Below are 57,671 nucleotides of genomic sequence, written 5' to 3' on the forward strand. Positions count from 1 at the left end.
ACTATTTATCAAATGTTTTTGCGATCTCCGGCGCGACTATACTCGGAGACGGACAAGTAGCGCTGATTGTAGATTGCAATGCGCTGATTAAATAAGGAGGTGCATCAAATGAGTGAAACACTTGCATCTGAAACAGTAAAAGTGATAGCTTTTCAGCTGGTAGATAAAGAATATGCACTTCCCGTTCACCAGGTTTATTCTATTGAGAAGTTAATGCATATTACACGTGTCCCGGGAACAGTTCCTTTTGTGAAAGGGGTTATTAATTTAAGAGGGGTTGTAACGCCGATTATTGACCTCCGCAGCCGTTTCGGTTTGTCGGATAAACAATATGATGAATCAACCCGTATTATTATTGCTTCTTTCGATGATATTGAGGTGGGACTGGTTGTAGACGGTGCCAACGACGTACTTGATATTCCGGTAGATGCCATTGAGCCTCAGCCCGAAGTGGTAGGCTCACTTGGAGATGAGTATATAACAGGTGTAGCAAAACTTGAAAAAAGGCTGCTTATTATGCTGAGCCTGCAAAAGATTTTCAACTAAGGCTGCTGCTATGAATTATATTGATAGAATTCAACCCATTCACCTTGATATTTTAAAAGAAGCAGGTAATATAGGAGCAGGTCATGCGGCGACGTCCCTTTCCACTTTATTAAACCGGAAAATTGATATGAAGGTCCCGAACGTCCGGATTGTTCCTTTTGCAGAGATGATGGAGCTAACCGGCGGCTCTGAAAAAGAAGTAGTCAGTGTCAGCCTGCGAATTGAAGGGGAAGCAGGCGGCAATATGTTTTTTATGCTGGCTGTTGAAGAAGCCGATCGTTTTATTCAAAAATTAATGGGTGACGAATCCTTTACATTCCGCGAACATGATACGCATACGATCGGCTTTTCTGCCATGCAGGAAATGGGCAATATTTTATCTGGTTCATACTTGTCTGCTTTGGGAGATTTTACACAGCTCAAGCTGCAGCCTTCCGTACCAGAACTGGCGGTGGATATGTTTGGTGCAATCATTAGCTATGGGCTGCTTGAGATCTCTCAATACAGCGATTATACCATTGTCATTGATACGATTTTAACAGAAACGGATGAGGGAGACGTTGAAACGGTCAAAGGCCATTTCTTTCTTCTTCTGTCACCGGATTCTTTTCCTATTTTGTTTAAAGCGCTTGGTGCAGACTATGATAAATAAAATAGGTGAAATCATCAAAGTCGGTATCGCAGACATGAATATTGTCAAGCCGCCGAATATGATTCGAACTTCAGGGCTCGGCTCCTGTGTCGGGGTTGTTCTTTACGATGAAGTGTCACACATAGCGGGAATGGTTCATGTGATGCTTCCGGATTCCAATCTTGCAAAAGCTGATATTAAAAATAAAGCCAAATTTGCCGATACGGGTATTCAAGCGCTGATTGCGGAGCTTGCAAAACAGGGGGTCCGTCCAGGCCGCCTGAAGGCGAAAATAGCGGGAGGCGCCCAGATGTTTCAATTTAAATCAGGTTCTGATTTAATGAAAATTGGCCCCCGGAATGTAGCTGCTGTAAAAGAACAGCTGCAAAAAGCCCATATTCCTATTCTTTCAGAAGATACCGGCGGCAGCAGCGGCAGAACGATTGAATTCGATCCAATGACGTTTCTTTTGCATATTCGGACGGTTAATAAGGGAGAACAAAAGATTTAATTCGAGTGAGCAGCGGACTGATGGCCGCTGCTTTTTAGTGTATATTGTTGGCAAAAGAAATACTTTTCATTAGAATAAAAGAAAGACTTGCAGCGTGTTGTAGTCGTACGCCGGAAGGAGAGGTTCAATGGCACAAAAAATGCCTGAAGATGAGCAAAAACTATGGGAAAGATGGAAGCAGGAACAGCATCCCGATGCTGGAGATGCACTGGTAGCTCGTTATATGCCGCTTGTCACATTTCATTGTCGGCGTATAGGAGCAGCTCTCCCAAAAACAGTAAGCAGGGAAGAAATAGCGAGCTATGGAATGACAGGGCTTTACGATGCTCTGCTGAAGTTTGAGCCATCACGAGATTTAAAGTTTGACACCTATGCTTCTTTTCGGATCCGTGGCGCCATTTTAGACGGTCTCAGAAAAGAGGACTGGCTGCCGCGGGCAACGAGAGAAAAATCCAAAAAAATTGAAGCAGCTTCTTCGATGCTTGAACAGAAATATTTACGTGCTGCTACACCTGAAGAGGTAGCCGACGAACTGGGCATGTCTGTGGCCGACATTCAAGATACAATGGCGGAACATTTTTTTTCTCATGTGCTGTCTATGGATGAACAGGCGCAGGATCCTGATCAGCCGGAAGCAGGAGGGTTTGTGCTGAAAGACCCGCGCACCAAAACACCTGAGGAGGAAATGGTCAAGCAGGAGCAGATTCAGGAGCTGTCCGCGCAAATCAAAAAGTTAACAGATAAAGAGCAGCTGGTGATTGATCTCTTTTATAAAGAAGAATTGACGCTTACGGAAATTGGCGAGGTATTAAACTTATCCACTTCACGTATCTCACAAATCCATTCAAAAGCTCTTTTTAAGTTGAAGCAGCAGCTCTTAAAGCATTAAATATGGATGCAGCGGGGCTGGTAAATGGATTTTAAATCAATTGAAATGCAGGTGGCGCTTCCACGTACATTTGAAGGAGCAAAGCCGGCTCAAGACCATCAGCAGACCTTTTTTGCTGCCCAGTAGCATATACAGCATAAAGCCGTCAAAGAAATGAAGTGGAAAGGGACGGTGGCAGCTGGGAATCATCAAAGCAACAAAACAGGCGGGCAGGGTGGCGAAGAGCAGCAAAACAAACAGAAAAAGAAAAAAGAAATCCGCAGAAGATGGAATATGCTCATCCTTATAAAGGGAAGCAGATCGACTTTAGCGGGTAAGAGGGACGTATGACAATATTTTTAATCACCATTTCTTTTTTAATTCATGCGATGAGCTTATTTGCCCTGATTATCCTTTTCCAGCGGCAGAACAAAATCAGCGACTCGGAGAAAAAAGCAAAGCAGGCCGCAAAGGATATGGAAGAAATGATGACGGCCTTCCTAATAGAAATAAAAGAAGAAAATGAGCAGCTTATTGCGAAATTGGGAAGTGTTCCTCCGGCAAAAAAACCAAATGCTAAAGACCCGGAGCCCAGGGAAAAGCCACTGCCTCCGCTCACGTCTCGAAAAGCTGCGGCAAAAGCCTATACGGGGATGAAAACAGTCCAAGTAGAAAGGAATACAGAAAAGGAAGTGCCGCAGTCGAAAAAAATAGCGGATATGAAAGAGCAGGGAATGACAGAGGAAGAAATCGCAAAAACGCTTCATATTGGGGTAACGGAAGTGCAGCTTGCCCTTAAATTTAACAAAACTGAAGGAAAGTAGTTGCAGCCCCATATCGAATGTGTTATAGTAACTAACGGTGTTAATACACACGTCTTTTGATTCATCAGCCGGTGCCGTCTCAGACGGAAGCTGTGTGAGTGTGAGAAAGACGGAGGAAATCAAACCAAACAGGAGGAAACAAAACATGTCAGTAATTTCTATGAAGCAATTGCTTGAAGCAGGCGTTCACTTCGGTCACCAAACTCGCCGTTGGAACCCAAAAATGAAAAAGTACATTTTCCAAGAGCGTAACGGGATCTACATCATCGATCTTCAAAAAACCGTTCGCAAAGTGGAAGAAGCGTACAAATTTGTAAGAGAAGTTGCCGGTGACGGCGGTAAAATCTTGTTTGTTGGTACAAAAAAACAAGCGCAAGATTCTGTGAAAGAAGAAGCAGAACGTTCAGGTATGTACTATGTAAACCAACGCTGGTTGGGTGGTACACTTACTAACTTCTCAACAATCCAAAAGCGTGTACAACGTTTGAAAAACATTGAAAAAATGCAAGAAGACGGTACATTCGAAGTGCTTCCAAAGAAAGAAGTTGTTCAGCTTAAAAAAGAGCATGAGCGTCTTGTTAAATTCCTTGGCGGTATTCGTGATATGAAAGGTCTTCCTGATGCCCTATTCATTATCGATCCACGCAAAGAGCGTATCGCGGTTGCGGAAGCACGTAAATTGAACATTCCTATCGTAGGTATCGTTGATACAAACTGCGATCCGGATGAAATCGATTATGTAATCCCAGCGAACGATGATGCGATCCGTGCGGTTAAACTTCTAACAGGTAAAATGGCTGACGCTGTTCTTGAAGCGAAACAAGGCGAAGAAATCGCTGAAGAAGAAGTTCAAGAAGAAGTGCAAGAAGCTGAAACAGCAGAAGCAGCAGCTGAGTAATGAAACAGATAAAGGTGATAAGAGGGATACCCTTATCACCTTTTTTTAAAGAAAGAAACAATAAAACCGCATAGCGGTTCTACATATTTAAAGGAGGAACCAAAATGGCTATTACTGCACAAATGGTAAAAGAACTTCGTGAAAAAACAGGCGCAGGCATGATGGACTGCAAAAAAGCACTTGTTGAAACAAACGGTGATTTAGATCAAGCAATCGATTTTCTTCGTGAAAAAGGAATTGCAAAAGCAGCGAAAAAATCAGACCGTATTGCAGCTGAAGGTACAACATTTATTACAAGTGAAGGCGACACAGCTGTTCTCTTGGAAGTAAATGCAGAAACAGATTTCGTTGCGAAAAACGAAAACTTCCAAGTGCTTGTAAAAGAAATCGCAGCTCACCTATTAGCGAACAAGCCAGCTTCTGTTGAAGAAGCTCTTGCACAAACAATGGAAAACGGTAAAACAGTTGATACGTACATCAGCGAAGCAATCTCGAAAATCGGTGAAAAACTTACACTTCGCCGCTTTGAAATCCGTACAAAAGGCGAAAACGCTGCATTTGGTGAGTACCTGCACATGGGCGGCCGTATCGGCGTATTAGCTATTGTTGAAGGCACTACAGATGCTTCAGCAGCCAAAGATGTAGCGATGCATGCAGCTGCACTAAATCCAAAATATGTTTCACGCGACCAAGTTTCTGAAGAAGAAGTAGATCGTGAGCGTAAAGTATTAACAGAACAAGCGCTTAACGAAGGTAAACCAGAAAACATTGTTGCAAAAATGGTTGAAGGCCGTCTTGGCAAATTCTTTGAAGAAATCTGCATTTTGGATCAAAGCTTTGTTAAAGATCCAGATCAAAAAGTACGCCAGTTCCTTGAGTCTAAAGGAGCAACTTTAACTGAGTTCGTTCGTTACGAAGTGGGCGAAGGCTTAGAAAAGCGTCAAGATAACTTTGCAGAAGAAGTTATGAGCCAAGTTAAAAAATAATGATTCCGCATCCGCCGGTCGGAAAGGAATAAATGGAATCCCTTGCCGCTCTTGGTGAGGGATTTCATGTACATTACAGATGGAGGTCTACATGAGCCAGCCAAAGTATAAACGTGTTGTATTAAAATTAAGTGGTGAAGCATTAGCAGGTGAAGCAGGATTTGGGATTAACCCTGCTGTTATTCAATCTGTTGCAGAACAGGTAAAAGAAGTAAGCGAATTGGATGTGGAAGTGGCAGTTGTGGTAGGCGGCGGCAACATTTGGCGCGGCAAGATTGGCAGCGAAATGGGTATGGATCGCGCAACAGCGGATTATATGGGGATGCTTGCAACCGTGATGAATTCAATGGCGCTGCAGGATAGCCTGGAACAGCTCGGAATTGAAACACGCGTACAGACATCCATTGAAATGCGCCAGATTGCTGAGCCGTACATTCGCCGTCGTGCGATTCGTCATTTGGAAAAAGGTCGTGTTGTTATTTTTGCTGCGGGTACTGGAAATCCTTACTTCTCAACCGATACAACTGCTGCACTGCGTGCTGCTGAAATTGAAGCGGAAGTTATTTTAATGGCGAAAAACAACGTGGATGGCGTGTACAGCGCCGATCCAAAAGTAGACAAAGATGCGGTTAAATACTCAGAGTTGTCTTACCTGGATGTGATTAAGGAAGGACTTGCGGTTATGGATTCCACTGCTTCTTCCCTATGCATGGACAATGATATTCCGCTTGTTGTTTTCTCGGTTACGGAAAAAGGAAACATCAAACGCGTTGTACTTGGTGATAATATCGGAACAATCGTGAGGGGGAAATAAACGTGTCTCAAGAAGTAATGAATCAATCAAAAGAAAGAATGGATAAAGCGATCTCCGCATTTAATCGCGAGCTTGCTTCCATTCGTGCTGGACGCGCAAGCGCGAACGTGCTTGACCGTATTACAATTGATTATTACGGCGCGCCAACACCAATTAACCAGCTTGCTTCTATTAACATTCCAGAAGCCCGCCTGTTAGTCATTACACCATATGATAAATCATCTATGGGTGATATTGAAAAAGCAATTTTAAAGTCAGACCTTGGTTTGACACCATCGAATGATGGTTCTGTGATTCGATTGAATTTTCCTGCTTTAACAGAAGAGCGCCGCAAAGAATTGGCCAAGCTTGTTAAAAAAGAAGCGGAAGAGGCAAAAGTAGCGATTCGCAATATTCGTCGTGACGCGAACGATGATTTGAAAAAGGGCGAAAAAAATGGTGATCTAACTGAGGATGACCTTCGCGGCTACACAGAAGATGTTCAAAAACAAACGGACAATTATATCCGCAAAGTGGATGAAATTGCCAAGGAAAAAGAACAAGAGATCATGGAAGTGTAAAGAAAAAACCCTCTTGCTGGCAGGAGGGTTTCTTTTTTTGGATTTTATCGCTCCAATTACTACGAAAACAGCATCTATGGTAAAATAGGTTGGAAGAAGCGATATGGGGGATTTTGTATGGCACATAAACAGTGGTTTTGGCAATCAAAAAACGCAGGAGAGCCTGTGATTTCCGAAGAAGGGATTCCTGCGCATATTGCCATTATTATGGATGGGAACGGCCGCTGGGCAAAAAAAAGAGCGCTGCCCCGTATTGCCGGTCATAATGAGGGAATGAAAACGGTTCGGGAAATCACAAGGGCTGCAAATAAGCTTGGTGTTAAAGTGCTGACGCTTTATGCGTTCTCGACAGAAAACTGGAAGCGGCCTAAGCTTGAAGTTGATTTTTTAATGAAGCTTCCACAGGAGTTTCTCTCTACATTTTTGCCTGAACTAATGGAAGAAAACGTACGTGTAGAAATGATAGGTGATATCGAGCAGCTTCCTGCACACACAAGAAATGCTGTGCAAAATGCAATAAACCAAACAGCCGAAAACAATGGACTTATTCTTAATTTTGCATTGAATTATGGCAGTCGAACAGAGCTTGTTCAAGCTATGCGTTCTATGATAACAGATGTTCAGTCGGGAACATTATCGGAGCAGGATATAACAGATGCTACTGTTTCCCGCTATTTAATGACCAGCCATTTGCCAGAGCCCGACCTCCTCATTCGAACAAGCGGAGAGCATCGACTAAGCAACTTTATGTTATGGCAGCTGGCTTATACGGAATTTTTCTTTACGGACGTTTTATGGCCTGATTTTTCAGAAAAACATCTACTTGAGGCAGTAGCTTCATATCAAAAAAGATCAAGGCGGTTTGGCGGGTTGTCGTAATGGAATGATGGGGGATTAACAATCATGAAACAACGAATGATAACAGGAATAATAGCGGCAGCAGCATTTTTGCCAATCGTACTGATTGGGGGGCTGCCCTTTCTTATTCTTGTTTACGTAATGAGTGCGGTGGCTGTAATAGAAGCATTAAAAATGAAACAGATTTCGATTTTCTCCATACCGGGCCTGTTGTCGATTTTGCTCGTCTTTATTATGCTGGTTCCGCAGAGCGACAGGGCGGACTGGCAATTCCTTGGCATGGAGAAGTTTGAATATCTTGGCTTATTCGTTTTGCTGTTTCTTGTTGTAACGGTCATGACGAAAAACCAATTTACGTTTGAAGATGCTGCTTATTGTATATTGCTGACACTTTATATCGGCTTTGGTTTCTATTATTTTATTGAAACGAGAGAAGCCGGCGGCGTTTTGTATGTCTTTTTTGCCCTGTTTATTACGTGGGCATCTGACTCGGGCGCATATTTTATTGGCCGCTCATTTGGAAAACGCAAGCTTTGGCCGGATATCAGCCCGAATAAAACAGTGGCCGGCTTTTACGGGGGAATTGGCTCTGCCGTAGTCGTTGCGGCAGTTTTTCTGCTGTTTCTTGATTTCCAGGCGCCGGCTCTGTGGGTACTCGTATCGGCAGCGATTCTGTCTGTAGCAGGCCAGGTAGGCGATTTGGCAGAATCCGCTCTGAAGCGGCATTATGGTGTAAAAGATTCAGGTAATCTGCTGCCAGGCCATGGTGGGATTTTAGACCGCACAGACAGCTGGCTGTTCGTGTTTCCGCTGTTGCACATGCTTCAACTATTGTAGGGAGATGAATGTAGTGAAAACGATAAGTTTATTAGGGGCAACCGGATCCATTGGTGTGCAGACTCTTGATATTATACGGAAGCATCCAGATTCTTTCCGGCTGGCGGCTTTTTCTGCAGGGAAAAACGAGGAAGCTGCTGAAAACATCATTCGAGAATTTGAGCCAGCGCTCGTCTCTGTTATCGAAAAAAATACAGCGGAACGCCTGCAGGCGAAGTTTCCGTCCGTACGCGTATTGTATGGAAAGGAAGGGCTTGAAGCAACGGCAGTGATTCCGGAAGCAGACACACTTGTAAACGCGGTGATTGGCAGTGTCGGCCTGGAGCCGACGCTTAAAGCGATAAAGGCGAAAAAAAACATCGCCATTGCCAATAAAGAAACGCTTGTTACAGCTGGACATATTGTAACAGGGGCCGCAAAGCAGGCGGGCGTTCATTTACTTCCAGTTGACAGTGAGCATTCAGCCATTTTTCAAAGCCTGCAGGGTGAACAGGAAAAAAATATCAGCCGGCTCATTTTAACAGCTTCAGGCGGAAGCTTCCGTGATAGAAAAAGGGAAGAGCTCGAAAAAGTAACCGTAGAAGAAACATTAAATCATCCAAACTGGTCTATGGGCGCGAAAATAACAGTCGATTCTGCTACAATGATGAATAAGGGGCTTGAAGTAATTGAAGCGCACTGGCTGTTTGGCCTGCCTTATGAACAAATTGATGTTATTTTGCACCGTGAAAGCATCATCCACTCGATGGTCGAGTTTCATGACCGGTCGGTGATGGCACAGCTTGGTTCACCTGATATGCGTGTGCCGATCCAGTATGCACTCACTTGGCCGGACCGGCTGCCTCTTCCTGATACGGATCAGCTGAATTTAGCCGAGATTGGCCGTCTTCATTTTCAAGAGATGGATTTTGACCGATACCGTATGCTTTATCTTGCTTACACAGCGGGACGCACAGGCGGAACGATGCCTGCCGTGATGAATGCGGCAAATGAAGAAGCGGTAGCTGCTTTTCTCGATCGGAAAATATCATTTTTGCAAATTGATGAAATGGTGGAGCGAACGATGGAGGGACATACACCTGTTCAATCACCAGAACTTGGGGCAGTGCTGGAGGCAGATGCTGAAGCCAGGGCGGCAGTACGCTCACTTTTATCATAAAAAAAGGTGGTTAGAAACGTTTGAATACCGTTATAGCGTTTATCGTTATCTTTGGATCGCTTGTTTTTTTCCATGAATTAGGCCACTTTCTCTTTGCTAAGCGGGCCGGTATTCTATGCCGTGAATTTGCGATCGGATTCGGTCCGAAAATATTTGCGCATAAAAAAGGAGAAACCGTTTATACGATCCGCCTGCTTCCGCTCGGAGGCTATGTACGCATGGCGGGTGAAGACCCAGAAACGACAGAACTGAAAGCCGGCCAGAGAATTGGCGTTGTTTTTAATGAAAAAGGCGAGGCGGTTAATTTAATTGTAAATGGCCGGGATCGCTTTAAAGATGCTCGCACGATTGAAGTTGAAAAAGCGGATCTTGAGCATGGCTTAACGATCAGTGGATATGAAGAAGGCGAAGAAGAACTGCGCACTTATCCGGTACACCGTGAAGCTTTAATGACCGAAGACCAGTTAAGCACGCAAATTGCGCCGTATGACCGCCAATTTAATTCAAAAACGCTTCCGCAGCGTGCTATGGCTATTTTTGCCGGTCCTTTGTTTAACTTCATTCTCGCGTTCATTATTTTCGTAGTACTAGCCATGATTCAGGGAATTCCAACGGACGAGCCAAAGCTTGGTGAAGTGATTAACAATGGGGCAGCAGTTGAAGCCGGCCTAAAAGAAGGAGACCGTGTGATCTCCATTAATGGAGAAAACATGGGATCCTGGAAAGAAATCGTTACGGTTATTCAGGACAACCCAGGAAAAGAGTTAACTTTTGCCATCGATCGTAATGGGGAACAATTAACGATACCTGTTACGCCGGATAAAGAAACGGCAGAAGGCGAAACATTCGGCCGTATCGGCGTGTATAGTCCTTTTGAGCACTCTGTACTTGGCTCGTTCACGTATGGGGCCAAAGAAGTGTACGTTTGGACGAAGATGATCATCAATATGCTTGGCACGATTGTAACGGGGCAGTTTTCGCTTGATATGCTGTCAGGGCCTGTTGGCATTTATGTTTCCACCGATACAGTCGCTCAGTCCGGCATTTTAAACCTGGCAAAATGGGCGGGTGTACTGAGCATAAATCTCGGGATTATGAATCTCCTGCCGCTTCCAGCTTTAGACGGCGGACGCCTGCTGTTTTTCTTGTATGAAGCGATACGTGGAAAGCCGGTAGACCGCCGCATGGAGGGTATGGTGCATTTTGTCGGCTTTGCGCTGCTTATGCTTTTGATGATTGTAGTTACATGGAATGATATTGAAAGATTCTTTTTACAGTAAATTATTATTTTAGTCGAGGTGCGATTGAATGAAACAAAGCAAAACGTTAATTCCAACGATGCGGGAAGTACCGGCTGATGCGGACGTAAAAAGCCATCAGCTGCTTCTTCGCGCCGGTTTTATCCGGCAAAATGCAAGCGGGGTTTACAGCTATCTGCCGCTTGGCCAAAAAATGCTCCGCAAAGTAGAAGCGATTGTCCGTGAAGAAATGGATGCCGCAGGGGCAGTTGAACTTCTAATGCCGGCCCTGCAGCAGGCAGAGCTTTGGGAGGAGTCAGGACGCTGGCAGACTTATGGTCCGGAACTCATGCGTTTAAAAGATCGTCATTCACGCGACTTCGCACTCGGCGCAACCCATGAGGAAGTGATTACATCTCTTATCCGGGATGAAATAAAATCATACAAGCGCCTGCCGCTGACTTTGTACCAAATTCAAACAAAGTTCCGTGATGAAAAACGACCACGGTTTGGCCTGCTTCGCGGCCGCGAATTTATTATGAAAGATGCATACTCCTTCCATGCTTCACAAGAGAGCCTGGACGAAGTATATGATCGTTTATTTGAAGCATATTCGAATATCTTCCGCCGCTGCGGATTGAATTTCCGGGCAGTTATTGCCGACTCAGGTGCAATGGGCGGAAAAGACACACATGAGTTTATGGTGTTGTCTGATATCGGTGAAGATACAATTGCGTATTCAGACACATCTGATTATGCAGCAAATGTAGAGATGGCGCCGGTTGCAGTCGTATATGAAAAAAGTGATGAGGAACAAAAACCGCTTGAGAAAGTAGAAACACCTGATTCAAAAACGATTGAGACAGTCAGTGCGTTTTTGGATGTTTCAGCTGAGCAGTGCATTAAAACGCTTCTTTTTAACGTTGACGATGAAATGGTCGTTGTTCTTGCACGCGGAGATCATGAAATCAACGATATTAAATTGAAAAATGCTTTAAATGCCAAAACGGTCGAAATGGCGGATGAAGAAGAGGCCGTAAAATTATTTGGTGCTTCGTTCGGTTCGCTTGGCCCGGTTGGCCTTCCGGCTGATGTAAAAATACTGGCTGATAACGCCGTTCAACCGATGGTAAACATTGTGTGCGGGGCGAACGAAAATGGCTTTCATTATGTGAATGCCAATGCAGATCGTGATTTCCATGTAACAGAATTTGCAGATCTTCGCTTTATTTTAGAAGGTGATCCGTCTCCAGATGGAGAAGGAACGATTCAGTTTGCAAAAGGAATCGAAGTTGGCCACATCTTCAAGCTGGGCACGCGTTACAGTGAAGCAATGAACGCTGTGTATCTGGATGAAAACGGCCGGACACAGCCGATGATTATGGGCTGCTACGGTATCGGCGTTTCCCGTGTTCTTGCAGCAATGGCGGAACAGTACAATGATGAAAACGGCTTTGTATGGCCGCTAAATCTTACGCCATTTGATGTTCATGTGATTCCTGTCAATGTGAAAGACTCGGCGCAGACAGATGCAGCAAACGAAATCTACACGGCTCTTCGGAATGCAGGTATGGATGTGCTGCTCGATGATCGTGCTGAACGTGCAGGGGTTAAGTTTACCGATAGTGATTTAATTGGTGTGCCTGTTCGTGTAACAGCAGGGAAAAAAGCTGCTGAAGGCATTGTTGAAATAAAAGTACGCCAGACAGGCGAAGTAGTAGAAACGTCTGTTGAAGAAATCGTGCAAGCGGTACGCAGCTTGCAGGCTGCACTTTAAAAGAAAAAGGATGACCGGCTCGTGCCGCTCATCCTTTTCTGTGTAAGGGGGAAATAAAAATGAAGGAAGCATCAAGTGGACGGAGCCGCTTTTTAATCCTGCTGGACCAGCTTCGGCTAACAGAAGATGCAGTGGTCCGCCACTTTGAAGGAACCGAAATCAAAAAATTAACCGTATTAAAACAAGAAAAAAAGTGGCATTTTGTATTTGCGGCCCCAGCGCTGATTCCGTGTAATGTTCTCATGCGGTTTGCCGATGCGCTGTCTGCCACATTTGCCACATTTGCCTCGGTTACTTTTTCAATGGAAGTGCAGGATCGTACATGTACACCTGAGTATATTATCGAGTATTGGCCGTATTGCGTCCGCCAGCTTGAAGGCATGGCGCCTCCGCTTTTAGCGGCATTAAACGGGCAAAAACCGGAGGTATCGGGGACCAAGCTTGTGATCCGCACCCAAAATGAAATGGAAGGCATGGCGCTGAAAAACAAATATGGACGCCGCTTGTCCGAAGTGTATGAAAGTCTTGGATTTCCGCCGCTGACATTTGACATACAGGTTTCCCAAAACGAACGAAACGAAGAATATGAAAAGTTTTTAGAAGAAAAGCGCAAAGAAGATGCGGAACGGGCACGTCAGGCAGTCATCGATATGCAAAACCGGGCAAAAGAGCAGGATGAGGCTCCGGAAGAATCCGGCCCTGTAACGATTGGTTATATGATCAAGCCGGATGCAGACTTTAAAAAGCTTGAAGAAATTGTTGATGAAGAGCGCCGGATTGCTTCAGAAGGGTATATCTTTGACGCAGAAACGAAAGAGCTGCGCAGCGGCCGTACGCTGCTCACTTTTAAGATTACCGACTACACGGACTCCTTAATGGTCAAAATGTTTTCACGTGACAAAGAAGACGCTGCGATGTTTAACCGTATTAAAAAAGGCATGTGGGTACGTGTGCGGGGGTCTGTTCAAAATGACACCTTTGTCCGTGACCTCGTGATGATCGCCAATGATGTAAATGAAATTCGTTCCCCGATGCGGGAAGATACAGCAGAGGAAAAACGGGTGGAACTTCATCTTCATTCACCGATGAGCCAGATGGATGCTATAACGTCTATCAGCACATTAGTCGGGCAGGCAAAAAAATGGGGGCATCCGGCTATCGCTATTACCGATCATGCAGTGGCTCAGTCGTTCCCGGAAGCATACAGTGCCGGAAAAAAACATGGCGTAAAAATTTTATATGGAATGGAAGCCAATCTCGTTAATGACGGTGTGCCGATCGCATACGAAGATGCCGACCGGGAGCTTGCTACAGACACGTATGTGGTTTTTGACGTTGAAACGACGGGTCTTTCAGCAGTATACGATACGATTATTGAACTGGCAGCAGTCAAAATAAAAGACGGTGAAATTATCGACCGGTTTGAACGATTTGCCAACCCGCATCATCCGCTGTCTGCAACGACCATTGAACTGACCGGGATTACCGATGACATGGTACAAGACGCTCCCGAGATAGACGAAGTGCTCCGTGATTTCAAAGAGTGGAGCGGGGATGCCATCTTGGTTGCGCATAATGCGTCGTTTGATATGGGCTTTATTCAAACAGGCTACAAAAAGTATGGTATCGGCCGGACCTCAAATCCAGTGATTGACACACTGGAGCTGGCACGTTTACTGTACCCGGATATGAAAAATCACCGGCTGAACACACTGGCGAAAAAATTCGATGTAGAATTAACCCAGCATCACCGTGCGATTTATGATGCGGAAGCGACGGGATACATCCTGCTTAAATTGTTAAAAGATGCAGATGAAAAAGGGATTAAGAAACATAACGAGTTCAATAACTTTATGGGGGAAGGCGGGGCCTATAAACGTGCACGCCCTTACCACTGTACGATTCTTGCCCAAAATGCAGAAGGGCTGAAAAACTTATTTAAGCTTGTGTCCCTCTCGCATATCAATTACTTTTACCGTGTGCCGCGCATCCCGCGTTCTGTTTTGCAAAAGCACCGCGGCGGCTTGCTGATTGGATCCGGCTGCAACAAAGGGGAAGTATTTGAAGCGATGATGCAAAAAGGGATGGACGAAGCACGACAGGCTGCTGAGTTTTATGATTATTTAGAAGTGCAGCCGAAAGCCGTGAATGCGCCGCTGATTGAAATGGAGCTTGTACGTGATGAAGCAGGTCTTGAAGATATTATTCGAAACATCGTCACCATTGGAGAAGAACAAAACAAATTAGTTGCCGCAACCGGCAATGTTCATTATTTAAATGAAGAAGACAAAGTGTACCGCCACATTTTAATTTCATCTATGGGCGGAGCCAATCCATTAAATCGCCAGACGCTGCCGGACGTTCACTTCCGGACAACGGATGATATGCTTGACGCTTTTTCATTTTTGGGGAAAGAAAAAGCGCATGAGATCGTTGTAACCAACACGAATAAGATCGCTGATATGATCGAAGAAGTCAAACCGATTAAAGACGATCTGTATACGCCGAAAATCGAAGGCGCTGACGAAGAAATGCGGGAAATGAGTTATGGTATGGCACGGAAGATTTATGGGGATGACCTGCCGGAAATTGTAGAAGCGAGGCTTGAAAAAGAATTAAAAAGTATCATCGGCCATGGATTTGCGGTTATTTACCTGATTTCGCATAAGCTGGTGAAAAAGTCGCTTGATGACGGTTACCTGGTTGGCTCACGCGGATCGGTCGGTTCGTCATTTGTTGCCACGATGACCGAAATAACAGAAGTAAATCCTCTGCCTCCGCACTATGTATGCTCATCGTGCAAAAAATCCGAGTTCTTTGATGACGGATCGGTCGGCTCTGGATTTGACCTGCCGGATAAAGATTGTCCAAACTGCGGCATTCCCTACAAAAAAGACGGACATGATATTCCGTTTGAAACATTCCTTGGATTTAAAGGGGACAAAGTACCGGATATCGATTTGAACTTCTCGGGTGAGTATCAGCCGCGTGCGCATAATTACACGAAAGAGCTGTTTGGTGAGGAGTATGTATTCAGGGCCGGCACCATTGGTACGGTAGCGGAAAAAACCGCCTACGGCTATGTGAAAAAGTATGCTGAAGAATATACGAAGCAATACCGGAGTGCTGAAGTAGACCGTCTTGTATCTGGATGTACGGGCGTTAAGCGGACAACCGGACAGCATCCAGGCGGTATTATCGTTGTGCCGGATTACATGGATATATACGATTTTTCACCGATTCAGTATCCGGCAGACTCTGATAAATCGGAGTGGAAAACGACCCATTTTGATTTCCATTCCATCCACGATAACCTGCTTAAGCTCGATATTCTCGGCCACGATGATCCAACGGTAATCCGGATGCTTCAGGATTTATCAGGCATAGATCCAAAAACGATTCCGACCGATGACCCTGAAGTAATGAAGATTTTCAGCGGCACTGAATCCCTCGGTGTAACGGAAGAACAAATTATGTGTAAAACCGGTACACTTGGTATTCCGGAATTTGGTACGCGGTTCGTCCGCCAGATGCTTGAAGAAACAAAACCAACTACATTCTCAGAGCTCGTTCAAATTTCCGGTTTGTCTCACGGAACGGATGTATGGCTCGGCAATGCGCAGGAACTGATTCAAAAAGGCATCTGCCAGCTGTCTGACGTAATCGGCTGCCGGGATGACATTATGGTCTATTTGATTTACCAAGGGCTTGAACCGGCTTTTGCTTTTAAAATCATGGAATCTGTCCGTAAAGGAAAAGGGCTGACAGAAGAAATGGAAGAAGAAATGCGCAAAAATGAAGTGCCGGAATGGTATATTGATTCATGTAAAAAAATCAAATATATGTTTCCGAAAGCGCACGCCGCCGCTTACGTTTTAATGGCCGTGCGGATCGCATACTTTAAAGTGCATTTGCCGCTTCTTTACTATGCTGCTTATTTCACGGTCCGTGCGGAAGATTTTGATATCGATGTGATGTCAAAGGGCTCTTCTGCGATCAAAGCACTGCTTCAGGAAATTAACGCAAAAGGGCTGGATGCATCACCGAAAGAGAAAAACTTGATGACGGTTCTTGAGCTGGCACTTGAGATGGTAGAGCGAGGCTTTACGTTCAAAAAAGTGGATTTATATCGTTCAAGCGCAGATGAATTTGTCATTGACGGCAATTCTCTTATTCCGCCGTTTAATGCGCTGCCGGGTCTTGGGACAAATGCGGCTAAAAATATTGTGGCGTCCCGTGAACACGGTGAGTTTTTATCCAAAGAGGATTTACAGCAGCGTGGTAAGGTTTCGAAAACCATTATGGAATACTTGGAGAAAATGGGATGTCTCGATGCGCTGCCCGACCAAAACCAGCTGTCACTGTTTTGAGGCGCGTTTGCAAAAAGGGTGCATTTATGGTATCCTTACAGATGGAAATTGCATGATAACTCTCTTCGAAAGAGTGGGCCGCCCCCACTCTTTCGTGTTTGTTGCGGGGATGTTCCGAAACAAATTTTTTCATGCGGGAGGATAAAAAATGAGCAAAATCATCGAAACGGTTGAACAAATCGCCGTACCAATCATTGAAGAATTAAACCTCGAACTCGTTGAAACAGAGTATGTAAAAGAGGGGAAAAACTGGTTTTTGCGCCTCTACATTGACAAAGAAAACGGCGTGGACATTGAAGAGTGCGCAGCGGTCAGCGAACGGTTGAGCGAAAAGCTTGATGCACTCGACCCGGACCCGATTCCACACAATTATTTCCTTGAAGTTTCATCACCAGGGGCAGAGCGCCCGCTTAAAAAAGAGCAGGATTTCGAACGGGCTGTCGGCCGGCATGTGAACATTAAGCTTTATGAGCCAATTGATGGGGAAAAAACATTTGAAGGAACACTTCTTTCGTTTGCAGATGGCGAGCTGACTGTAGAATATATGGTTAAAACCCGCAAAAAGCAAGTAACGGTTCCACTTTCCAAAGTGGCAAAAGCGCGTCTGGCTGTCACATTTTAAAAAAATTTAATAAGATATGGATGTAAGGAGGCTTTTTGGCCAATGAGTTCAGAATTATATGATGCGTTGCTTTATCTTGAGAAAGAAAAAGGCATTGAGCGCAGTTTGTTAATTGAAGCAATTGAAGCAGCACTTGTCTCAGCGTATAAACGCAATTTTAACCAGGCACAAAACGTTCGGGTGGAGCTGAATTTAGAAGCCGGCTCAATGCGTGTGTTTGCCCGGAAAGAGGTTGTAGAGGAAGTATTCGACTTCCGTTTGGAAATTGCGTTGGCTGATGCAGTACAAATCAATCCTTCGTATGAAATTGGCGATGTGGTCGAAATGGAAGTAACACCAAAAGATTTTGGCCGGATTGCAGCTCAAGCAGCAAAGCAAGTTGTAACGCAGCGTGTTCGTGAAGCAGAACGCGGAATTATTTATTCAGAATTTATCGACCGTGAAGAAGATATTATGACCGGTATTGTACAACGCCAGGATGCCCGCTTTATTTATGTAAGCCTTGGCAAAATCGAGGCGCTTTTGCCACAGGCAGAGCAAATGGCGAATGAAACATACAAGCCGCATGATCGAATCAAAGTGTTTATTACAAAAGTGGAGCGGACAACAAAAGGCCCGCAAATTTATGTATCACGCACACATCCAGGACTTCTGAAGCGCTTGTTTGAAATTGAAGTGCCGGAAATTTTTGACGGCACTGTTGAAATTCGCTCGGTATCACGCGAAGCAGGCGACCGTTCCAAAATTTCTGTTCATGCAGAAAACCCGGAAGTGGATCCGATTGGCGCATGCGTCGGTCCGAAAGGCAATCGCGTTCAGGCAATCGTAAACGAGCTGAAAGGCGAAAAAATCGATATCGTTCAGTGGTCAGAAGATCCGGTTGTCTTTGTGGCTAATGCCCTCAGCCCGGCTAAAGTCGTTGAGGTTATGGTGGATGAGGAAAACAAAGCAACAACCGTTATCGTACCGGATTATCAATTATCACTGGCTATCGGCAAGCGCGGTCAAAACGCCCGTCTTGCAGCGAAACTAACAGGCTGGAAAATTGATATCAAAAGTGAAACGGACGCTCGGGCAGCAGGCATTTATCCAAGCGGAAAAACAGCCGAGCAGGATGAAGACGATACAGAGCCGTCGAACAACAACCTTGAAGATTTCTTTTCTGAAGAAATCGAATAAGGAGGCGTACTGCAATGCCAATGCCTAAAAAAGTGCCGCTTAGAAAGTGTGCGGCAACAGGAGAAATGAAACCCAAAAAAGAAATGATCCGCATTGTCCGGTCGAAGGAAGGCGAAGTGTCCGTTGACCCAACCGGCAAAAAATCGGGACGGGGCACTTATGTTTCCCGGACGAAAGAAGCGGTGGAAGCAGCTCAAAAGAAAAATGTGCTGGCACGGCAGCTGAGTGCGGAAGTGCCGCCATCTATTTATGAAGAATTATTTGAGCTTGTGGCGAAAGGCAACGACTGAGATGGCCGTACATCCATGGGCTTCGTTTCTCGGTCTTGCCAACCGGGCCGGCAAGCTGATTACCGGTGAAGAACTGACCGTAAAAGAAATACAGCGCGGGAATGCAAAACTGGTTCTTTTATCAAAAGATGCATCCCGCAACACAGAAAAGAAAATAACGGATAAAGCAGCTTTTTACAAAGTGCCGGTGCGCCGCGTAGAAAATCGCGAAGTACTCGGACAGGCCATTGGCAAAGAAGCGCGTGTCGTTGTGGCGGTAACGGACACCGGTTTTGCTAAAAAGCTTAAAACGCTTATCGAGGAGGAGTGACAGAAGCGATCTGTCATGACAAGGAGGCTGTTTGAATTTGAATAATAAACCGAATAATCAACAATCAACTACGAACAAACCGGCGGGAAATCGTGGACCGGCAAAGCCGAAGCCAACAGGTTCTAGACCAGGCCAGCAAAAGCAGGGCGGTTCAAAACCGGGTTCCCGCGGCATTAACGGCGGGCCACGCGGAAAAGGCCGTTCCGGTGGACAGCGTAAAGGAGCACCGAAACAGCCAATTCCAGTGAAAAAGAAAGAAATTCCGGAAAAAATTGTTTTCTCGGGTTCTTTAACAGTAGGCGAGCTTGCCAAGAAAATGAACGTTGAACCATCTGATGTCATTAAAAAATTGTTTATGCTCGGCGTAATGGCAACGATTAACCAGGAGCTTGATAAAGATGCCATTGAACTTGTGGCAGGAGAGTTTAACGTAGAGGTAGAAGAAGAAATTTTAATCGATAAAGCAGACCTTGAAACATATTTTGAAGAAGAAGATACTGAAGAAACTGCGGTTGAACGTCCGGCTGTTGTAACCATTATGGGTCACGTTGACCACGGAAAAACGACACTTTTGGATTCTATCCGTAACACAAAAGTAACAGAAGGCGAAGCTGGTGGTATTACGCAGCATATCGGTGCCTACCAAGCTGAAGCAAACGGCAAAAAGATTACATTCCTTGACACACCAGGACACGCTGCGTTTACAACAATGCGTGCACGTGGTGCGAAAGTAACCGATATTACCATTCTTGTAGTGGCAGCAGATGACGGTGTTATGCCGCAGACCGTTGAAGCCATCAACCACGCAAAAGCAGCAGAAGTGCCGATTATCGTTGCTGTAAACAAAATTGATAAGCCGGCTGCAAATCCGGATCGTGTGATGCAGGAATTAACAGAGCATGGACTTGTTCCTGAAGCATGGGGCGGCGATACCATCTTCGTTCCACTTTCAGCAAAACACGGCGAAGGTATTGATACATTGCTCGAGATGATTCTTCTTGTTGCAGAAGTAGAAGAATTAAAAGCAGATCCAAAACGAAAAGCAATGGGTACAGTTATTGAAGCCGAGCTGGATAAAGGCCGCGGTTCTGTAGCAACATTGCTTGTTCAAAACGGTACGTTAAATGTCGGTGACCCGATTGTTGTTGGAAACACATTTGGACGTGTCCGCGCCATGGTAAACGACATTGGCCGCCGTGTTAAAACAGCTGGCCCGTCTACCCCGGTTGAAATTACCGGATTGAATGAAGTGCCGCTTGCGGGTGATCGATTCGTCGTATTCGAAGACGAGAAAACAGCACGTCAAATCGGGGAATCCCGTGCGCAGGATGCTCTTTTGGCACAGCGGAGCGAGAAAACAAAAGTCAGCCTTGATAACCTGTTTGAACATATGAAACAAGGGGAAATGAAAGATTTAAACATCGTTTTAAAAGCCGATGTACAAGGATCGGTTGAAGCGGTAGCGGCTGCTCTTCAAAAAATTGAAGTAGAAGGCGTAAACGTAAAAATCATCCATACCGGTGCCGGTGCGATTACAGAATCAGATATTATTTTGGCTTCTGCTTCAAATGCCATCGTTATTGGATTCAATGTGCGTCCGGATGTGAATGCAAAACGCACGGCGGAAGCGGAAGAAGTAGAAGTACGTCTGCATCGTATTATCTACAAAGTCATCGAAGAAATCGAGGCTGCGATGAAAGGAATGCTTGATCCGGAATTTGAAGAAAAAATTATCGGACAAGCGGAAGTACGCCAGACATTCAAAGTGTCTAAAATCGGTACAATTGCGGGAAGCTATGTAACAGAAGGGAAAATCACACGTGATTCAGGCGTCCGCTTGATTCGCGACGGCATCGTTATTTTCGAAGGAGAAGTCGATGCGCTGAAACGCTTCAAAGATGATGCAAAAGAAGTCGCGCAGGGCTATGAGTGCGGGATTACTATTCGTGGCTTTAATGATGTCAAAGAAGGCGATGTTATTGAAGCGTTTATCGAACAGGAAATCGAACGTAAGTAACCTTCGTCCCAAGGAGTGAGAAGTATGTCAATGCGTTCTAATCGTGTGGCGGAACAAATGAAAAAAGAACTGACGGAAATTTTAAGCCGGAAAGTTAAAGATCCCCGTATCGGATTTCTAACTGTAACGGATGTAGAGGTTACCGGAGATCTGCAGCAGGCAACCGTTTATATTACGGTGCTTGGCGGTGAAGAAGAGCGGGAGGGCACACTGAAGGCATTAGCGAAAGCAAAAGGATTTATCCGTTCTGAACTTGGAACTCGAATCCGCCTTCGTAAAACCCCGGAGCTTATGTTTGAGTTTGATGAATCAGTTGCGTACGGAAACAAAATCGATACGCTGCTGCGGGAATTAAGAGACTCAGACCCGTCGTAATACAAAAAGAGCGCCTTGAGAAGCAGCAGGAATGTCGGCTGCTTGATCAGGCGCTTTTTTTTGATAGCAAAAGCAAAAGGAGGCTTGAAATATGAATGGCATTTTGCCGCTATGGAAAGAAAAAGGAATGACATCACATGACTGTGTATTTAAAGCCCGTAAAATTCTTCGTACGAAAAAAGTAGGCCATACGGGTACACTCGATCCCGATGTAGAAGGCGTGCTTCCTCTTTGTATCGGGACAGCAACGAGGCTCGCTGAATATATTACCGACAGTGGAAAAACCTATGAGGCAGAAGTAACCATTGGCTTTTCAACAGAAACGGAGGATGCGTCCGGAGCAGTGGTGGAGTCAAGGGCGGTTGACCGGTCTATTACGGATGCCGAGCTTGAAAGTGTGCTCCAAAGCCTCACTGGTGAAATTGAGCAAATACCACCTATGTACTCGGCTGTAAAAGTGAACGGCAGGCGTTTATATGAATATGCACGGGCCGGACAAACGGTAGAGCGCCCGTCACGGATCGTCTCTATTTACAGCATTGAGCGAATCAGCCCAATCGAACAGGAAAATGAAAAAGTCCGCTTTTCCATTCGCGTTTCTTGCGGGAAAGGGACCTATATTCGAACTTTGGCTGTAATGATTGGCGAAAAGCTCGGCTACCCGGCGCATATGTCACGCTTAGTACGTACCCATTCAGGAGGCTTTGGTGAAGACGACTGCGTCACGCTGTCTGTGCTGGCGGAACGGGCTCCAGAGGACGTCTTAAAGCCGGTTGAAACAGCGGTTTCTCATTTGCCGAAGTGGATCGTAAATGATACAGTAGCAGTAAAGGTAAAGAATGGGGCTGTTTTGTCGAAGCCTGCCCAGTGGCCGGCTGGGGAGTCCGAAGCAGCTGTTTATTTAAACGGGGAACTATTGGCCATCTACCAGGTTCATCCGGAAAAAACAGGGCTGATCAAGCCGGTTAAAGTGATGCCACAATGACAGAGAGACAGGTGTGAAATGTATGGATGTTATTATGCTGCGCCACCCGCACAGCCATAAAAAAGAAGAATTCGAACCGATGGCGCTTGCGCTTGGGTTTTTTGACGGGGTACATAAAGGGCATCAACAGGTAATCTCTGCTGCTAAAAAAACGGCGGATATGCACGGCTGGAAAAGTGCCGTGATGACGTTTGATCCTCATCCGTCTGTTGTTCTTGGCAGAAAGCATCAGCATATCCGCTATATTACTCCTCTTGAGGAAAAAAAGCGTTTGATCGCTGATCTCGGTATTGACTATTTGTTCGTGGTCCGATTTACGTCTGATTTTGCAGCCCTCGAACCACAGCAGTTTGTAGACCAGTATATCATTGGTTTAAATGTTCAGCACGTGACGGCCGGTTTTGATTATACATACGGCCGTCTTGGAAAAGGAACGATGGAAACATTACTGTTTCATTCACGCGGGGCATTTGCTTTTACATCTGTTGATAAGCTTGAATTTGGGGAGGAAAAAGTAAGTTCGACCAAAATAAGAAAGCTGCTTTCGGAAGGACTTGTACGCGATGCGTCCGATTTACTCGGCCGCCCTTACCGGATGCACGGGACGGTTATTCACGGTGATAAACGCGGCCGGAAAATGGGTTTTCCCACCGCGAATATCGAACCCGATGATGATTATTTCCTGCCGCGCACCGGTGTATACGCTGTGAAAATCCGTGTGAAAAATGAATGGCATGAAGGGGTGTGCAATGTTGGGTTCCGTCCAACATTTAAAAGTCCGGACAAGCCGGTTTTATCAATCGAAGTGCATATTTTTCGGTATACGGGGGATATTTACGGAGAAGAAGTGGAAGTGGACTGGTTTATTCGGCTGCGCGGGGAGCAAAAGTTTAGCGGTATTGAAGAGCTGGCTGCACAAATTGAACGGGATAAAAAAGCAGCTGTACATTTCTTCGACAGCAAACGTCTTGACGAAAAAGCATAAATTTCTTATAATAAGAAGTGCTTGACATTTTGAACCGCTGCTTGGCATCGCGAATCTCCAACGCATGCTCGGCTGACGGGGATGAATCAATTTAAAGGAGGAATTACAAATGGCATTAACACAAGAACGCAAAAACGAACTAATTCAGGAGTACAGAACACACGAAAGCGACACTGGGTCTCCAGAAGTTCAAATCGCTGTATTAACTGAACAAATCAACACGTTGAATGATCACTTACGTACACATAAAAAAGACCACCATTCACGTCGCGGTCTTCTAAAAATGGTCGGCCGCCGTCGTAACCTGCTTTCATACCTTCGTAACAAGGATGTAGCACGTTACCGCGAGTTGATCCAAAAGCTCGGTTTGCGCCGATAATTCACGATAAAGCGGGATTTTTCCCGCTTTTTTGTTAGGAAAAAAACGTTTTTTTAAATAAAGAGAGGTGCAACCAAATGGAGCAGGGAAAAAGAACATTTTCCATCGACTGGGCAGGACGCGAATTAACGGTTGAAATAGGACAAATCGCGAAGCAGGCCAATGGTTCAGCGCTAATTCGCTACGGCGATACGGTCGTACTTAGTTCTGCAACAGCTTCTAAGGAAGCGAAAGCAGTGGATTTCTTTCCGTTAACAGTAAACTACGAAGAGCGTCTTTATGCCGCAGGTAAAATTCCAGGCGGATTTATTAAAAGAGAAGGCCGTCCGAGTGAAAAAGCGACACTGGCAAGCCGGTTAATTGACCGCCCAATTCGTCCGCTTTTTGCCGATGGATTCCGTAATGAAGTTCAAGTGATCAGCATGGTCATGAGTGTAGACCAGGACTGCTCACCTGAAATGGCTGCAATGTTCGGTTCCTCACTGGCGCTGTCAGTATCAGATATTCCATTCGAAGGTCCAATTGCCGGGGTAAACGTCGGCCGTGTAGACGGTTCTTTCGTGATCAACCCGACAGTGGAGCAGCAGGAAAAAAGTGACATTGATTTGTCGGTCGCTGGTACTAAAGAAGCAATCAACATGGTTGAAGCGGGAGCAGACGAAGTACCAGAAGAAGTGATGCTTGAAGCGATTATGTTTGGCCACGAAGAAATCAAGCGCTTAATCGCTTTCCAGGAAGAAATTGTCGCTGCATGCGGCAAAGAAAAGCGTGAAGTTGTTCTTTATGAAAACGACAAAGTGCTGGAAGCCAAAATTCGTGCAATGTGTGAAGCGGATATGAAGCAGGCGATTCAAACACCTGAAAAGCATGCGCGCGAGGAAGCGATCACAGAAGTGAAAAATGCTGTGAAAGAAGCGCTTCTTTCGGAAGGCGAAGAAGAAGGAGTGCTGGCTGAAGCCTCTGCTATTCTGGAAAAACTCGTTAAAGAAGAAGTGCGCCGTTTGATTACCGTTGAAAAAATTCGTCCAGACGGCCGGAAGATCAACGAAATTCGTCCGCTTTCTTCCGAAACCACATTACTTCCACGTACACATGGCTCTGCTATGTTTACCCGTGGACAAACACAGGTACTGAGTGTAGCTACGCTTGGTGCTTTAGGTGATGTGCAAATTTTGGACGGTCTTGGAACGGAAGAATCAAAACGGTTTATGCACCATTACAATTTCCCTTCGTTCAGCGTAGGGGAAACACGTCCGCTTCGTGCACCGGGCCGCCGGGAAATTGGGCATGGTGCTCTTGGAGAGCGTGCTCTTTATCCAATTATCCCTGATGAAAAAGACTTCCCGTATACGATTCGCCTTGTATCAGAGGTGCTTGAATCGAACGGATCTTCATCTCAAGCGAGTATTTGTGCAAGCACAATGGCGATGATGGATGCAGGTGTACCAATTAAAGCGCCTGTAGCTGGTATTGCAATGGGTCTTGTTAAGTCTGGCGAGCATTATACAGTATTGTCTGATATTCAAGGCATGGAAGACCACCTTGGTGATATGGACTTTAAAGTAGCCGGTACAGCAAAAGGCGTGACCGCTCTTCAAATGGATATTAAAATCGACGGATTAAGCCGTGAGATTTTAGAAGAAGCGCTTCAGCAGGCAAAAGAAGGCAGAATGCATATTTTAGAGCATATGCTGTCTGTAATTGATACGCCGCGCAATGAATTGTCGGCTTACGCGCCGAAAATTGTGACCATGACCATCAACCCAGATAAAATCCGTGATGTTATTGGGCCGAGCGGCAAACAAATCAATAAAATTATTGAAGAAACTGGCGTAAAAATCGATATTGAACAAGACGGAACCGTCTTTATTTCATCGGTGAACCAGGAAGACAATGAACGGGCGAAGAAAATTATCGAAGACATTGTACGTGAAGTACAAGTCGGCGAGCTTTACATGGGAAAAGTAAAGCGTATTGAAAAATTCGGCGCTTTTGTTGAGCTGTTCAAAGGCAAAGACGGTCTTGTGCACATTTCCGAGCTTGCTGAAGAGCGGGTGGGCAAGGTAGAAGATGTATTGAAAATAGGCGATGAAATCCTTGTTAAAGTAATTGCCATTGATAATCAAGGGCGCGTAAATGTGTCTAGAAAAGCTGTTTTAAAAGAACAGCGTGAAAAAGAAGAAGCAGCTAAACAGCAGCAGTAACATTAAAGGCAGGGACTTCGTGTGAAGTCTCTGCTTTTTTTATAGCTTTTGGCAGCGAAGTATGATATTGTTATTCATTGATATTGTGATGTGGTCAACAAGATGAACAGAAACTAGGGGGATATGATTACGTTGATAAAACGATTTACATGCAAGAATGGCGTGACCATCGTAACAGAAGAAATGACCACGGTTCGGTCCGCTGCAATTGGCATATGGATTGCAACAGGATCCCGTGACGAGTCACCAGAACTAAACGGTGTATCCCATTTTCTTGAACATATGTTCTTTAAAGGAACAGATACATTAAGTGCAAAAGAAATAGCAGAAAGCTTTGACAGCATCGGCGGTCAAGTAAATGCTTTTACGTCAAAAGAATACACGTGCTACTATGCAAAGGTGCTTGATAATCATGCAGAGCACGCTTTAAATGTGCTGGCAGATATGTTTTTCCATTCTAAATTTGATACAGAAGAGCTTGAAAAAGAGCGCAATGTTATTTTAGAGGAAATTAAAATGTATGAAGACGCGCCGGACGATATCGTTCATGATTTGCTTAGCAGCGCCGCTTACGGTGACCATCCGCTTGGCCTTCCGATTTTGGGGACAGAAGAAACATTGGCAGCTTTCACACGTGACACGCTCAAAGAATACATGTACAACATGTATACACCGGATCGGGTAGTCATTTCGATCGCAGGCAATATTACAGAAGAGCTCGTGAAAAAAGCAGAAGCTCTTTTTGGAGAGTACGAAGGCGGCAAAGCGCCGGCCATGGAGGCTGTTTCCCACTTTTACCATGAGAAAAAAGCACGCTCGAAAGAAACAGAGCAAGCGCATTTATGCTTTGGATATGAAGGTGTCCCAATCGGAGACAAAGACATTTACAATTTAATCGTACTCAATAATATTATCGGTGGAAGCATGTCTAGCCGTCTTTTCCAGGAAGTTCGTGAAGAACGGGGTCTTGCGTATTCCGTGTACTCGTACCATTCTTCTTATAAAGATACGGGTCTGATCACATTTTATGGTGGAACAGGAGCCGAACAGCTGGAAGAATTATATGCGACCATTATGAAGTCCATCGACCTTGTTAAAAAGGAAGGAATTACACCAAAAGAGCTTCAAAACAGTAAAGAACAGCTTAAAGGCAGCTTAATGCTTAGCCTGGAGAGCACAAACAGCCGTATGAGCCGTAATGGAAAAAACGAGCTGCTTCTTAAGCGCCACCGTACGCTTGATGAAGTCGTCTCACTAATTGATAACGTAACAAAAGACCGGGTGGACGCACTGGCAGCAGAATTGTTTAATAAACCATTCTCAGCCGCGCTGATCAGCCCGGATGGCAAATGGCCGAAAACAGCCCAAATTTGAATCCGCTCAAAGAGTGGATTCTTTTTTTTGGAACAAAACAGAACGCACAGGGAAAAATGGCGGTTCATACAATAAAAAGAATACGCCGCAATTGGAGGAGATTTAGGTGAAAGCATTGATTTATGGCGGAGATGCCAGACAGATTGAGATGGGCCGCCTGTTAATGGAACGCGGCATCCATGTGTACATGGCTGGATTTGATCAGGCAAAGAAGGAACTCTCAGGCGCACAGGTTCTGAAACCGGAAGATGTGTCCTATCAGTTGATGGACTTGTTTATATTGCCGGTTTCGGGCGTGAAAAAAGGAGGGGTAGTGGATGCCCCGTTTTCATCAAAACCGCTTTTCATGACAAAAGAAATTGCCGAGTCTCTGTCACCCAATTGCATTATCGTAAGCGGCATTGAAACACCAGCTTTAAAAAGCATAGTAGACCGTGACATTCTGTATATTTTCGACCGGGAAGACGCAGCGGTGCTTAACTCTATTCCGACAGCTGAAGGAACCCTGATGATCGCCATGCAAAAAACGGATCATACCATTCACGGGGCCAATGTGATGGTGATCGGGCTTGGCCGCGTCGGTATTACAACGGCCCGGCTGTTCCATCAGGCCGGTGCTCATGTAACGGCAGCGGTCCGGGAAACAGGGAAGTTTGCTAGAGCAAAAGAAATGAGCCTGTATCCTTTTTATATGGAAAGCATGAAAGAAGAAATTAAACGAGCCGACATTGTGGTCAATACAGTGCCGGATATGGTTTTAACAAAAGAAATATTAGAGCAAATGAAGCCGGGCTCTCTAGTGATTGATCTCGCCTCTGAACCGGGAGGAACGGATTTCGAAGCTGCCCAAAAAGCAGGAATAGAAGCCATTCATGCTCTAGGCCTGCCGGGCAAAGTAGCGCCGAAAACAGCTGGGGAAATACTGGCTCATGTTTTATGGGATGCTGTAAAAGAATGGAAAGAAGAAAGGGGATTGTAAGAAGTGGACCTATCGTTAAAAGGGCGTCGGATTGGGTTCGGGATCACAGGATCACATTGTACATTTGAAGAAATAGTGCCGGTCGTGGCAAAGTTAAAAGAACTGGGAGCCGAGGTAGTGCCGGTGGCAACGAATACAGTGCAAAAAGAAGCAAGCCGGTTCGGTTCGGCAGGAGAGTGGCTGAAGAAAGTAGAAGAGGTAGCAGGCCAAAAAGCGATTACAACCATTCAAGATGCTGAACCGCTGGGACCAAAAAATCCAGTAGATTGCATGGTGATCGCGCCTATGACCGGAAACTCCATCAGTAAATTTGCCAACGCTGCTACAGACTCTCCCGTCTTAATGGCTGCCAAGGCTACACTGCGGAATGGAAGCCCTGTGGTGGTCGCTGTTTCAACAAACGATGCGCTTGGATTAAACAGCCAAAATATTGTGAAGCTCTTAAATATGAAAAATATTTATTTTGTTCCTTTTGGCCAGGACGATCCCATTAAAAAACCAAATTCTTTAGTGGCGTTTATGGATTTGATTCCCGCAACGGTTTCACAAGCCCTTTCCCATAAACAAATTCAGCCGCTGCTGAAAGAATATCCGTCTTCAACCGTTTAAAGAAATCACCGCTTTTTTTATTTCCCATTGATTTTCTTCTTTCCATCGTCCTTTAATGTGTTAAAATAGTGCTATTATCGGTATCAAGATACTATTTTCAACATTCATGATAATTCGACAATGTATCTTTATACAAAAAGATGAACTTTTATTACCGGAAGGGGAAGATTTGAATGAGTAACACAGGTTTTCACGTAGCCGTCGTTGGGGCGACGGGAGCGGTCGGACAGCAAATGCTAAAAACATTGGAAGAGCGCAATTTCCCGATTAAGACATTGACGCTTCTTTCATCCGCCCGTTCAGCGGGAAAAACCGTTTCTTTTAGAGGCGAAGAAGTAACAGTTCAAGAAGCAAAGCCAGAGAGCTTTGAAGGAATCGATATCGCCCTGTTTTCCGCAGGAGGCAGCGTATCAGAAGCATTGGCTCCAGAAGCGGCAAAACGCGGTGCGATCGTGATCGATAATACAAGTGCTTTCCGTATGCATCCGGATGTGCCGCTTGTCGTGCCGGAAGTCAACAAAGAAGATTTGCGTAATCATAATGGCATCATCGCCAACCCGAACTGCTCAACGATTCAAATGCTTGTAGCGCTTGAGCCGATTCGCCAGGCAGCAGGCTTGAAAAAAGTAATCGTTTCTACGTACCAGGCTGTATCTGGTGCGGGAACAAAAGCAGTTGAAGAACTTTACAGCCAGACAAAAGCGATCGTAAACAATGAATCGTTTGAGCCGAAGATTTTACCAGTCGGCAGCGACAAAAAACATTATCAAATTGCATTCAACGCTATTCCGCAAATTGATAAATTCCAAGATAACGGCTTCACATATGAAGAAATGAAAATGATTAATGAAACAAAGAAAATTATGCATATGGAAGACCTGCCGGTTGCCGCAACGTGTGTCCGCCTGCCAATTGCAACGGGCCACTCAGAATCTCTTTATTTTGAAACAGAAAAAGGCGGCTTGAGCGCAGCGGATATCCAGGCTCTGCTAAAAGACGCTCCAGGTGTTGTGCTGCAGGATAATCCTTCTGAACAGCTTTACCCAATGCCGGCAGATTGCGTAGGCAAAAATGATACTTTTGTTGGACGGATTCGTAAAGATCTTGATACAGATAACGGTTTCCATATGTGGGTTGTTTCTGATAATCTGTTAAAGGGAGCAGCTTGGAATTCTGTTCAGATTGCTGAGACGTTAATTGAAATGGGCCTTGTAACAGAAAAATAAGCCGGCTGCCACTCCTAATTGAGAAAGCCAGGTGTATAATGTGAACATCATCATTCAAAAGTTTGGCGGGACATCTGTCCGTGATGAACAGTCGCGGCTGAGCGCTCTTAGTCATGTACAGCGCGCGGTCCGTGAAGGATATAAGGTAGTTGTCGTAGTTTCTGCGATGGGGCGAAAAGGCGATCCGTATGCGACGGATACGCTTCTTTCGCTTGCAGGAAGCGGGACAGGGGTGTTGACAAAGCGGGAAACAGACCTGCTCATGTCAACCGGAGAGCTTATTTCCAGTCTTGTTTTTTCAGCGATGCTGAAAGAAAACGGGCTGTCGTCTGTTGCGCTTACGGGCGCTCAAGCCGGCTTTTTAACGGACCATAACCATACGGATGCGAAAATTGTCAAAATCGAGCCGTCAAGGCTGCTCAAAGAATTTGAAGCGTGCGACGTCGTTGTCGTAGCAGGCTTTCAAGGTGCGACAAGCACAGGTGAAATTACAACTCTTGGACGCGGCGGCAGCGATACGTCTGCAGCAGCGCTCGGTGCAGCATTGCAGGCCGATTTTATCGACATTTTTACAGATGTAAACGGAATTATGACAGCCGATCCGAGAATTGCCAAAAATGCTCGGCCATTGTCTGTTGTAACTTATACAGAAGTATGCAACATGGCTTATCAAGGTGCGAAAGTCATTCATCCGCGGGCTGTGGAAATTGCTATGCAGGCGAAGGTGCCGCTTCGTATACGGTCTACGTATTCGGAGGAAACAGGTACCCTTGTCACTTCTTCTCCGGATGAAAACCGCGGCTCTGATACACGTGACCGGCTTGTGACGGGGATTGCCCACGTAACGGGCATCACGCGCATTCGAATACAAACGACAGAGCAGGCGGAGATTTTTGCATTGATGGCGTCAGAAGGCATCAGTGTCGATTTTATCAACATTTCTGAAGACCGTGTCACGTACACGGTTGTAGACGCAGATGCGCCAAAAGCAAAGCAGCGTTTAGAAGAAAATGGATATACTCCGCTTCTCGACCCTGATTGTGCGAAAGTGTCAGTTGTAGGCGCTGGCATGACAGGCGTACCGGGAGTTACATCGAAAATTGTTTCAGCGCTCGCTGCAAAAGGTATCTCTATTATGCAGTCCGCGGACAGTCATACGACGATCTGGGTGTTAGTGAAAGAAGGCCAGATGCCGGCTGCTGTTAATGCGCTGCATGATGCATTTTTACTTGAACAAATAAATGAATAGGCTGAATTGATTGAGGAAGCCGGAATTAGGAGGCGATTGCACATGATTTCTTTCGGCCGGTTGTCGACGGCAATGGTGACGCCGTTTGACTCAAAAGGAAACATTGATTTCGAAAAAACCACACAGCTGATTGAACATTTAATCGGAACCGGAACCGATTCGCTTGTCGTAGCGGGAACAACCGGTGAATCACCAACACTTACAACTGAGGAAAAAGTGGCGCTTTTCCGCCATACCGTTAAAGTAGTCAATGGCCGTATTCCGGTCGTTGCCGGTACGGGAAGCAACAATACAAAAGCGTCCATTGAATTAACGAAAAAAGCGGAGGCAGAAGGCGTTGACGCCATTATGCTCGTGGCTCCTTATTACAATAAACCGAACCAGGAAGGGTTGTTCCAGCACTTTAAAACAGTAGCGGAATCTACTCATCTTCCCGTTATGATCTATAACATTCCGGGCCGTTCTTCTGTTTTAATTGAGCCAAAAACAACGATCCGTCTTGCCAATGAAGTACCAAATATCATGTCAACAAAAGAAGCGAGCGGCAGCCTGGATATCATCACAGAAATCGTCGCAAATACTGGAGATGATTTTCTTGTATACAGCGGTGATGACGGGCTGACACTGCCGGTTCTTTCGGTAGGAGGCACAGGAATCATTTCTGTCGCATCTCACGTGGCTGGAAAAGAAATGAAGCAAATGGTGAATGCTTATTTAAGTGGAGATGTTCAAACAGCAGCTTCCATCCATCAAACCCTTCTTCCGCTTTTCCGCGGATTGTTTGCCGCACCAAATCCGGTGCCGGTCAAAACGGCTCTTCAAATGAAAGGTCTCGATGTGGGCGGTGTTCGTCTGCCGCTTCTTCCTTTAACAGAAGAGGAGCGAACAACCCTGTCGACACTGCTTTAAAAATAAAGCTGGTTTTTGCAGAACTTCTGCAAAAACCGGCTTTTCTTATTTCCTGGCAGATAGTATTGGCTTTCATTTTCTTCATCGCTTATAATAGACGTAATGTTTGGATCGGGTCTTTTAAATGTTTAGGAGGAAATAATGTGAGCAAGAGAACAAATGAATTAATTAAGATTATCCCGCTGGGCGGAGTCGGGGAAGTCGGGAAAAATATGACAGTCGTAGAAGTGGATCAGGATATTTTCGTGATCGACACCGGCCTTATGTTTCCTGAGAATGAAATGCTTGGAATCGATATTGTCATTCCGGACATTACATACCTGGAAGAAAACAAGGAGCGAGTGAAAGGTATTTTCCTGACGCACGGTCATGAAGATGCGATCGGCTCGCTCGGGTATGTACTTAAAAAAGTACAGGCACCTGTATATGGAACCAAATTAACCCTGGCGCTTGCCAAGATGCGCCTGCGTGAAGAGAATGTAAAAGAAGACGTTAAATTTTACACGGTTCATTCCGAATCGAAGTTGCGTTTTGATCATGCGGACGTGACTTTTTTCCGGACAACACACAGCATTCCGGATTCTGTCGGTGTCGCCATCCACACATCCGAAGGCGCCATCGTACACACAGGTGAATTTAAATTTGACCAAAGTGCAAAAGGCCACTACGCACCGGATATCGGCAAAATGGCGGCGCTTGGCAAAAATGGTGTTTTCGCTTTGCTTTCTGACTCTACAGAAGCTGAACGTCCGGGTCATACAACTTCTGAGGCAGTCATTGCCTCTCAGCTTTCAGATGCGTTTCATTCAGCTGAAGGCCGGATTATCGTTTCACTTTTTGCGTCTAACTTAATTCGTATGCAGCAGGTATTTGATGCCGCTTATGAAAATGGCCGCAAGGTAGCAGTGAGCGGAAAAAGCATTCAGCGTGTAAATGATATTGCCATACGGCTTGGCTATTTGCAGGTCGAAGATGATATTTTAATCAGCTTAAATGAAATTAGCAAGCATGCTGATCATGAAGTGGTGATCCTCGCAACAGGCGTACAAGGCGAGCCAATTGAGGCGCTTCAGAAAATGGCGAAGGGAACAAACCGTCATGTGAAAATCAAAGAAGGCGATACGGTTCTGATTACTGCATCTCCATCTCCAGGCTTAGAGCTGCTGATGGCCAAAACAGTCAACCTTCTTTACCGTGCCGGCGCAAATGTGTTAACAGGCAGCCGCCGTGTGCACGTTTCCGGACACGGGTCTCAAGAAGACTTAAAGTTTATGCTCAATTTAATGAAGCCGACGTATTTCATTCCGATTCAAGGGGAATACCGTATGCTTAAAGCACACAAAAACCTGGCACTAACGACTGGCGTGCCGGAAGAAAATACGTACATCCCGGAAAAAGGCGATGTCATTGAATTTAAAAATGGAAAGATGCGTCCGGCCGGTCGTGTAACCGCCGGCAATGTCCTGATTGACGGAATTGGTGTGGGAGATGTAGGCAATATCGTTCTTCGTGACCGAAAGCTGTTGTCACAGGATGGCATTTTCACGGTTGTGATTACGTTAAGCAAAAAACAAAAAAGAATTGTTGCCGGACCGGAAATTATCTCACGCGGTTTTGTGTATGTACGCGAGTCAGAAAAGCTGATCGATGATTCCGTAAAGCTTGTGACAGGTATTGTCGAGAAAAATCTTGCGGGTGAAACATTTGAATGGTCTGGTATTAAGCAGGATATTCGTGATCAATTAAACTCATTCTTACATGAAAAAACAAAGCGGCGTCCAATGATCCTGCCGATTATCATGGAAGTATAAACGCTCATATGTTCTCATGTGTCGATCATATGATATAATGTGAAAGCAGCCGAAACCGGCTGCTTTCAACTGTTTAAAGATCATGAAAAGTAGGGTGACGACATGGCACAAAAAAAACGAAAAAAACCGGTCCGGCGCCGGACCAATAAAGAAAAAAAGCAAATAGAATCATTGAAGATCCAGGGAGCCGGCGCTCTTATCTTTGTCCTTTGCGCTGTGGGGCTGCTTGGCACCGGAGTCGCTGGAGCTATTATTAAAGGAGCGGCCGCTTTTTTCTTTGGCACGCTGTATGCGCTCGGATTGATCGGTCTATGCGGTATGGCACTTTATATGATTGTAAGGCGAAAACGGCCGCCGGTTTGGGAACGTAAAATTACGGGCAGCCTGCTGGTGGTTGCCAGTCTGCTTGTATTTCTGCATATTCGCCTGTTTGAAAATCCGGCAGAAGGTGTGAATTACACAGCTGAAACGTGGTATTTATACAAACAAAGCGTTTCAGGTGTCGGAACGATGGATATCGGTGGCGGAATGATTGGTGGAGCCTTATTTCATCTTTTTTTCTTTCTATTTGGCCGGCCGGGCACATGGATTTTTGGACTGACTTTATTTTTCGCAGGGATTGTGTTAGTAGGCGGCAAGCCGCTTGTTGAAAAATTGGTACATGGCGCCGCTCTTGCGGGCGAAAAGCTGAACGATGCCTGGCATCAAGCGAGGGAACAGTGGGCAGAGCGAAGAGAATGGAAGGAACTGGAGCAGGAGCAGGCTGAGAAAGACAAGCCGAGAGCAGCGGTAAAAGAAGCTCTACCTGAAGTAGAAAGCAAAGAAGAGCCTGTTATGTCGGAGGCCGCACCGCTTATTTCAAGCTTTGCTGAAAAAGCCTACACAGAAGAACCGGCTGCGCTGCAGAAGAAACATGAACCGGCAGCACCGCAGGAAGCAGAGCCAGCGGTTCTATCGTTTACAGAATCAGAAAACAAAGACTACAAGCTGCCGCCGGCTTCTCTTCTCCAAAAACCGCAGCAGGCAGATCAAAGCAATGAAAAAAAACATATTCAAAAAAATGCTCAAAAACTCGAAAAAACCTTTCAAAGCTTTGGTGTCAAAGCGAAAGTGACTCAGATCCATCTTGGTCCGGCTGTCACTAAATATGAAGTACAGCCGGATACCGGCGTAAAGGTAAGCAAAATTGTCGGCTTGACGGATGATTTGGCGCTGGCGCTTGCAGCAAAAGACATTCGGATGGAAGCGCCAATTCCGGGCAAATCCGCTATAGGAATTGAAGTGCCGAATGCTGAAGTGGCGATGGTCAGCTTTCGTGAAGTGATTGAAGCAAAGCAGAATGAAAAAAAGGATTCAAAACTTTTAGCAGCACTCGGGCGTGATATTACCGGTGAAGCCATTGCAGCTGAACTGAATAAAATGCCGCACTTGCTTGTTGCCGGGGCAACGGGCAGCGGAAAAAGTGTCTGCATCAACGGCATTATCACCAGTATTTTAATGCGTGCTAAGCCGCACGAAGTGAAGATGATGATGATTGATCCGAAAATGGTGGAGCTTAATGTATACAATGGCATTCCGCATTTGCTCGCCCCCGTTGTAACAGACGCGAAAAAAGCATCACAGGCATTGAAAAAAGTAGTAGGGGAAATGGAACGCCGGTACGATTTGTTTTCACACACAGGCACGCGAAATATCGAAGGCTATAATGGGCATGTAACCAAGCACAATAACGAAACGGGCGAGAAGCAGCCTCATTTGCCGTACATTGTTGTGATTGTGGACGAGCTGGCTGACTTAATGATGGTTGCTTCAAGCGACGTAGAAGATTCGATTACAAGGCTTGCTCAAATGGCCCGGGCAGCCGGCATTCATTTAATTATTGCCACGCAGCGTCCATCTGTAGATGTTATTACTGGCGTTATTAAAGCGAATATCCCCTCGCGCATCGCCTTCTCTGTTTCATCGGCAACCGATTCCCGCACCATTTTAGATATGGGCGGTGCCGAAAAACTTCTCGGGCGCGGGGATATGCTTTTTTACCCGTCTGGAGCAGTAAAGCCGATTCGGGTTCAAGGTGCCTTTTTGTCAGATGAAGAGGTAGAAGATATCGTAGATTTTGTGATTGCCCAGCAAAAAGCGCAATACCAGGAAGAAATGATTCCAGAAGATGTGCCGGAAACAGCCGGCCAGTCGGAGGATGAGCTGTATGATGACGCGGTGCAGCTGATTGCTGAAATGCAGACTGCGTCGGTGTCTATGCTGCAGCGCCGCTTTCGCATCGGCTACAGCCGGGCAGCACGTTTAATTGACGAAATGGAAATGAGAGGCGTTATTGGTCCGTACGAAGGAAGCAAACCGAGAACGGTGCTTGTTCCAAAGCCGTCTGAAGAGCATATGTAAAAAAGAACAGCCGAAGGGCTGTTCTTTTTTTAAAAAACTTTTTTACTAGCGTATGCATGTTTTTAAAAGCGGTTTCTTTGTAGTTATTACTTTGCTTGTATAATAATACGAATGGGAGAATGTTTAAGAAATTCTTTCTTTTCACTATTAAATAGTATCTTTTCAATTATCAAAAAAAATGATATGTTAAATGAAATTAGCGTAAATGTTAAACCTCAGAGGTCTGATGTCTCGTGCGAATGAAATGAAAAGGTGGTGACGATTCCGTGTCCATTAAACAGGACAACCGGCATTTATACCTTCAGGTAATTGACCGGCTGAAAAAAGATATTGAAGAAGGGATCTACAAAGAAAAAGAAAAGCTTCCTTCAGAATTTGAGCTGGCCAAACAGCTTGGCGTCAGCAGAGCCACTCTTCGGGAAGCGCTGCGCATACTCGAGGAGGAAAATGTGATTATCCGGCGTCATGGAGTAGGCACATTTGTTCATTCCAAGCCATTATTCACATCCGGCATTGAGCAGTTGATCAGTGTGACGGATATGATTGTAAATGCTGGCATGGAACCGAGTACCATTTTTCTCTCGTCTGCAGTGATGCAGGCAACTGAGGAGGATGCGCGCAGGCTGGCATGTGAGCCGGATGCGGAATTAATGGTGATTGAGCGTGTGCGGACCGCCAACGGAGTACCGGTTGTTTATTGTATTGATAAAATACCGAAAGTACTGTTTCCGGGGCAATTTGACGCAGGACAGGAATCCTTGTTTACCTTGTTTGACGAGCATGCTGCACATCCTGTTTCGCATGCTGTAGCCAACATTGAACCATATGGCTGGCATGAAAAAGTATCACCGATTCTGGATTGTGAGCCTGAAACCGCATTGCTTGCCCTAAAGCAGCTTCATTATACGGAGAATGATGTGCCGGTTTTGTACTCGGTGAATTATTTTCGGGCGGACAAGTTCAGTTTTCATGTTCTGCGCAGACGTATGTAATCCAGGCATCCACGTTAATTAAATTACTAGAGGGGGCATAAAAGAATGAAAAAACGTAATTTTGGTTTTGCAATGTCCATGGTTTTAGCAGCCGGCACAATTTTAGGTGCATGCGGCGGCGGTGAAGAAGCTGATAATAATGGCGGCGGCAACGGCGGAGGAGAATCCGATAAGTTTACGGTTGGGATGGTAACAGATGTCGGCGGTGTTGACGATAAATCCTTTAATCAATCTGCCTGGGAAGGGCTTCAAGCATTCGGTAAAGAAAACAATCTTGAAAAAGGCACGGATGGTTTTGATTACATTCAATCAAAAAGCGATGCCGATTACAAAACAAACTTGAATACTGCAGTTCGAAATGGCTTTGATTTAACGTATGGTATTGGTTATAAGTTAAAACCAGCCATTGAAGAAGTGGCAAAACAGCGGAAAAACAGCCAGTTTGCGATTGTGGATGATGTGGTAGAAGGTTTAGATAACGTGACAAGCATTACATTCAAAGAAAATGAAGGTTCATTCCTTGTTGGGGTAGTAGCAGGCCTTCAAACAAAAACAGACAAAGTCGGATTTATTGGCGGAGTTGAAAGTGAACTGATCGACAAATTTGCCGGCGGTTTTGAAGCCGGTGTCAAAGCTGTAAATCCAGACGCGGACGTTGTTATTGAATATGCCGGTGCATTTGATAAAGCGGATAAAGGCCAGCAAATGGCATCTGCTATGTACTCTTCCGGTGCTGATATCATTTACCACGCAGCAGGCGGCACAGGAAACGGCGTATTTACAGAAGCGAAAAGCTTAAAACAAAAAGATCCAAGCAAAGAAATCTGGGTCATCGGTGTTGACCGCGACCAGGCAGAAGAAGGAAAAGTAACAGCAGGCGGCAAGGAAATGAACGTAACGCTGACTTCTATGGTTAAACGTGTAGACCTTGCTGTTCAAGACGTGGCAACAAAAGCCCAAAACGGTGAATTCCCGGGCGGCGAAGTGATTGAGTATGGTCTTGAGGCAAACGGTGTAAGCATTGCGCCAACACAGGATAACTTAACAGAAGAATCAAAAGCTGCTGTAAAAGAATGGACAGATAAAATTAAAAATGGTGAAGTTGAAGTGCCAACAAAACCAAGCGGAAAATAATCCGTTTATCGGATGCCGGACTGAACGCCGGCATCCCTTTTTAAAGATGACGGGAGTATAGACAAACTATACTGCCTTGATTTTTAAAAAATTTTGCTCATAAGGTCAGACATCCTACTGGATTATAAGCGTTTTAAAAAGGAGAGTGAGAAAGATGGATTATGTAATCGAAATGCTTGGCATTCGAAAAGAATTTAACGGATTCGTGGCGAACGATAATATTACGTTGCAGCTCGCCAAAGGAGAAATTCATGCTCTTCTCGGTGAAAATGGAGCGGGAAAATCGACCTTAATGAATGTGCTTTTCGGTCTTTATCAGCCAGAAGCAGGACGCATTCGGGTAAATGGAAAGGACGTTCACATTACTGATCCGAATAAAGCGAACGATTTAGGCATTGGCATGGTGCATCAGCATTTTATGCTGGTGGACACGTTCACTGTAACGGAAAATATTGTGCTGGGCAATGAGCCGAAAAAATTCGGAACGGTAAATATGAAAAAAGCTGAACAAAAGGTGCGGGAATTGTCAGAGCAGTATGGCCTTTCGGTTGATCCGACAGCGAAAATTGCAGATATTTCAGTGGGTATGCAGCAACGTGTCGAAATCTTAAAAACACTATACCGCGGTGCGGAAATCTTAATTTTCGATGAACCAACCGCCGTCTTGACGCCGCAGGAAATCAAAGAATTGATTGGAATTATGCGTGCGCTCATTAAAGAAGGAAAATCAATTATTCTCATTACGCACAAATTAAAAGAAATTATGGAAGTATGTGACCGGGTAACGGTCATTCGAAAAGGAAAAGGAATTGGCACAGTAGACGTATCGGAAACAAACCCGAATCATTTAGCGAGCTTAATGGTGGGCCGCGATGTAACCTTTACGACTGAGAAGACGGAAGCCGCTCCAGCTCATAATGTGCTCGAGGTACGTGGACTTTCGGTAAAAGATTCGCGCGGTGTCCCAGCGGTGCGTAATTTAAACCTCGATGTGCGGGCCGGTGAAATTGTCGGTATTTGCGGTGTAGACGGCAATGGCCAAACAGAATTGATCGAAGCTATTACAGGACTTCGAAAAGCAGCTGAGGGCTCTATTCAGCTGAATGGCAAAGATATTACAGGCTTTAAGCCGCGGAAGGTGACCGAAGCCGGTGTTGGGCATATTCCGCAGGATCGGCACAAGCATGGCTTAGTGCTTGACTACCCGATTGGCACGAACATCGTCCTTCAAACGTATTATCAAAAGCCGTATTCAAAAGCGGGAATTATGAATTATAAAGAAGTATACAAAAAAGCAGCCACGCTGATCAAGGAATTTGACGTACGGACGCCGTCTGAGACAACGCTGGCACGGGCTCTTTCAGGCGGGAACCAGCAAAAAGCCATTATCGGCCGGGAAGTGGATCGTAATCCCGACCTTTTAATTGCCGCCCAGCCGACACGCGGACTTGACGTCGGAGCAATTGAATTTATTCACCGTCGTCTTATCGAACAGCGTGACAGTGGAAAAGCGGTTTTGCTTCTTTCATTTGAGCTTGATGAAATTATGAATGTATCAGACCGGATCGCGGTTATTTATGAAGGGCAGATTGTCGCCAACGTGGATCCGAAAACAACAACAGAACAGGAACTTGGCCTCCTAATGGCCGGATCAAAGAAGGGAGCGGATGAGCGTGTCTAAAAATTGGACTGTATTGGCAGTTCCGGTTATTTCCGTTCTGCTGGGCCTGCTTGCGGGGGCCATTATTATGCTGGTCAGTGGAAACGATCCGGCAGCGGGGTATGCCGCCTTATGGAACGGGGCATTCGGTGATTCGTTTTACACAGGTGAAACATTGCGCCAAATGACGCCATATGTATTTGCAGGCCTTGCCGTTGCATTCGCTTTCCGAACAGGTTTATTTAATATCGGGGTAGAAGGACAGCTTCTTGTCGGGTGGCTTGCTTCGGTGTGGGTTGGTCTGGCATTTGAGCTTCCGAAATTCATTCATCTGCCGCTCGCTATTTTGGCGGGGGCGGCTGCAGGAGCGGCCTGGGGCTTTATTCCCGGCTTCCTAAAAGCGCGCCTGCGTGTACATGAAGTTATTGTAACCATAATGATGAACTACACAGCGCTTCATGTAACAAATTATTTTATCCGTGACGTAATCAGCGATGGAGCGGATGCAACAGATCCTGTGCATGAAACAGCCAGCCTTCAATCGGAGTTTCTGCAAAGCATAACAGATTTTTCATCACTTCATAATGGAATTTATTTAGCGGTTGCGGCCGCCATTCTGATGTGGTTTATGCTGGAAAAAACAACGCTTGGCTATGAACTGCGTGCAGTTGGTTACAATCAGCATGCCTCTGAATATGCCGGTATGAGTGTAAACCGGAACATTATTTTGTCCATGGTCATTTCAGGCGCATTTGCCGGTATTGGCGGCTCCATGCAGGGGCTTGGTACATTTGGCAATATGTTTATTAACTCCGGATTTTCCGGTATCGGTTTTGACGGTATCGCCGTTGCACTTTTGGGAGGAAATACAGCGATCGGCGTTGTGCTGGCGGCTCTTTTGTTCGGTGCATTAAAAGTAGGTTCATTGAATATGCCAATCGAATCAGGCGTGCCGAATGAGCTCGTTGAAATTGTCATTGCGCTGATTATTTTCTTTGTAGCATCAAGCTATATGATTACCTGGCTTCTAGGCCGCTTTAAAAAGAAGGAGGCGAAATAAATGGATGCGTTAACGATCATTGCGTTAATCGTTTCTTCGTCCTTGTTCGCAGCTACACCGCTTATTTTCACAGCACTTGGCGGCGTATTTTCGGAAAAATCCGGCGTCGTAAACATCGGCCTGGAGGGACTGATGATTATCGGCGCATTTACAGCGATTGTTTTTAACTTAACATTTGTTGATACATTTGGCAGTGCAACACCTTGGGTTGCGCTTCTGGCGGCCATGCTTGCCGGAGGATTACTGTCGTTGCTTCATGGTTTGGCGTCTATTACGTTCCGCGCCGATCAAGTTGTCAGCGGGGTCGCCATTAACTTCCTCGCGCTCGGCCTGTCCCTGTTTCTTGTGAAACTGCTGTATGACAAAGGCCAGACAGACATGATCAAAATGAATTTTATTAAAAAAGATATTCCTTTTTTAAGTGATATCCCGATCATTGGTGATATTTTCTTTAGCGATATTGCAAGACCAACTATATTAGCTTTTGCGATCGCCATTATTTCCTGGTTTGTGCTGTACAAAACACCGTTTGGCCTGCGTCTCCGCTCTGTTGGGGAGCATCCGATGGCAGCTGACACAATGGGCGTAAATGTGGCCAAAACACGCTATATCGCCGTGTTTATTTCAGGACTTCTCGGCGGCCTTGGCGGCGCGGTGTATGCCCAGTCTATTTCACTGGATTTCAGCCACGCTACCATTACCGGCCAGGGCTTTATGGCACTTGCAGCCATGATCTTCGGAAAGTGGCATCCGCTTGGCGCGATGGGAGCGGCTATTTTCTTTGGCTTTGCTCAAAGCCTCAGTATTGTCAGCTCGAACATTCCGTTTTTGCAGGATGTTCCGGATGTCTACCTGCTGATTGCTCCATATGTGCTGACCATTTTAGCATTGGCCGGCTTTATCGGACGTGCTGATGCACCGAAAGCATCGGGTACGCCCTATGTTAAAGGCAGCAGATAAAAAAGAGTTCCGCTATATGCGGGATTCTTTTTTTTTGCTTTAGGTCATAGCCTTTTGTTTACCTTTTACATCATTCTTTAAAACAGAAGGAGAAAAGGTGATTAAAAACGCCTGCTTTTTCTCATACTGTTTTTAAAGTTCGTACATGTTGACAGGTATATCCTGCCCAAATTCTTCATTATATATAAGGTTTTTGTTTCCTTTAAGACATTATATTTCCTATAGGAAGATAGTGAAGATATACTAGTAAAAGGTATTCAGCAACTGGATGCAGAGGAGGAATTCGATGGAAACGACACGTGAACAGACATTTGCTAAACCAGGATATAATATTCACACGATTGAGACGGAAAAATTTAAAACAAATACGATTATTATTAAAATGAGGGCGCCTCTCCAAAAAGATACCGTGACGATGCGTGCACTTTTGCCGCATGTTTTGCAGTCCGGCACCGAAAATGCGCCGTCAGCAGCTGCTTTTCGCACAGAGCTGGATGAACTATACGGTGCATTGTTTTTTTCAGATTCCACGAAAAAAGGAAACGAGCACGTGCTTACCTTTACAATGGAAGCAGCCAATGAAAAGTACCTGCACGGCGAGAATGGTTTGTTCGACCGGGCGCTTAAACTTTTGGCCGACGTACTGTTTCGTCCCCATTTAAAAGAAGGGGTTTTCCCGGACAAAGTCGTTCAGCAGGAAAAACGGAGCCTGGAGCAGCGGATCCGGTCCATTTATGATGATAAAACCCGTTATGCTTCACTTAAGCTTGTGGAAGAAATGTACGGAGATGATCCGTATGCATTGCCAGCCGGCGGCTTATTGGAAAAAGCGGGGTCGATTGATGTAGCATCACTGTATACGTATTACCAAAAAGCGCTTGCAGAAGATATCATTGATATTTTCGTGATTGGTGATGTAAAAGCAGAAGAAGTCGCTGCCAAAATCGAGTCGCATCTTCCGTTCCAAAACCGGACTGCAACACCTGTCCAAACAGAGCCGGGCACGATCGCTCAGGCAGTACGCGAAATTCATGAAAAGCAGGATATCAATCAAGGCAAGCTGAACATCGGCTGCCGTACAACCATTACGTATGGAGATCCGCAATTTGTCGCCATGCAGGTTGCAAATGGCGTATTTGGTGCTTTTTCTCACTCGAAATTGTTTATGAATGTGCGTGAAAAAGAAAGTCTTGCGTATTACGCGGCAAGCCGTCTCGACAGCCATAAAGGCTTTGTGGCGATGCTTGCGGGTATTGATCAAAAAAATTATGAAAAAACAGTCCGCATCATGAAAGAACAGCTGGAAGAAATGAAAAACGGCCATATTTCCGATCTGGAAATGAATCAAACAAAGGCACTCTTGAAAAACCAGCTGCAGGAATCAGCCGATACAGCGCGCGGTTTGGTAGAAGTGCTTTACCATAACCTCGCATCAGGGACAAAGCGCCCAATCAATCAATGGCTGGAAGAGATTGATGCTGTGACAAAAGAACAGGCAGCAGCGGCCGCCCAAACCATTACGATTGATACGGTGTACTTTTTGTCAGGCAAGGAGGAAGAGTGATGGAGAAAACAGTTTTTGACCAAATGAATGAAACGGTTTATCATGAACAGCTCGACAATGGGCTTAATGTGTATATCCTTCCGAAAAAAGGGTTTAATAAAACGTACGTAACCTTTACAACAAACTACGGATCGATCGATAATGACTTTATCCCAAATGGAGAAACAGAATTTATTCATGTGCCAGATGGCATTGCCCATTTTCTTGAACACAAAATGTTTGAAAAAGCAGACGGTGATGTATTTCAAAAATTCAGCAGCCAGGGGGCATCAGCGAATGCCTTTACTTCTTTTACGCGGACGGCTTATTTGTTTTCAGCCACATCGAACATAAAAGAAAACACAGAAACATTGATTGATTTTGTTCAAGATCCTTATTTTACGGAACAAACGGTCGAGAAAGAAAAAGGCATCATCGGCCAAGAAATCCGGATGTATGATGATAATCCTGACTGGCGCGTATATTTTGGCTTAATTGAAAATTTATATAAAGACCATCCCGTAAAAATTGATATTGCCGGCACGGTCGAATCCATTGCCGATATTACCAAAGACCACCTTTACACGTGCTACAACACGTTTTACCATCCAGTCAACATGTCGCTGTTTATTGTTGGACCGGTGGATGCCGATGAAATGATGGCTTTCGTGAAAGAAAACCAATCGAAAAAGTCTTTTCCGGAGCCCGTTCCAGTTGAGCGGCGGTTCCCTGAAGAGGCTGAAAAAGCAGGTCTTGAGCATAAAGAGATCCGCATGAGTGTGAATACGCCAAAATGCGAAGTAGGCTTTAAAATGCCGGCCTCAGACCGCACAGGCAAGGATAAGCTGCGGGAAGAACTGGCGGCAAGCCTTTTGCTTGAAATGCTGTTTGGCAGAACAGCCGAGTTTTATGAAAAAGCGTACGAATCTGGCTTGATTGACGACACGTTCGGCTTTGACTACACAGCAGAACGAGGGTTCAGCTTCGCGCTTGTCGGCGGGGATTCCAATGATCCGAATACGCTGGCTGAGCGCATTCAAACACAGCTGTTAGAAGCAAAAGAAGGCGGTCATTTAACGGAGGAAGCGTTTGAACGTGCCCGCAAAAAGAAAATCGGCGCTACACTTCGCGCGTTTAACTCGCCTGAGTACATTGCCAACCAATTTACGCGGTATCAGTTCAATGAACTGAATTTATTTGATACTGTACCGGTATTAGAAGAGATGACTCTCCAGGATGTGACTGCTTTTGCAAAAGAAATGATTCAAGCTGAACGTTTTTCTTCCTGCTTTGTACTGCCAAAAGAGACGGCATAAATGAAAAAAACAGTGTTAATTACCGGGGCATCAGGCGGCATCGGCCGGGCGATTGCCTTGAAAATGGCCGCTTCAGGCTGGAATACCATTCTTCACTATAGCCGCAACGAAGAATCGGTGCGCGGGGTGGCACAGACCATTCAAAAAATGGGCAGAGAAACTTTGACGGTTCAAGCGGATTTAACAAACCGGCAGGATGTTCAGCGCCTGGCAGAAGCATCTCAATCAGCCGAAGCGCTGATTTTTGCCGCTGGCATGAGCCAGTACGGCCTGCTCCAGGATGTCTCAGATGAAGAAATGGAACGGCTGTGGCTTGTTCATGTAAAAGCGCCGATGATTTTATCGAGAGAGCTGCTGCCGGCTTTGCTTCGGAAAGCGCCGGCTTCCATCACGTTTATTTCGTCGGTCTGGGGTGAAACGGGTGCTTCGTGTGAATCCGTTTATTCGGCTGTGAAAGGCGCCCAGATTGCTTTTGCCAAAGCGTTGTCGAAAGAGCTTGGACCGTCCCGGATTCGTGTAAATACGATTGCACCCGGTGCAGTGGATACACCGATGAACAGCGAATTTTCCCAGGAGGAAAAAGAGGAGATCGCTTCGGAAATCCCGCTTGGCCGTTTTGCTCTTCCTGATGAAATTGCTTCGGCGGCTTCTTTTTTAGCTTCCAGCGAAGCCGGTTACATTACCGGCCACACGCTGTCGGTAAATGGTGGATGGTACGCATAAATTCGTACACCAGGTACACACTAAAGAGGATTCTTACTTGAAAAGGAGGATGCTCAACATGTCTGTACTCGACAATTGGCAGGATTGGAAACGATTTTTAGGAAACCGAATGGACAATGCCCTGCACCGTGGTATGCCGGATGAAGCAATTGACAAGCTGGCGTATGAGATCGGCGATTATTTGTACGCAAATGTAGATCCAAAAAACGAGCAGGAGCGTGTTTTAGCCGATTTATGGTCTGTTGCCGATGAATCTGAGCAAAAAGCAATCGCATCGTGCATGATGAAACTCGTTCAAAAATAATAAAAATGTGTTGCCCTTTCCAGCTGTTTAAAGCTGGAAAGGGTTTTCTTTTTACTTGTGCTTTTAAAAATACATAATATCCTTTATTATAGTAAAAGGGTCCATGGCTGCACTATACAAGCCATGATGGAGGAATATGATGGTAAAAAAAGAATATTACCTTGAATACAAAATTAAAAAAAACCGTCCCGGCCTGCTCGGGGATATTTCTTCTCTGCTGGGCATGCTGTCGATTAATATTGTCACGATTAACGGTGTGGATGATCAAAACCGCGGTTTATTAATGCGTGCGGAAAGTGAAGACCAAATCAAGCGTCTTGAATCTATTTTGCGCACAATGGACACAATTGAGATTGTGAAACTGAGAGAGCCGAAGCTGCGGGATCGAATGGCGGTGCGCCACGGCCGTTATATTGAACGCGATGCGGATGATCGGAAAACTTTTCGCTTTGTACGAAGTGAGCTTGGACTTCTGGTTGATTTTATGGCAGAATTGTACAAAATGGATGGCCATCGATTAATTGGTATTCGTGGCATGCCAAGAGTGGGGAAAACGGAATCTATCGTCGCGGCTAGTGTATGCGCGAACAAAAAATGGCTGTTCATGTCGTCCACCATGATTAAACAGACCGTTCGTGAACAACTGCTTCGTGATGAATACAGCCCAAAGAATATCTTTATTCTTGATGGAGTGATCTCAGCCAAACGTGCCGGTGAAAAGCATTGGCAGCTTATTCGGGAAGTGATGCAGCTTCCGGCTGTAAAAGTGGTAGAGCACCCGGATGTATTTGCAGAAAACAGTCACTACTCAATCGACGATTTTGACTATATTATCGAGCTGCGCAATGAACCGGACGAAGAGATTACATATGAAGCAGTCGAAAAAAATAACCTATTTCAGGACTCGGAGTTCGGTGGGTTTAACTTTTAATATTGGAAGGTGTTATGGGTGACAGAATTAGGGAGAAGATTGAAGGAAGCGCGCGAAGCAAAAGGAATGTCACTTTCAGATGTTCAGGAAACCACTAAAATTCAAAAACGGTATCTTGAAGGTATTGAAGAAGGCACATACGACATTATGCCGGGCAAGTTTTATGTCCGGGCATTTATTAAGCAATATGCGGAAGCGGTCGGTTTAAATGCAGAACAGCTATTTGAAGAATTTAAAAGCGAGGTGCCGTCCTCTAACGAAGATGAAGTGCCGCTTCGTCCAACGGGCGCCGCTTTGTCTGAGCAGAAAACACGCGTTGATGCATCAAAGCCCGTTCGTGAATCTTCTAAATGGCTTGATTATCTGCCGAAGCTTTTAGTAGGAGCGTTTATCATTGGCGCAATTGCACTCGTTTATGTGCTTATTCCAAAAAGCGGTTCAGAAAGTGATCCGGCTGTAGAGGAAGAGGTACAGGTAGAAGAGCCGCAAACGGAGAAGCCGGCTGTGGAAGAAACACCGGCAACTGAGGAAAAACCAGCTGAGGAAGAACAAGCAGAACCGGCTAAACCAGCGGCACCGGCTCAAACACTTTCAGCCGTATCTACAAGCGGACGCCAGACGGTTTATGAGCTTTCCGGAGCGGACAAGCTAGAAATTGCTGTTGCTTCCAAAGGAGAAACATGGATTGAAATTACGGACGGAAGCGGCAAAAGCTATTTCAGCGGCATGCTTGCAAAAGGACAAACGCAAACACATAATATGACCGGTCAAAAAGAAGCGAAGATTAAAGTCGGCTTTGCCCCGGATACCGTTATTACGGTGAATGGCCAGGCACTTGCATACAAACTGCCGGCAGACAGCCAGGTGCTGCAGGATATTATCATTCGCCCGAAAGCACAATAACGGTCGTTTCTGGAGGGAACAGTTTTGAATTTACCTAATAAAATTACCATTTCACGTATTTTAATGATTCCATTCTTTATCTTAATTATGTCGGTTGATTTTGGATGGGGAACAATACGGGTTTTGGGAACGAATATGCCGGTCGAGCATTTTGTCGGAGCGCTTCTTTTCATCATTGCTTCAACGACAGATTGGGTTGACGGCTACATTGCAAGAAAGTACAACCTGGTAACAAATTTCGGCAAGTTTCTCGATCCATTGGCAGACAAACTGCTTGTATCATCAGCGCTTATTATGCTTGTGGAACTGCAGCTCGCACCCGCGTGGATTGTTATCGCTATTATTTGCCGTGAATTCGCGGTAACAGGGCTTCGCCTCATTCTGGCGGAAACGGGCGAAGTGGTGGCAGCGAATATGCTTGGGAAAATCAAAACGTGGACGCAGATCGTTGCCATTGCCGTTTTGCTGCTGCATAATGCGCCATTTGAAAGCATGGGCTTTCCGTTTGGCGATATTATGCTTTGGGTGGCCCTGTTCTTCACGCTTTGGTCCGGCTGGGATTACTTTAAGTTAAACAAAGATGTTTTTAAAGACTCGAAATGAGCAAAGAGGCACCCTGGATTCTCCACGGTGCCTTTCGCTTACTAAAAAGGAGTGTATACATAAGATGAATGCAGAAATTATCGCAGTAGGATCCGAATTATTGCTTGGCCAGATCACCAATACCAATGCCCGCTTCCTGTCTCAGCATCTGGCGGAAATCGGCGTAAACGTTTATTATCATACGGTCGTCGGCGACAATGAGCAGCGTCTGGTGGACGCCGTTCAGCTTGCGCAAAAACGGGCGGATTTAATCGTGTTTTCAGGCGGCCTCGGTCCGACAAAAGACGACTTAACAAAAGAAACCATTGCCCGTTTAATCGGTAAGACGCTCGAATACAACGAAGAAGCGCTTGAAAGTATCGAGGCGTACTTCCAAAAAACCGGCCGTATCATGACGGAAAACAATAAAAAACAAGCGCTCGTGATCGAAGGCAGCACCGTGCTGCCAAACGATAACGGCATGGCTCCGGGGATGTTTGCAAAAACAGGCGACACATATTATATGCTTCTTCCTGGTCCGCCGCGTGAAATGCAGCCGATGTTTACGAACTACGGCCGCGCTGAAATTTTAAAGACAATGGAAAAAGTAGAGCGCATTGAGTCGCGCGTACTGCGGTTTTTCGGCATTGGCGAATCAGCCCTTGAAACGGAAATTGATGATATTTTAGTAAAGCAGACCAATCCGACGATTGCTCCGCTCGCAGGAGACGGAGAAGTTATTTTGCGAATTACGGCCAAGCATGAATCGTTAGCAGAAGCAGAACGTTTGATTCAACAGGCAGAAGACGACATTTTAAAGCGGGTCGGTGCTTTTTTCTATGGCTATGGAGAAACGACGATCGCGGCTGAACTGGCGGCGAAATTAAAAGAAAAGCAAATGACGGTTGCTGCTGCAGAAAGCTTAACCGGCGGCTTGTTTTCGGGTGAACTTACAGCGATCCCTGGTACAAGCGCTGTTGTAAAAGGCGGCATCGTTTGTTACACAAACGAAGTGAAACATAAGGTGCTGGGGGTAAAAAGTGAAACGTTAGCGGCTCATGGGGCAGTCAGCGCAGAATGTGCAAAAGAATTGGCTGAAAATGTCCGTGAGCTGTGCGGCGCTGACGTCGGTATTTCTTTCACAGGAGCAGCGGGGCCGGACCCATCAGAAGGGCACGAGCCGGGCACTGTCTTCCTGGCGATTGCGCGTGCAGGGCAGCAGACCATTGTTCATCCGCTGAAAATGGCTGGAAGCCGGGCTGGCATCCGCAAGCGTACAGTCAAATATGGCTGCCACTATTTGCTTGCTTTGCTTGATGAAGCCGAGCAGGGCTGAAAAGGGCGTTTTTCGAAGAAACGAGCGTCGTGTTTCACGGCTGGCAGAAGGCCGGAAAGCCGACTTGGCACGGCAGTTTTATAGACGAAAAATTTCTTCGTAAATGCAGGTCCGCCGGTAGTTCCGGCGGGCTTTTTTAATAGGTTTCGTGGTATAATAAGAAAGCAGTAAACCGGTTGAAGCAAATAAAAATCTTCAACTGATCTTCTTTTTCTTCATAGCTTTTTACTCAATTCTATCTCTTCATTCCACAAGCGGATTCCAATTTTAGGAAGGGTGAAAAAATCGAATAAATGTTCGTTTTTTGCTTGTAATTCACCGACAATTAAGGTATAGTTAAAGCAGGTTAAAACAACAACCGGCATAACAGCTGTTCCCATATAGATACACATTTTAGAGGAGGAATTTTATAGTGAACGATCGTCAGGCTGCCTTAGATATGGCACTTAAACAAATTGAAAAACAATTCGGTAAAGGCTCGGTTATGAAGCTTGGTGAGCAGGCAGAGCGCCGTGTGTCCACTACACCGAGTGGATCGCTTGCACTTGACTCCGCCCTTGGAGTAGGCGGCTATCCTCGCGGGCGTGTTGTCGAAATCTATGGACCGGAAAGCTCTGGTAAAACAACGGTTGCTCTTCACGCGATTGCAGAAGTACAGGCAAAAGGCGGACAAGCTGCTTTTATCGATGCTGAGCATGCGCTTGATCCGGTTTATGCACAGAAACTTGGCGTAAACATCGATGAGCTTCTTCTATCACAGCCGGATACAGGTGAGCAGGCACTTGAAATTGCAGAAGCTCTTGTACGCAGCGGCGCGATTGATATTATCGTAGTTGACTCGGTAGCTGCACTTGTACCAAAAGCAGAAATTGAAGGCGAAATGGGTGCGTCGCACGTCGGCTTGCAGGCACGTTTGATGTCGCAGGCGCTTCGTAAATTATCAGGTGCGATCAATAAATCAAACACGATCGCGATCTTTATCAACCAGATCCGTGAAAAAGTAGGAATTATGTTCGGAAACCCGGAAACAACTCCAGGCGGACGTGCGCTTAAATTCTACAGCTCTATTCGTCTTGAAGTAAGACGTGCAGAAGCGTTGAAACAAGGGAACGACATTGTCGGAAACAAAACAAAAATCAAAGTCGTGAAAAACAAAGTGGCGCCGCCGTTCCGCGTAGCCGAAGTAGATATTATGTACGGAGAAGGCATCTCGCGCGAAGGGGAAATCATCGACCTTGGTTCTGAAGAAGATATTGTGGAAAAAAGCGGCGCCTGGTATTCATACAATGGTGAACGTCTTGGACAGGGCCGTGAAAATGCGAAACAGTTCTTGAAAGAAAATCCAGATGTACGTCACGAGATTATGATGAAAATCCGTGAGCGTTATGGATTGGACAATGTTCAGGATCTTCCGCCGGCGGAAGAAGACAACGGAGCGGATACGTTGTTTGACGAAGAATAAGAGAAAAAGCAGGAGAGCGGGTCAGCCCGTTTTCCTGCTTTTTTGTTAGGCTCTTTCGAAATGAGGGGTTTCATGGAGAAAACCTTGACAATGAAATTTTACACCGATAAAATTAAACTTGTATATTTGACATTTTTTATCTTGAAAATGGAAATGTAGTGCTGTTTGTTTCATAACTTATGCGACAGCAGCCAACATGTGAAGCACATGACAATTATTTATAGCAAGAGGAGGTGAAATGATGGAATCCATTACAATCATCTCCATTTTGCTTGGCCTTATCATTGGTGTCGTTGTTGGCTATTTTGTAAGAAAATCAATTGCCGAATCAAAAATCGCAGGCGCGCGCAGCGTTGCTGACCAGATTGTTGAAGATGCAAAGCGGGAAGCGGAAGCGTCGAAAAAAGAAGCTCTTTTAGAGGCAAAAGATGAAATTCATAAATTGCGCACGGAAACAGAGCATGAACTCCGTGAAAGACGAAATGAATTGCAAAAACAGGAAAACCGCCTCCTTCAAAAAGAAGAAAACCTTGATCGAAAGGATGAATCCCTGAATAAACGGGAAGAAACTCTTGAAAACAAAGAGGCATCGTTAAACACAAGACAACAACATATTGAAGAGATGGACAGCAAAGTGGATGAGATGGTGAAAAAGCAGCAATCCGAGCTTGAGCGAATTTCCGCTCTGACACGTGATGATGCACGCTCCATCATTTTAGAACGGACGGAACAGGAATTATCCCACGATATTGCAATCATGGTGAAAGAAAATGAACAACGTGCGAAGGAAGAATCCGATAAAAAAGCACGTGAAGTACTATCACTTGCCATCCAGCGCTGTGCAGCTGACCATGTGGCAGAAACGACCGTATCCGTCGTTTCACTGCCAAATGATGAAATGAAAGGGCGCATTATCGGGCGCGAGGGGCGGAATATCCGTACACTTGAAACGCTTACCGGTATCGATTTAATTATCGATGATACGCCTGAAGCGGTCATCCTTTCCGGCTTTGATCCAATTCGCCGTGAAACGGCCCGCATTGCGTTGGAGAAATTGGTGCAGGATGGTCGTATTCATCCGGCGCGTATCGAGGAAATGGTCGATAAAGCCCGGCGTGAATTGGATGAGCATATTCGTGAAATTGGCGAACAAACCACATTTGATGTCGGCGTCCATGGATTGCATCCAGATCTCATCAAAATTCTCGGCCGCTTGAAATACCGGACAAGCTATGGGCAAAATGTACTGAAACACTCGATCGAAGTGGCTTATCTTTCCGGCTTACTGGCAGCGGAACTTGGCGAAGATGAAACACTTGCCCGCCGAGCAGGCCTGCTTCATGACATCGGTAAAGCAGTCGATCATGAAGTAGAAGGCAGCCACGTTGAAATCGGTGTAGAACTTGGTCAAAAGTATAAAGAACATCCTGTTGTCATCAACAGCATTGCTTCTCACCATGGTGACACAGAGCCAACATCTGTTATTGCCGTTCTTGTTGCAGCAGCAGATGCCTTGTCTGCCGCACGACCGGGTGCACGAAGCGAAACACTTGAAAATTACATCCGTCGTTTGGAAAAACTGGAAGAAATTTCGGAATCATACGATGGTGTTGAAAAATCATTTGCCATTCAAGCCGGACGCGAAGTACGTATTATGGTGAAACCGGAGCAAATTGATGATTTGCAGGCTCACCGTCTTGCACGCGATATTCGCAAACGAATTGAAGGGGAACTCGATTATCCGGGCCATATTAAAGTAACCGTTATTCGTGAAACGAGAGCAGTTGAATACGCAAAATAAGTGAAAGCGGTGTGCGAAAATCACACCGCTTTTCTTTTTTAACAAGAAGAAAGAAGGAGAAATATGGATTTATTATTTGTTGGGGACATTGTCGGCTCCCCGGGACGCGATATAGTAAGTGAGTACGTGCCGAAATTAAAGAAAAAGTACCGCCCGGCTATTACCATCATTAACGGTGAAAATGCAGCGGCGGGACGCGGCATTACAGAAAAAATTTATAAAACCTTTATGCAGGATGGTGCCAACGTCGTCACACTCGGCAACCATGCATGGGACAATCGGGATATATTTAATTTTATTGATGGGGCAAAATGGCTCGTCCGTCCGGCGAACTTTCCTGCATCCGTTCCAGGAAAAGGGATTGCTTATGTGCCGGCCGGTGAATTCGAAGTAGCGGTTATTAATTTACAAGGCCGCGTATTTATGAACGACCTGGACTGCCCGTTTCAAAAAGCAGACCAGCTTGTAGAAGAGGCGAGAAAGCGGACGCCGTTTATTTTTGTTGATTTCCATGCGGAAACAACAAGCGAGAAGCAGGCAATGGGCTGGTTTTTAGATGGACGGGTAACTGCCGTTGTCGGCACTCATACACATGTACAAACAGCAGACAACCGGGTGCTGCCAGGCGGAACCGCTTATTTAACGGATGTAGGCATGACAGGGCCGTACGACGGGATTTTAGGCATGGAAAGAGAAACGATTATCCAAAAGTTTCAAAACCAGCTCCCGGCCCGATTCGAGGTGCCAAAAGAAGGACGCACCCAATTATCAGCATGTCTCATTCAAACAGATCGGAAAACAGGACGTGCCAAGTCGATAGAGCGCATTTTAATTAACGATGACCACCCTTTTCACGATTATTGATTCATAGCCCTTCTTCCTTTGAATATATATGAAAGACGAATGGAGGCTTTAGAAGGGGGATTAGGGAATGGATGTGTTAAAAGTATCATCAAAATCAAACCCGAATTCGGTCGCGGGTGCGCTGGCCGGAACCATGCGGGAAAAAGGCAGTGCAGAAATACAAGCCGTCGGAGCAGGCGCCTTGAATCAGGCGGTTAAAGCAGTCGCTATTGCGAGAGGATTTGTCGCACCTGGCGGCATCGATCTTATTTGTATCCCCGCTTTTACAAGTATTGTAATCGCGGGAGAAGCGCGAACGGCAATGAAATTAATTGTCCAATCCCGATAAGCATTCCAGCCATTTGGCTGGAATGCTTTTTAAGTGGGCCCCCCCTCGAAACACCATAAAACACACAAAAAGACATTTTTTACTGATGAAGCATTCGTATAGTGATTTAAGTTTAAAAGTGATACACTAGGAGAAGCAGAAAAATGATGGGGTCATATTTAAAGGAGTGTTAGAAACAATGGCAGAGCAGCTTTCTTGGAAAGTGGGAGGACAGCAAGGGGAAGGAATTGAAAGTACAGGTGAAATTTTCTCAATGGCGTTGAACCGCCTCGGATATTACCTGTACGGATACCGCCACTTTTCATCTCGTATTAAAGGCGGACATACAAACAATAAAATTCGTGTCAGGACGAAAAAAGTAAGCTCGGTCGCAGATGACCTTGATATATTGGTGGCTTTTGACCAGGAAACGATTGATGTGAATTACCGCGAGCTTCATGCAAACGGGATTATTATTGCAGATACGAAGTTTAAACCGGTCAAGCCGGATGACACAGAAGCTGGTTTTTATGCGGTTCCATTCACCGAAATCGCAACGGAGCTCGGCACCTCACTGATGAAAAACATGGTGGCTGTTGGTGCTACATGTGCCGTTATTAACCTCGACGTTTCTGTGTTTCTCGGAGTCGTAGAAGAGATTTTTGGCCGCAAAGGTGAAACGGTCGTTCAAAAAAATATGGAAGCTATACAGCAGGGCTATGCGTACATGAAAGAACAGCTTGACGGCGGGACAAGCGCTCTTCAGCTTCCTCCGGCAGATGGACAGAAGCGGATGTTTATGATCGGTAACGATGCGATAGCGCTTGGTGCGCTTGCAGCAGGTGTACGCTTAATGGCAGCTTATCCGATTACACCCGCCTCGGAAATTATGGAGTATTTAATTAAAAAATTACCGAAAGTCGGCGGCACCGTTATTCAAACGGAAGACGAAATTGCAGCTGCGACGATGGCAATCGGCGCTAACTACGGCGGTATCCGCTCCTTTACGGCATCAGCCGGTCCGGGACTGTCTCTTATGATGGAAGCCATTGGCTTATCCGGCATGACGGAAACGCCGCTTGTAGTCGTTGATACACAGCGCGGCGGTCCGTCAACAGGACTTCCAACAAAGCAGGAGCAGTCTGATTTAATGGCGATGATTTACGGAACACATGGTGAAATTCCAAAAGTGGTAATCGCGCCGGGAACGGCAGAAGAAGGATTTTACGATACAGTAGAAGCGTTCAACATTGCTGAGGAGTATCAGGTGCCTGTAATTGTCCTGTCTGACCTGCAGCTTTCACTTGGCAAACACACGGTGGAGCCGCTCGATTACAGCCGGGTGAACATCCGCCGCGGCAAACTGGTAAAAGAAGGCATTGCACCGCGCGAAGATAAATCTTATTTTAAACGGTATGAAGTCACACAAGACGGTGTATCTCCACGGGTGATTCCGGGCGTTGTTGGCGGGATTCATCACGTAACCGGGGTTGAGCATGATGAAACAGGCAAGCCGTCCGAGTCGCCGGCTAACCGGAACGCACAAATGGACAAGCGTATGAGAAAACTCGAAAACCTGCCACATGTGTTCCCGAACCCTGTTTATAAAAATGCCAAGCATGCGGAAGCAGATCTTTTATTGATTGGCTTTAATTCTACCGGCGGTGCGATTGAAGAAGCGATGGAGCGTCTTGAAGCGGATGGCATCAAAGTAAACCATGCGCGCATCCGGTTGATCCACCCATTCCCGACAGAAGAAATTCTGCCGCTTATTGAGTCGGCAAAACAGGTCGCTGTTGTAGAAAACAACGCGACAGGCCAGCTGGCAAGTATTATTAAAATGAACGCCGGCTACCCGCATAAAATTAAAAGCATCTTGAAATATGACGGTAATCCATTCCAGCCGCATCATATTGTTGAGAACAGCAAGGAGCTGATTTAATCATGGCAACAGCAACAACTGCAACATTTAAAGATTTCCGTAATAGCGTGAAGCCTAACTGGTGCCCCGGCTGTGGTGACTTCTCCGTGCAGGCGGCTATTCAGCGCGCGGCAGCCAATGTGGGGTTAACGCCCGAAAAACTAGCGGTTATTTCCGGGATCGGCTGCTCCGGCCGAATTTCCGGTTACATTAATTCATATGGACTTCATGGCATTCACGGACGGGCGCTTCCGATTGCGCAAGGCGTGAAAATGGCCAATAAAGATTTGACAGTTATCGCATCCGGCGGTGACGGCGATGGATTTGCGATCGGAATGGGGCATACCATTCATGCGATGCGCCGCAACATCGATTTAACGTATATCGTTATGGACAACCAAATTTACGGATTAACAAAAGGCCAGACTTCTCCGCGTTCAGCGGCCGGCTTTAAAACAAAATCAACACCGCTTGGTGCGATTGAGCAGACATTGTCACCGATGCAACTGGCTGTTACAACAGGCGCTACGTTTGTGGCGCAAAGCTTTTCAACGGATTTAAAAGATTTAACAGCGATCATTGAAGCGGGTATTAACCATAAAGGTTTTTCCATTATTAATGTGTTCAGCCCGTGTGTAACGTATAATAAAGTGAACACGTATGACTGGTTTAAAGAAAACTTAACAAAGCTTTCGACAATTGAAGGCTACGATCCGTCTGACCGCCAGGCTGCGATGAATACATTGATGCAGTACGATGACCTGGTAACAGGCATCATTTATCAGGATACGGAGCGTCCTTCTTACCAGGAGCTCGTTGAAGGCTACGCGGAAACGCCGCTCACTGAAGCGGATCTGGATCTTGGAGAAGAAACATTTAAGAAGCTTGTTGAAGAATTTATGTAAGATTTTTGGCGCAGAGAAGAAATCTCTGTGCTTTTTCTGTGCCTTGCTTGAGTGCGGTCTTTGAACGGTATATACTTAAGAAATGTGCACGATAGTTTGAAAGATCGGAAAGGGGATTTACCATGAACGAAGAACAACGAAAAAATAGCGAGCAGGCTCGTCCATCGGACAAAAAATCCGTTAAGGA

General features: G+C 45.6%; 56 protein-coding genes (2 of these 56 only partly in view). 55 read left to right on the forward strand and 1 reads right to left on the reverse strand.

Annotated elements, in window-relative coordinates; all coding sequences use genetic code 11:
- The 48 genes from RG959_RS07925 to RG959_RS08160 form a co-directional block, all read left to right on the forward strand.
- A protein-coding gene (locus RG959_RS07925; RefSeq protein WP_342796633.1) for a chemotaxis protein CheW crosses the window boundary here: on the forward strand, nucleotides 1–95 show its end. Its footprint begins 1,945 nt before the window's first position; 95 of the gene's 2,040 nt are visible here — the last part of the coding sequence; its start codon lies off the left edge, out of view; it ends in the stop codon at nucleotides 93–95.
- 13 nt (nucleotides 96–108) lie between these two features.
- Nucleotides 109–546 (forward strand): chemotaxis protein CheW, encoded by a 438-nt coding sequence (locus tag RG959_RS07930; RefSeq protein ID WP_251270221.1) that lies wholly within the window; start codon nucleotides 109–111, stop codon nucleotides 544–546.
- A gap of 10 nt (nucleotides 547–556) precedes the next feature.
- Complete coding sequence (locus RG959_RS07935; protein WP_342796634.1) at nucleotides 557–1,198, forward strand: chemotaxis protein CheC; 642 nt, start codon at nucleotides 557–559, stop codon at nucleotides 1,196–1,198.
- The gene (locus tag RG959_RS07940) at nucleotides 1,188–1,688 is read left to right on the forward strand and encodes a chemotaxis protein CheD (RefSeq protein WP_251270219.1); all 501 of its coding nucleotides are present in this window, start codon (nucleotides 1,188–1,190) and stop codon (nucleotides 1,686–1,688) included. The genes RG959_RS07935 and RG959_RS07940 overlap by 11 nt, the downstream gene beginning before the upstream one ends.
- Before the next feature lie 127 nt (nucleotides 1,689–1,815).
- Complete coding sequence (locus RG959_RS07945; protein ID WP_342796635.1) at nucleotides 1,816–2,577, forward strand: FliA/WhiG family RNA polymerase sigma factor; 762 nt, start codon at nucleotides 1,816–1,818, stop codon at nucleotides 2,575–2,577.
- A 153-nt stretch (nucleotides 2,578–2,730) separates the two neighbouring features.
- Nucleotides 2,731–2,907, forward strand: a complete 177-nt coding sequence (locus tag RG959_RS07950) for a hypothetical protein (protein ID WP_342796636.1) — start codon at nucleotides 2,731–2,733, stop codon at nucleotides 2,905–2,907.
- On the forward strand, nucleotides 2,904–3,380 hold the full coding sequence (locus RG959_RS07955) for a DUF6115 domain-containing protein (RefSeq protein ID WP_342796637.1): 477 nt from the start codon (nucleotides 2,904–2,906) through the stop codon (nucleotides 3,378–3,380). The genes RG959_RS07950 and RG959_RS07955 overlap by 4 nt, the downstream gene beginning before the upstream one ends.
- Before the next feature lie 145 nt (nucleotides 3,381–3,525).
- Nucleotides 3,526–4,278 (forward strand): 30S ribosomal protein S2, encoded by a 753-nt coding sequence (gene rpsB / locus RG959_RS07960; RefSeq protein ID WP_050181424.1) that lies wholly within the window; start codon nucleotides 3,526–3,528, stop codon nucleotides 4,276–4,278.
- Nucleotides 4,279–4,382: 104 nt separating this feature from the next.
- Entirely contained in the window at nucleotides 4,383–5,264 is an 882-nt protein-coding gene (gene tsf, locus RG959_RS07965) for a translation elongation factor Ts (RefSeq protein ID WP_315692508.1), read from the forward strand.
- A gap of 91 nt (nucleotides 5,265–5,355) precedes the next feature.
- A complete protein-coding gene (gene pyrH / locus RG959_RS07970; RefSeq protein WP_251270214.1) occupies nucleotides 5,356–6,078 on the forward strand; it encodes a UMP kinase in 723 nt (240 codons plus the stop codon).
- A gap of 17 nt (nucleotides 6,079–6,095) precedes the next feature.
- Nucleotides 6,096–6,638 carry a ribosome recycling factor gene (gene frr / locus RG959_RS07975; protein WP_483298861.1) on the forward strand — a complete coding sequence of 181 codons (543 nt, stop codon included), beginning with the start codon at nucleotides 6,096–6,098 and terminating at the stop codon, nucleotides 6,636–6,638.
- Between the two features lie 117 nt (nucleotides 6,639–6,755).
- Complete coding sequence (locus RG959_RS07980) at nucleotides 6,756–7,517, forward strand: undecaprenyl pyrophosphate synthase (RefSeq protein WP_251270213.1); 762 nt, start codon at nucleotides 6,756–6,758, stop codon at nucleotides 7,515–7,517.
- 24 nt (nucleotides 7,518–7,541) lie between these two features.
- Nucleotides 7,542–8,333, forward strand: a complete 792-nt coding sequence (locus tag RG959_RS07985; protein ID WP_342796639.1) for a phosphatidate cytidylyltransferase — start codon at nucleotides 7,542–7,544, stop codon at nucleotides 8,331–8,333.
- A 13-nt stretch (nucleotides 8,334–8,346) separates the two neighbouring features.
- Nucleotides 8,347–9,492 (forward strand): 1-deoxy-D-xylulose-5-phosphate reductoisomerase, encoded by a 1,146-nt coding sequence (locus RG959_RS07990; RefSeq protein WP_342796640.1) that lies wholly within the window; start codon nucleotides 8,347–8,349, stop codon nucleotides 9,490–9,492.
- A 20-nt stretch (nucleotides 9,493–9,512) separates the two neighbouring features.
- Nucleotides 9,513–10,772, forward strand: coding sequence for an RIP metalloprotease RseP (gene rseP, locus RG959_RS07995; RefSeq protein ID WP_342796641.1), 1,260 nt, complete (start codon nucleotides 9,513–9,515; stop codon nucleotides 10,770–10,772).
- A 28-nt stretch (nucleotides 10,773–10,800) separates the two neighbouring features.
- Nucleotides 10,801–12,507, forward strand: coding sequence for a proline--tRNA ligase (locus RG959_RS08000; RefSeq protein WP_342796642.1), 1,707 nt, complete (start codon nucleotides 10,801–10,803; stop codon nucleotides 12,505–12,507).
- Between the two features lie 59 nt (nucleotides 12,508–12,566).
- Entirely contained in the window at nucleotides 12,567–16,877 is a 4,311-nt protein-coding gene (locus RG959_RS08005) for a PolC-type DNA polymerase III (RefSeq protein WP_342796643.1), read from the forward strand.
- A gap of 148 nt (nucleotides 16,878–17,025) precedes the next feature.
- On the forward strand, nucleotides 17,026–17,499 hold the full coding sequence (gene rimP, locus RG959_RS08010; RefSeq protein ID WP_342796644.1) for a ribosome maturation factor RimP: 474 nt from the start codon (nucleotides 17,026–17,028) through the stop codon (nucleotides 17,497–17,499).
- Nucleotides 17,500–17,541: 42 nt separating this feature from the next.
- Nucleotides 17,542–18,678: a transcription termination factor NusA gene (gene nusA / locus RG959_RS08015; RefSeq protein ID WP_342796645.1), complete on the forward strand. Its 1,137-nt coding sequence runs from the start codon at nucleotides 17,542–17,544 to the stop codon at nucleotides 18,676–18,678.
- Between the two features lie 14 nt (nucleotides 18,679–18,692).
- Nucleotides 18,693–18,968: an RNase P modulator RnpM gene (gene rnpM / locus RG959_RS08020; RefSeq protein ID WP_242234464.1), complete on the forward strand. Its 276-nt coding sequence runs from the start codon at nucleotides 18,693–18,695 to the stop codon at nucleotides 18,966–18,968.
- A gap of 1 nt (nucleotide 18,969) precedes the next feature.
- Nucleotides 18,970–19,278: a YlxQ family RNA-binding protein gene (locus RG959_RS08025; RefSeq protein WP_242234465.1), complete on the forward strand. Its 309-nt coding sequence runs from the start codon at nucleotides 18,970–18,972 to the stop codon at nucleotides 19,276–19,278.
- A gap of 37 nt (nucleotides 19,279–19,315) precedes the next feature.
- Nucleotides 19,316–21,295, forward strand: a complete 1,980-nt coding sequence (gene infB / locus RG959_RS08030; RefSeq protein WP_342796646.1) for a translation initiation factor IF-2 — start codon at nucleotides 19,316–19,318, stop codon at nucleotides 21,293–21,295.
- Between the two features lie 24 nt (nucleotides 21,296–21,319).
- Nucleotides 21,320–21,670, forward strand: a complete 351-nt coding sequence (gene rbfA / locus RG959_RS08035; protein WP_046175015.1) for a 30S ribosome-binding factor RbfA — start codon at nucleotides 21,320–21,322, stop codon at nucleotides 21,668–21,670.
- Nucleotides 21,671–21,761: 91 nt separating this feature from the next.
- A complete protein-coding gene (gene truB / locus RG959_RS08040) occupies nucleotides 21,762–22,655 on the forward strand; it encodes a tRNA pseudouridine(55) synthase TruB (RefSeq protein ID WP_342796647.1) in 894 nt (297 codons plus the stop codon).
- 22 nt (nucleotides 22,656–22,677) lie between these two features.
- A complete protein-coding gene (ribF, locus tag RG959_RS08045; protein ID WP_342796648.1) occupies nucleotides 22,678–23,640 on the forward strand; it encodes a bifunctional riboflavin kinase/FAD synthetase in 963 nt (320 codons plus the stop codon).
- 109 nt (nucleotides 23,641–23,749) lie between these two features.
- Nucleotides 23,750–24,019 (forward strand): 30S ribosomal protein S15, encoded by a 270-nt coding sequence (gene rpsO / locus RG959_RS08050; protein WP_242234468.1) that lies wholly within the window; start codon nucleotides 23,750–23,752, stop codon nucleotides 24,017–24,019.
- Nucleotides 24,020–24,096: 77 nt separating this feature from the next.
- Nucleotides 24,097–26,223 (forward strand): polyribonucleotide nucleotidyltransferase, encoded by a 2,127-nt coding sequence (gene pnp, locus RG959_RS08055; RefSeq protein ID WP_342796649.1) that lies wholly within the window; start codon nucleotides 24,097–24,099, stop codon nucleotides 26,221–26,223.
- Nucleotides 26,224–26,355: 132 nt separating this feature from the next.
- Nucleotides 26,356–27,597, forward strand: coding sequence for a M16 family metallopeptidase (locus RG959_RS08060; RefSeq protein WP_251270614.1), 1,242 nt, complete (start codon nucleotides 26,356–26,358; stop codon nucleotides 27,595–27,597).
- Between the two features lie 106 nt (nucleotides 27,598–27,703).
- A complete protein-coding gene (dpsA, locus tag RG959_RS08065; RefSeq protein ID WP_342796650.1) occupies nucleotides 27,704–28,576 on the forward strand; it encodes a dipicolinate synthase subunit DpsA in 873 nt (290 codons plus the stop codon).
- 3 nt (nucleotides 28,577–28,579) lie between these two features.
- A complete protein-coding gene (locus RG959_RS08070) occupies nucleotides 28,580–29,185 on the forward strand; it encodes a dipicolinate synthase subunit B (protein ID WP_309087121.1) in 606 nt (201 codons plus the stop codon).
- Nucleotides 29,186–29,358: 173 nt separating this feature from the next.
- Nucleotides 29,359–30,411, forward strand: a complete 1,053-nt coding sequence (gene asd, locus RG959_RS08075; RefSeq protein WP_242234472.1) for an aspartate-semialdehyde dehydrogenase — start codon at nucleotides 29,359–29,361, stop codon at nucleotides 30,409–30,411.
- A 40-nt stretch (nucleotides 30,412–30,451) separates the two neighbouring features.
- Nucleotides 30,452–31,660 (forward strand): aspartate kinase, encoded by a 1,209-nt coding sequence (gene dapG / locus RG959_RS08080; protein WP_342796651.1) that lies wholly within the window; start codon nucleotides 30,452–30,454, stop codon nucleotides 31,658–31,660.
- A 42-nt stretch (nucleotides 31,661–31,702) separates the two neighbouring features.
- A complete protein-coding gene (gene dapA / locus RG959_RS08085) occupies nucleotides 31,703–32,569 on the forward strand; it encodes a 4-hydroxy-tetrahydrodipicolinate synthase (protein ID WP_342796652.1) in 867 nt (288 codons plus the stop codon).
- 143 nt (nucleotides 32,570–32,712) lie between these two features.
- Entirely contained in the window at nucleotides 32,713–34,380 is a 1,668-nt protein-coding gene (locus RG959_RS08090) for a ribonuclease J (protein ID WP_242234475.1), read from the forward strand.
- A 102-nt stretch (nucleotides 34,381–34,482) separates the two neighbouring features.
- A complete protein-coding gene (locus tag RG959_RS08095) occupies nucleotides 34,483–36,780 on the forward strand; it encodes a DNA translocase FtsK (protein WP_342796653.1) in 2,298 nt (765 codons plus the stop codon).
- Between the two features lie 266 nt (nucleotides 36,781–37,046).
- Complete coding sequence (locus RG959_RS08100) at nucleotides 37,047–37,772, forward strand: GntR family transcriptional regulator (RefSeq protein WP_242234477.1); 726 nt, start codon at nucleotides 37,047–37,049, stop codon at nucleotides 37,770–37,772.
- Nucleotides 37,773–37,817: 45 nt separating this feature from the next.
- Nucleotides 37,818–38,906 (forward strand): BMP family lipoprotein, encoded by a 1,089-nt coding sequence (locus tag RG959_RS08105; protein ID WP_342796654.1) that lies wholly within the window; start codon nucleotides 37,818–37,820, stop codon nucleotides 38,904–38,906.
- Between the two features lie 154 nt (nucleotides 38,907–39,060).
- Entirely contained in the window at nucleotides 39,061–40,587 is a 1,527-nt protein-coding gene (locus RG959_RS08110) for an ABC transporter ATP-binding protein (protein WP_342796655.1), read from the forward strand.
- Complete coding sequence (locus tag RG959_RS08115; RefSeq protein ID WP_483298854.1) at nucleotides 40,580–41,626, forward strand: ABC transporter permease; 1,047 nt, start codon at nucleotides 40,580–40,582, stop codon at nucleotides 41,624–41,626. The genes RG959_RS08110 and RG959_RS08115 overlap by 8 nt, the downstream gene beginning before the upstream one ends.
- On the forward strand, nucleotides 41,627–42,586 hold the full coding sequence (locus RG959_RS08120) for an ABC transporter permease (RefSeq protein ID WP_342796657.1): 960 nt from the start codon (nucleotides 41,627–41,629) through the stop codon (nucleotides 42,584–42,586).
- A 286-nt stretch (nucleotides 42,587–42,872) separates the two neighbouring features.
- Nucleotides 42,873–44,150 carry an EF-P 5-aminopentanol modification-associated protein YfmF gene (gene yfmF, locus RG959_RS08125; protein ID WP_342796658.1) on the forward strand — a complete coding sequence of 426 codons (1,278 nt, stop codon included), beginning with the start codon at nucleotides 42,873–42,875 and terminating at the stop codon, nucleotides 44,148–44,150.
- Nucleotides 44,150–45,445, forward strand: a complete 1,296-nt coding sequence (gene yfmH / locus RG959_RS08130) for an EF-P 5-aminopentanol modification-associated protein YfmH (protein ID WP_251270190.1) — start codon at nucleotides 44,150–44,152, stop codon at nucleotides 45,443–45,445. The genes yfmF and yfmH overlap by 1 nt, the downstream gene beginning before the upstream one ends.
- On the forward strand, nucleotides 45,446–46,168 hold the full coding sequence (ymfI, locus tag RG959_RS08135; RefSeq protein ID WP_342796659.1) for an elongation factor P 5-aminopentanone reductase: 723 nt from the start codon (nucleotides 45,446–45,448) through the stop codon (nucleotides 46,166–46,168).
- Nucleotides 46,169–46,226: 58 nt separating this feature from the next.
- Nucleotides 46,227–46,472, forward strand: coding sequence for a DUF3243 domain-containing protein (locus tag RG959_RS08140; RefSeq protein ID WP_309087132.1), 246 nt, complete (start codon nucleotides 46,227–46,229; stop codon nucleotides 46,470–46,472).
- A 139-nt stretch (nucleotides 46,473–46,611) separates the two neighbouring features.
- Nucleotides 46,612–47,403, forward strand: a complete 792-nt coding sequence (locus RG959_RS08145; RefSeq protein ID WP_242234486.1) for a DUF3388 domain-containing protein — start codon at nucleotides 46,612–46,614, stop codon at nucleotides 47,401–47,403.
- 18 nt (nucleotides 47,404–47,421) lie between these two features.
- Nucleotides 47,422–48,306 carry a helix-turn-helix domain-containing protein gene (locus RG959_RS08150; RefSeq protein WP_342796660.1) on the forward strand — a complete coding sequence of 295 codons (885 nt, stop codon included), beginning with the start codon at nucleotides 47,422–47,424 and terminating at the stop codon, nucleotides 48,304–48,306.
- Between the two features lie 24 nt (nucleotides 48,307–48,330).
- Nucleotides 48,331–48,909, forward strand: coding sequence for a CDP-diacylglycerol--glycerol-3-phosphate 3-phosphatidyltransferase (pgsA, locus tag RG959_RS08155; protein ID WP_342796661.1), 579 nt, complete (start codon nucleotides 48,331–48,333; stop codon nucleotides 48,907–48,909).
- A 64-nt stretch (nucleotides 48,910–48,973) separates the two neighbouring features.
- Nucleotides 48,974–50,224 carry a competence/damage-inducible protein A gene (locus tag RG959_RS08160; protein WP_342796662.1) on the forward strand — a complete coding sequence of 417 codons (1,251 nt, stop codon included), beginning with the start codon at nucleotides 48,974–48,976 and terminating at the stop codon, nucleotides 50,222–50,224.
- A gap of 215 nt (nucleotides 50,225–50,439) precedes the next feature.
- On the opposite strand, the gene RG959_RS08165 is transcribed toward RG959_RS08160, so the two are convergent.
- Entirely contained in the window at nucleotides 50,440–50,604 is a 165-nt protein-coding gene (locus RG959_RS08165) for a hypothetical protein (protein ID WP_342796663.1), read from the reverse strand.
- A 32-nt stretch (nucleotides 50,605–50,636) separates the two neighbouring features.
- On the opposite strand from RG959_RS08165, the gene recA reads away from it, so the two are divergent.
- The 7 genes from recA to miaB all read left to right on the forward strand — a co-directional run.
- A complete protein-coding gene (gene recA / locus RG959_RS08170; RefSeq protein WP_309087136.1) occupies nucleotides 50,637–51,686 on the forward strand; it encodes a recombinase RecA in 1,050 nt (349 codons plus the stop codon).
- Between the two features lie 241 nt (nucleotides 51,687–51,927).
- Nucleotides 51,928–53,487, forward strand: a complete 1,560-nt coding sequence (rny, locus tag RG959_RS08175; protein ID WP_342796664.1) for a ribonuclease Y — start codon at nucleotides 51,928–51,930, stop codon at nucleotides 53,485–53,487.
- Nucleotides 53,488–53,550: 63 nt separating this feature from the next.
- Nucleotides 53,551–54,351 (forward strand): TIGR00282 family metallophosphoesterase, encoded by an 801-nt coding sequence (locus tag RG959_RS08180; RefSeq protein ID WP_342796665.1) that lies wholly within the window; start codon nucleotides 53,551–53,553, stop codon nucleotides 54,349–54,351.
- Between the two features lie 67 nt (nucleotides 54,352–54,418).
- On the forward strand, nucleotides 54,419–54,679 hold the full coding sequence (locus RG959_RS08185; RefSeq protein WP_050181379.1) for a stage V sporulation protein S: 261 nt from the start codon (nucleotides 54,419–54,421) through the stop codon (nucleotides 54,677–54,679).
- Nucleotides 54,680–54,857: 178 nt separating this feature from the next.
- Nucleotides 54,858–56,600: a 2-oxoacid:acceptor oxidoreductase subunit alpha gene (locus tag RG959_RS08190; RefSeq protein ID WP_342796666.1), complete on the forward strand. Its 1,743-nt coding sequence runs from the start codon at nucleotides 54,858–54,860 to the stop codon at nucleotides 56,598–56,600.
- Between the two features lie 2 nt (nucleotides 56,601–56,602).
- The gene (locus RG959_RS08195; RefSeq protein WP_342796667.1) at nucleotides 56,603–57,484 is read left to right on the forward strand and encodes a 2-oxoacid:ferredoxin oxidoreductase subunit beta; all 882 of its coding nucleotides are present in this window, start codon (nucleotides 56,603–56,605) and stop codon (nucleotides 57,482–57,484) included.
- A gap of 122 nt (nucleotides 57,485–57,606) precedes the next feature.
- On the forward strand, nucleotides 57,607–57,671 hold the 5' end (the start) of the coding sequence (gene miaB / locus RG959_RS08200) for a tRNA (N6-isopentenyl adenosine(37)-C2)-methylthiotransferase MiaB (RefSeq protein ID WP_342796668.1). 1,471 nt of this gene lie beyond the right edge of the window; 65 of the gene's 1,536 nt are visible here — the first part of the coding sequence; the start codon lies at nucleotides 57,607–57,609; its stop codon lies off the right edge, out of view.

Origin of the sequence: Domibacillus sp. 8LH, from assembly GCF_038806185.1 — a bacterium.
Classification (GTDB): domain Bacteria; phylum Bacillota; class Bacilli; order Bacillales; family Domibacillaceae; genus Domibacillus; species Domibacillus indicus_A.

Excerpts from the sequence above, each read along its gene's own strand:
- RG959_RS08190 (WP_342796666.1), top strand. The coding sequence starts at position 54,858 with ATGGCAGAGCAGCTTTCTTGGAAAGTGGGAGGACAGCAAGGGGAAGGA.
- yfmF (WP_342796658.1), top strand. The coding sequence starts at position 42,873 with ATGGAAACGACACGTGAACAGACATTTGCTAAACCAGGATATAATATT.
- RG959_RS08000 (WP_342796642.1), top strand. The coding sequence starts at position 10,801 with ATGAAACAAAGCAAAACGTTAATTCCAACGATGCGGGAAGTACCGGCT.
- RG959_RS08140 (WP_309087132.1), top strand. The coding sequence starts at position 46,227 with ATGTCTGTACTCGACAATTGGCAGGATTGGAAACGATTTTTAGGAAAC.
- pyrH (WP_251270214.1), top strand. The coding sequence starts at position 5,356 with ATGAGCCAGCCAAAGTATAAACGTGTTGTATTAAAATTAAGTGGTGAA.
- frr (WP_483298861.1), top strand. The coding sequence starts at position 6,096 with ATGAATCAATCAAAAGAAAGAATGGATAAAGCGATCTCCGCATTTAAT.
- RG959_RS07950 (WP_342796636.1), top strand. The coding sequence starts at position 2,731 with ATGAAGTGGAAAGGGACGGTGGCAGCTGGGAATCATCAAAGCAACAAA.
- RG959_RS08025 (WP_242234465.1), top strand. The coding sequence starts at position 18,970 with ATGGCCGTACATCCATGGGCTTCGTTTCTCGGTCTTGCCAACCGGGCC.
- RG959_RS08185 (WP_050181379.1), top strand. The coding sequence starts at position 54,419 with ATGGATGTGTTAAAAGTATCATCAAAATCAAACCCGAATTCGGTCGCG.
- RG959_RS08095 (WP_342796653.1), top strand. The coding sequence starts at position 34,483 with ATGGCACAAAAAAAACGAAAAAAACCGGTCCGGCGCCGGACCAATAAA.
- RG959_RS08145 (WP_242234486.1), top strand. The coding sequence starts at position 46,612 with ATGGTAAAAAAAGAATATTACCTTGAATACAAAATTAAAAAAAACCGT.
- yfmH (WP_251270190.1), top strand. The coding sequence starts at position 44,150 with ATGGAGAAAACAGTTTTTGACCAAATGAATGAAACGGTTTATCATGAA.
- rnpM (WP_242234464.1), top strand. The coding sequence starts at position 18,693 with ATGCCAATGCCTAAAAAAGTGCCGCTTAGAAAGTGTGCGGCAACAGGA.
- RG959_RS08120 (WP_342796657.1), top strand. The coding sequence starts at position 41,627 with ATGGATGCGTTAACGATCATTGCGTTAATCGTTTCTTCGTCCTTGTTC.
- RG959_RS08160 (WP_342796662.1), top strand. The coding sequence starts at position 48,974 with ATGAATGCAGAAATTATCGCAGTAGGATCCGAATTATTGCTTGGCCAG.
- RG959_RS07930 (WP_251270221.1), top strand. The coding sequence starts at position 109 with ATGAGTGAAACACTTGCATCTGAAACAGTAAAAGTGATAGCTTTTCAG.
- rbfA (WP_046175015.1), top strand. The coding sequence starts at position 21,320 with ATGTCAATGCGTTCTAATCGTGTGGCGGAACAAATGAAAAAAGAACTG.
- pnp (WP_342796649.1), top strand. The coding sequence starts at position 24,097 with ATGGAGCAGGGAAAAAGAACATTTTCCATCGACTGGGCAGGACGCGAA.
- RG959_RS08005 (WP_342796643.1), top strand. The coding sequence starts at position 12,567 with ATGAAGGAAGCATCAAGTGGACGGAGCCGCTTTTTAATCCTGCTGGAC.
- tsf (WP_315692508.1), top strand. The coding sequence starts at position 4,383 with ATGGCTATTACTGCACAAATGGTAAAAGAACTTCGTGAAAAAACAGGC.
- RG959_RS08195 (WP_342796667.1), top strand. The coding sequence starts at position 56,603 with ATGGCAACAGCAACAACTGCAACATTTAAAGATTTCCGTAATAGCGTG.
- dapA (WP_342796652.1), top strand. The coding sequence starts at position 31,703 with ATGATTTCTTTCGGCCGGTTGTCGACGGCAATGGTGACGCCGTTTGAC.
- RG959_RS07945 (WP_342796635.1), top strand. The coding sequence starts at position 1,816 with ATGGCACAAAAAATGCCTGAAGATGAGCAAAAACTATGGGAAAGATGG.
- RG959_RS08105 (WP_342796654.1), top strand. The coding sequence starts at position 37,818 with ATGAAAAAACGTAATTTTGGTTTTGCAATGTCCATGGTTTTAGCAGCC.
- RG959_RS08110 (WP_342796655.1), top strand. The coding sequence starts at position 39,061 with ATGGATTATGTAATCGAAATGCTTGGCATTCGAAAAGAATTTAACGGA.
- RG959_RS07935 (WP_342796634.1), top strand. The coding sequence starts at position 557 with ATGAATTATATTGATAGAATTCAACCCATTCACCTTGATATTTTAAAA.
- ymfI (WP_342796659.1), top strand. The coding sequence starts at position 45,446 with ATGAAAAAAACAGTGTTAATTACCGGGGCATCAGGCGGCATCGGCCGG.
- asd (WP_242234472.1), top strand. The coding sequence starts at position 29,359 with ATGAGTAACACAGGTTTTCACGTAGCCGTCGTTGGGGCGACGGGAGCG.
- RG959_RS07940 (WP_251270219.1), top strand. The coding sequence starts at position 1,188 with ATGATAAATAAAATAGGTGAAATCATCAAAGTCGGTATCGCAGACATG.
- RG959_RS08180 (WP_342796665.1), top strand. The coding sequence starts at position 53,551 with ATGGATTTATTATTTGTTGGGGACATTGTCGGCTCCCCGGGACGCGAT.
- nusA (WP_342796645.1), top strand. The coding sequence starts at position 17,542 with ATGAGTTCAGAATTATATGATGCGTTGCTTTATCTTGAGAAAGAAAAA.
- RG959_RS07980 (WP_251270213.1), top strand. The coding sequence starts at position 6,756 with ATGGCACATAAACAGTGGTTTTGGCAATCAAAAAACGCAGGAGAGCCT.
- truB (WP_342796647.1), top strand. The coding sequence starts at position 21,762 with ATGAATGGCATTTTGCCGCTATGGAAAGAAAAAGGAATGACATCACAT.
- rny (WP_342796664.1), top strand. The coding sequence starts at position 51,928 with ATGGAATCCATTACAATCATCTCCATTTTGCTTGGCCTTATCATTGGT.
- rpsO (WP_242234468.1), top strand. The coding sequence starts at position 23,750 with ATGGCATTAACACAAGAACGCAAAAACGAACTAATTCAGGAGTACAGA.
- rpsB (WP_050181424.1), top strand. The coding sequence starts at position 3,526 with ATGTCAGTAATTTCTATGAAGCAATTGCTTGAAGCAGGCGTTCACTTC.
- RG959_RS08165 (WP_342796663.1), bottom strand. The coding sequence starts at position 50,604 with ATGGGAACAGCTGTTATGCCGGTTGTTGTTTTAACCTGCTTTAACTAT.
- ribF (WP_342796648.1), top strand. The coding sequence starts at position 22,678 with ATGGATGTTATTATGCTGCGCCACCCGCACAGCCATAAAAAAGAAGAA.
- RG959_RS07985 (WP_342796639.1), top strand. The coding sequence starts at position 7,542 with ATGAAACAACGAATGATAACAGGAATAATAGCGGCAGCAGCATTTTTG.
- RG959_RS07955 (WP_342796637.1), top strand. The coding sequence starts at position 2,904 with ATGACAATATTTTTAATCACCATTTCTTTTTTAATTCATGCGATGAGC.
- rimP (WP_342796644.1), top strand. The coding sequence starts at position 17,026 with ATGAGCAAAATCATCGAAACGGTTGAACAAATCGCCGTACCAATCATT.